35 protein-coding genes and 1 pseudogene are annotated in these 44,796 nt (G+C 75.2%); 11 read left to right on the forward strand and 25 right to left on the reverse strand.

The genetic code is table 11. The features are described 5' to 3' along the window. Nucleotides 1-86: 86 nt before the first annotated feature. Nucleotides 87-971, forward strand: coding sequence for an IS5 family transposase (locus GTY84_RS05045; protein WP_161224881.1), 885 nt, complete (start codon nt 87-89; stop codon nt 969-971). A 23-nt stretch (nt 972-994) separates the two neighbouring features. On the opposite strand, the gene GTY84_RS05050 is transcribed toward GTY84_RS05045, so the two are convergent. From GTY84_RS05050 to GTY84_RS05065, 4 genes are all read right to left on the reverse strand, one after another. Beyond that, entirely contained in the window at nt 995-2,059 is a 1,065-nt protein-coding gene (locus GTY84_RS05050) for a 2,3-butanediol dehydrogenase (protein WP_161224882.1), read from the reverse strand. 570 nt (nt 2,060-2,629) lie between these two features. Then, a complete protein-coding gene (locus GTY84_RS05055) occupies nt 2,630-3,910 on the reverse strand; it encodes a DUF4032 domain-containing protein (RefSeq protein ID WP_161224883.1) in 1,281 nt (426 codons plus the stop codon). A gap of 9 nt (nt 3,911-3,919) precedes the next feature. Beyond that, complete coding sequence (locus GTY84_RS05060; RefSeq protein WP_161224884.1) at nt 3,920-4,666, reverse strand: MBL fold metallo-hydrolase; 747 nt, start codon at nt 4,664-4,666, stop codon at nt 3,920-3,922. 716 nt (nt 4,667-5,382) lie between these two features. Continuing rightward, on the reverse strand, nt 5,383-6,012 hold the full coding sequence (locus GTY84_RS05065) for an alpha-ketoglutarate-dependent dioxygenase AlkB (protein ID WP_161224885.1): 630 nt from the start codon (nt 6,010-6,012) through the stop codon (nt 5,383-5,385). Between the two features lie 312 nt (nt 6,013-6,324). Between GTY84_RS05065 and GTY84_RS05070 the strand changes: the two genes are divergently transcribed. Beyond that, complete coding sequence (locus GTY84_RS05070) at nt 6,325-7,998, forward strand: FAD-binding dehydrogenase (protein WP_161224886.1); 1,674 nt, start codon at nt 6,325-6,327, stop codon at nt 7,996-7,998. Nucleotides 7,999-8,127: 129 nt separating this feature from the next. On the opposite strand, the gene GTY84_RS05075 is transcribed toward GTY84_RS05070, so the two are convergent. Further along, nucleotides 8,128-8,481, reverse strand: a complete 354-nt coding sequence (locus GTY84_RS05075) for a DUF488 family protein (RefSeq protein WP_161224887.1) — start codon at nt 8,479-8,481, stop codon at nt 8,128-8,130. 206 nt (nt 8,482-8,687) lie between these two features. Then, nucleotides 8,688-8,936, reverse strand: coding sequence for a WhiB family transcriptional regulator (locus GTY84_RS05080; RefSeq protein ID WP_161224888.1), 249 nt, complete (start codon nt 8,934-8,936; stop codon nt 8,688-8,690). 1,276 nt (nt 8,937-10,212) lie between these two features. Between GTY84_RS05080 and vph the strand changes: the two genes are divergently transcribed. Continuing rightward, on the forward strand, nt 10,213-11,067 hold the full coding sequence (gene vph / locus GTY84_RS05085) for a viomycin phosphotransferase (RefSeq protein WP_161224889.1): 855 nt from the start codon (nt 10,213-10,215) through the stop codon (nt 11,065-11,067). Nucleotides 11,068-11,378: 311 nt separating this feature from the next. On the opposite strand, the gene GTY84_RS05090 is transcribed toward vph, so the two are convergent. Next, nucleotides 11,379-12,392: a LysR family transcriptional regulator ArgP gene (locus GTY84_RS05090; protein ID WP_161224890.1), complete on the reverse strand. Its 1,014-nt coding sequence runs from the start codon at nt 12,390-12,392 to the stop codon at nt 11,379-11,381. Between GTY84_RS05090 and GTY84_RS05095 the strand changes: the two genes are divergently transcribed. Both GTY84_RS05095 and GTY84_RS05100 read left to right on the forward strand, forming a co-directional pair. Continuing rightward, the gene (locus tag GTY84_RS05095) at nt 12,391-13,005 is read left to right on the forward strand and encodes a LysE/ArgO family amino acid transporter (protein ID WP_161224891.1); all 615 of its coding nucleotides are present in this window, start codon (nt 12,391-12,393) and stop codon (nt 13,003-13,005) included. The genes GTY84_RS05090 and GTY84_RS05095 overlap by 2 nt on opposite strands. A gap of 191 nt (nt 13,006-13,196) precedes the next feature. Next, a complete protein-coding gene (locus tag GTY84_RS05100) occupies nt 13,197-14,555 on the forward strand; it encodes an MFS transporter (protein ID WP_161224892.1) in 1,359 nt (452 codons plus the stop codon). Nucleotides 14,556-14,607: 52 nt separating this feature from the next. On the opposite strand, the gene GTY84_RS05105 is transcribed toward GTY84_RS05100, so the two are convergent. The 3 genes and pseudogenes from GTY84_RS05105 to GTY84_RS05115 all read right to left on the reverse strand — a co-directional run bounded on the left by GTY84_RS05105 (nt 14,608) and on the right by GTY84_RS05115 (nt 16,216). After that, nucleotides 14,608-15,063: a cyclic nucleotide-binding domain-containing protein gene (locus tag GTY84_RS05105; RefSeq protein WP_161224893.1), complete on the reverse strand. Its 456-nt coding sequence runs from the start codon at nt 15,061-15,063 to the stop codon at nt 14,608-14,610. Between the two features lie 425 nt (nt 15,064-15,488). Then, nucleotides 15,489-15,855: pseudogene (locus GTY84_RS05110) on the reverse strand (ornithine decarboxylase); the annotation flags it as partial. A 133-nt stretch (nt 15,856-15,988) separates the two neighbouring features. Beyond that, nucleotides 15,989-16,216 carry a hypothetical protein gene (locus GTY84_RS05115; RefSeq protein ID WP_161224894.1) on the reverse strand — a complete coding sequence of 76 codons (228 nt, stop codon included), beginning with the start codon at nt 16,214-16,216 and terminating at the stop codon, nt 15,989-15,991. A gap of 362 nt (nt 16,217-16,578) precedes the next feature. Here GTY84_RS05115 and GTY84_RS05120 point away from each other — a divergent pair, with 362 nt between their 5' ends. The 3 genes from GTY84_RS05120 to GTY84_RS05130 all read left to right on the forward strand — a co-directional run bounded on the left by GTY84_RS05120 (nt 16,579) and on the right by GTY84_RS05130 (nt 19,319). After that, nucleotides 16,579-17,511: a SigB/SigF/SigG family RNA polymerase sigma factor gene (locus GTY84_RS05120; protein WP_161224895.1), complete on the forward strand. Its 933-nt coding sequence runs from the start codon at nt 16,579-16,581 to the stop codon at nt 17,509-17,511. Nucleotides 17,512-17,866: 355 nt separating this feature from the next. Further along, complete coding sequence (locus tag GTY84_RS05125) at nt 17,867-18,706, forward strand: DUF1206 domain-containing protein (protein WP_161224896.1); 840 nt, start codon at nt 17,867-17,869, stop codon at nt 18,704-18,706. 178 nt (nt 18,707-18,884) lie between these two features. After that, nucleotides 18,885-19,319, forward strand: coding sequence for a hypothetical protein (locus GTY84_RS05130; RefSeq protein ID WP_161224897.1), 435 nt, complete (start codon nt 18,885-18,887; stop codon nt 19,317-19,319). Between the two features lie 227 nt (nt 19,320-19,546). On the opposite strand, the gene GTY84_RS05135 is transcribed toward GTY84_RS05130, so the two are convergent. The 10 genes from GTY84_RS05135 to GTY84_RS05180 all read right to left on the reverse strand — a co-directional run bounded on the left by GTY84_RS05135 (nt 19,547) and on the right by GTY84_RS05180 (nt 35,335). Continuing rightward, complete coding sequence (locus GTY84_RS05135; protein WP_161224898.1) at nt 19,547-21,796, reverse strand: FUSC family protein; 2,250 nt, start codon at nt 21,794-21,796, stop codon at nt 19,547-19,549. 126 nt (nt 21,797-21,922) lie between these two features. Next, on the reverse strand, nt 21,923-23,299 hold the full coding sequence (locus GTY84_RS05140) for an NAD(P)/FAD-dependent oxidoreductase (protein WP_161224899.1): 1,377 nt from the start codon (nt 23,297-23,299) through the stop codon (nt 21,923-21,925). 246 nt (nt 23,300-23,545) lie between these two features. Further along, nucleotides 23,546-25,273, reverse strand: coding sequence for a SpoIIE family protein phosphatase (locus GTY84_RS05145; protein WP_161224900.1), 1,728 nt, complete (start codon nt 25,271-25,273; stop codon nt 23,546-23,548). After that, nucleotides 25,270-26,331, reverse strand: coding sequence for a SpoIIE family protein phosphatase (locus GTY84_RS05150; RefSeq protein WP_161224901.1), 1,062 nt, complete (start codon nt 26,329-26,331; stop codon nt 25,270-25,272). Before GTY84_RS05150 ends, GTY84_RS05145 begins: the two co-directional genes overlap by 4 nt. Then, the gene (locus tag GTY84_RS05155) at nt 26,331-26,771 is read right to left on the reverse strand and encodes an anti-sigma regulatory factor (protein WP_161224902.1); all 441 of its coding nucleotides are present in this window, start codon (nt 26,769-26,771) and stop codon (nt 26,331-26,333) included. Before GTY84_RS05155 ends, GTY84_RS05150 begins: the two co-directional genes overlap by 1 nt. Next, nucleotides 26,771-27,202: an STAS domain-containing protein gene (locus GTY84_RS05160; protein ID WP_161224903.1), complete on the reverse strand. Its 432-nt coding sequence runs from the start codon at nt 27,200-27,202 to the stop codon at nt 26,771-26,773. The genes GTY84_RS05155 and GTY84_RS05160 overlap by 1 nt, the downstream gene beginning before the upstream one ends. Next, the gene (locus tag GTY84_RS05165) at nt 27,199-28,095 is read right to left on the reverse strand and encodes an STAS domain-containing protein (RefSeq protein WP_161224904.1); all 897 of its coding nucleotides are present in this window, start codon (nt 28,093-28,095) and stop codon (nt 27,199-27,201) included. Before GTY84_RS05165 ends, GTY84_RS05160 begins: the two co-directional genes overlap by 4 nt. Before the next feature lie 191 nt (nt 28,096-28,286). Beyond that, nucleotides 28,287-28,679, reverse strand: coding sequence for an STAS domain-containing protein (locus GTY84_RS05170; protein ID WP_161224905.1), 393 nt, complete (start codon nt 28,677-28,679; stop codon nt 28,287-28,289). A 105-nt stretch (nt 28,680-28,784) separates the two neighbouring features. Further along, nucleotides 28,785-31,340, reverse strand: coding sequence for a SpoIIE family protein phosphatase (locus tag GTY84_RS05175; RefSeq protein ID WP_237532073.1), 2,556 nt, complete (start codon nt 31,338-31,340; stop codon nt 28,785-28,787). Further along, nucleotides 31,337-35,335 carry a HAMP domain-containing protein gene (locus GTY84_RS05180; protein WP_202549960.1) on the reverse strand — a complete coding sequence of 1,333 codons (3,999 nt, stop codon included), beginning with the start codon at nt 35,333-35,335 and terminating at the stop codon, nt 31,337-31,339. Before GTY84_RS05180 ends, GTY84_RS05175 begins: the two co-directional genes overlap by 4 nt. A 402-nt stretch (nt 35,336-35,737) precedes the next feature. Here GTY84_RS05180 and GTY84_RS05185 point away from each other — a divergent pair, with 402 nt between their 5' ends. Both GTY84_RS05185 and GTY84_RS05190 read left to right on the forward strand, forming a co-directional pair. Beyond that, nucleotides 35,738-36,109, forward strand: coding sequence for a PRC-barrel domain containing protein (locus GTY84_RS05185; protein WP_161224907.1), 372 nt, complete (start codon nt 35,738-35,740; stop codon nt 36,107-36,109). 46 nt (nt 36,110-36,155) lie between these two features. Beyond that, nucleotides 36,156-36,635, forward strand: a complete 480-nt coding sequence (locus GTY84_RS05190; RefSeq protein WP_161224908.1) for an ATP-binding protein — start codon at nt 36,156-36,158, stop codon at nt 36,633-36,635. 410 nt (nt 36,636-37,045) lie between these two features. On the opposite strand, the gene GTY84_RS05195 is transcribed toward GTY84_RS05190, so the two are convergent. Further along, nucleotides 37,046-37,480, reverse strand: coding sequence for an ATP-binding protein (locus GTY84_RS05195; protein WP_161224909.1), 435 nt, complete (start codon nt 37,478-37,480; stop codon nt 37,046-37,048). A 404-nt stretch (nt 37,481-37,884) separates the two neighbouring features. Then, nucleotides 37,885-39,786 carry an AMP-dependent synthetase/ligase gene (locus tag GTY84_RS05200; protein WP_161224910.1) on the reverse strand — a complete coding sequence of 634 codons (1,902 nt, stop codon included), beginning with the start codon at nt 39,784-39,786 and terminating at the stop codon, nt 37,885-37,887. Nucleotides 39,787-39,935: 149 nt separating this feature from the next. Here GTY84_RS05200 and GTY84_RS05205 point away from each other — a divergent pair, with 149 nt between their 5' ends. Then, a complete protein-coding gene (locus GTY84_RS05205; RefSeq protein ID WP_161224911.1) occupies nt 39,936-40,169 on the forward strand; it encodes a DUF6480 family protein in 234 nt (77 codons plus the stop codon). A gap of 295 nt (nt 40,170-40,464) precedes the next feature. Here the strand turns inward: GTY84_RS05205 and glgB are convergent, their stop codons facing one another. The 3 genes from glgB to GTY84_RS05220 form a co-directional block, all read right to left on the reverse strand. Continuing rightward, nucleotides 40,465-42,693, reverse strand: a complete 2,229-nt coding sequence (gene glgB, locus GTY84_RS05210; protein ID WP_161224912.1) for a 1,4-alpha-glucan branching enzyme — start codon at nt 42,691-42,693, stop codon at nt 40,465-40,467. Nucleotides 42,694-42,695: 2 nt separating this feature from the next. Then, the gene (locus GTY84_RS05215) at nt 42,696-44,066 is read right to left on the reverse strand and encodes a maltokinase (RefSeq protein ID WP_161224913.1); all 1,371 of its coding nucleotides are present in this window, start codon (nt 44,064-44,066) and stop codon (nt 42,696-42,698) included. A gap of 28 nt (nt 44,067-44,094) precedes the next feature. Beyond that, nucleotides 44,095-44,796 (reverse strand): alpha-glucosidase C-terminal domain-containing protein (locus GTY84_RS05220; protein ID WP_237532074.1); only part of this gene is annotated, 702 nt, incomplete at its 5' end.

Here is a 44,796-nt window from a genome sequence, read left to right on the forward strand (position 1 = left end):
AGAAAGTGTTGGGTAAGTGATCGACTGCGTTCTGTGATGTGCTGGTGGTGATCTTTGCGGTCGGGGTTTCCGTGAAGATCACCACCATGTGTGTCTGTTCGTGCAAGCCGTCCTATGACTCGTCGTTGACGGATGCTCAGTGGGCGGTGATCGAGCCACTGCTGCCGGTGCGGGATCCGCGCCGGGGTGGCCGGCCGTTGAAGTTCCCGCGCCGTCTGGTCGTGGACACGGTGTTGTATGTGCTGGTCAGCGGGTGTGCCTGGAGGCTGGTGCCGCACGACCTCGCTCCGTGGGACGTGGCCTACCGCTGGTTTCGGGCCTGGACTGCGGACGGCACGTGGGACCGGGTCCACGACGCGCTTCGCGACCGGGTCAGGAGCGCGGACGGGCGGGATCCGCAGCCGTCGGCGGCGGTGCTCGACTCGCAGTCGGCCCGCAGTCACCAGGGCGGTCAGGCGATCGGCTACGACGCGGGCAAACGCGTGCGGGGCCGCAAGCGGCACCTGCTCGTGGACACCTGCGGGCTCGTGCTGCGGGCGGTCGCGCACTCGGCTTCCGTGCAGGACCGGGCGGGCGCGAAGTTGGTCCTCGGCGGCATCCGGGAGCTGTTCCCGCAGGTCGGACTGGTCTGGACCGACGGCGGCTACATCAACGTCGTGGACGCCTCGCTCGTCGGCTGGGCTGCCGAACACGAGAACCTCGAGATCGTCCCCGTGCCGCGCAACGCGGATGTGAAAGGCTTCCAGGCGCTGCCCCGCAGGTGGGTGGTCGAACGGACATTCTCCTGGCTGGGACGGTGCAGACGGTTGGCACGGGACTACGAGCGCAAGACCGCGCACGCCGAAGCGATGATCAAGGTGGCCATGATCCGGCTCATGGCCGCCCGACTGGCCAGCGAGGACATCGAACCGCGCGGTCCCATCGAAACCGAAGCAGCCCGCCGCCTCGCCGACGACCTTAAATACGAGTAATCGCCCAGTTACCCAACACTTTCTCAGGCGTGCGGGTCCACCAGGATCTTGACGGCCGTCTCGTTGTGGTGGATCAGGGTGTCGAAGCCCTCGTCGATCAGGTCGTCCAGGCCGATGGTCCTGGTGATGAACTGCGCCAGGTCGACGCGTCCCTCCTGCACCAGTTCGATGGTCTGCGGATGGGAGTTGACGTAGGCGATGGTGCCGCGCAGGTCGATCTCCTTGAGGACGAGCTTCTGCATGTCGACCGAGGCGGGCCTGCCCCAGATCGAGATGACCGTGATGACGCCGCCCGGCCGCACCGCGTCGAACAGGGTGTCGAGGACGACGTTCACGGACGTGGCCTCGAACGCGACGTCCGCACCCCTGCCGCCGGTGAGGCGCCGGACCTCGTCGGCGACGTCCAGGGCGGCGGGGTCGAGGGCGTGGTCGGCGGCCCTGGAGTCCAGCGCCTTCTGCCGTCGCAGCGGACTCAGTTCGGAGACCGCGACCTCGACGCCCATCGCCTTGAGCACGGCGCAGGTGAGCAGCCCGATGGGGCCCGCGCCGCCGACGAGCGCGAAGGCGCCCGCCTTCGCCCCCGACCGCTGGAACGCGTGGTAGGCCACCGACAGCGGCTCGATCAGCGCCGCCTGGTCCAGGGGGATGTCGCCGACCGGGTGCACCCAGCGGCGCTCGACGACGATCTTCTCCGCGAGACCGCCGCCCCGCCCGCCCAGACCGATGAAGTTCATGTCGGGGGAGAGGTGGTAGGTCGGATTGTTCTCGCTGGTGTCGACGTCCGGGCGTAGGATGTAGGGCTCGACGACGACGCGGTCGCCCGGTTTCAGTCCCTCGACCCCGTCGCCCACCGCGTACACCACGCCGGACATCTCATGGCCGAGCGTCACCGGGGCGGACTCGCCCGAGACGGGGTGCGGATGACCGGCCGGCGGGACGAAGATCGGCCCGTCGAGGTATTCGTGCAGGTCCGTGCCGCAGATGCCGCAGTAGGCGACATCGATCCCCACGGTGCCCGGCAGGACGGAGGGTTCGGGGATGTCCTCGATCCTGATGTCCCCCCGGCCGTAGTAGCGTGCAGCCTTCATGTGCTGTGGCTCCTTCGTCTGCTCCGCACGCACCGTGCCGCGCGTCGTGCCACGCGGTGGACGCCGAACCGTACGGCGCGTGCCGTTGACGATGCGGTCCCCGGGCCGGAGGCCCGCGCGGGCCCCGGGTTCCCGGGCGGCGCCGGCGCACCCGGCGCCGGGCGGGATGTCGGCGGCGCCGCGCGCCACCGGGTCCGTGGAACCCGGGCGTACGCCGGGACGCGCCGGTACGACGCCGCGCCGGGTCCCGTCCGAAGCGATGCGCCGCGCCCCGGTCTCCCCCGCCACGATACGCTCGCGGACCGCCGCCCGCAGCGGCCGACGGACTCGTCCCCGGGGCCGGTCCGGCGACGGGGCCGGCGCTTCCCGTCCTCCTCGACGACGCCGTCCCCGCGGTGCCGCCCGCCCCGGGCGGGCGGCCCCCTTCCGGCGCCGCGCTCAGGCACTCTGACCCGGGCGCCCGGTTCCGGCGTGCGGGGTCCCCGGGCCGGTCGCCCCGCGGCCGGGTGCCAGGGCCGCGGGTCGGACAGCGGGCCGGTCGGGTACCGGGCGGGGCTGACGCCGCGCGGGTCAGACGCCGGGCCGGTCCGCGCCGGTCCGGTCCGCGTCGGTCCGCAGGGACTCCTCCGTCGGCTCCAGGGTCTCCCGGGCCTTCGGCAGGACGTTGGCGACGTAGTCCGCGACCGCGGCGTCCAGACCGATGTCGTGCTGCGCCCGTTCGCCCAGGTACCAGCGGCGCTCCAGCAGCTCGTAGTAGATCTCCGCCGGGTCCATGGGGCCCCACAGCTCGCGCGGCACCGCCCGCACGGTGGGCCGGAAGACCTCCCGCACCCAGCGGTGGGCGAGCACCTCGGGCCGGGCGCCGAGCGGATCGCCCGGGGCGTAGTCGTCCTGGGTGGCCATCCAGGACTCCAGGTCGGTCAGCAGCCGCCGCGCCTGGTTCTCCTCGGCGTCCAGCCCGGTCAGCCGGAGCAACTGCCGCTGGTGGTGCCCGGCGTCCACGACCTTGGGCACGAAGGTGACCGTGTCCCCGTTGGAGGCGTGCTCGATCTGCATCTCGGCCACGTCGAAGCCGAGGTCGTTCAGCCGCCGGATGCGGCGCTCGATGTAGTGGTACTTGCCCGCCGGATAGACCGAGGTGCGGGTCAGCTCCTCCCAGAGGCGCTGGTAGCGGGCGCAGATCTCCGTGCCGAAGTCGACCGGGTCGACGGACGGGTGCAGCGCCCCCGACGCCTCCAGGTCGAGCAGCTCCCCGCTGATGTTGACCCGCGCCAGGTCGATGTCGTACTCGCGCTGCCCGGCGCTCAGCCGGGGGTGCAGCTCGCCGGTCTCGGCGTCCACCAGATAGGCCGCGTAGGCGCCCGCGTCGCGCCGGAACAGGGTGTTGGACAGCGAGCAGTCGCCCCAGGCGAACCCGGCCAGGTGCAGCCGCACCAGCAGCACGGCCAGCGCGTCCATCAGCCGGTGCACGGTCGCCGGGCGCATCGTCGTCTCGAACATCGACCGGTACGGCAGCGATCCGCGCAGGTGCCGGGTGATGAGGACCGGCTCCAGCGGGCCGCCGTCGGCGGTGGTGCGGCCGGTGACGACGCCCAGGGCGTCCACCGCGGGGATGGTGAGGCGGTCCAGGTCCCGCAGCAGCCCGTACTCGCGCAGCGCGGGCCGCTCGGCCAGCTCCTTGACGGCGATCACCTCGTCGCCGGCCCGGGCGTAGCGGACGACGTGGCGGGAGATGCCGCGGGGGAGCGGCACGAGGTACTCCTCGGGCCACTCGGCGAGCGGTGTCTGCCAGGGCAGTTCGAGGAGGAGCGCGGGATGCTCCGGGTTGGTGGCGCTGATCTGCAAGGCCATGCCCAGACTCTAGAACGCCCGGTCACGGGCCCGGCGGGCGGCGTCCCCCACCGGGCCGCGGTGGACGGGACCGTGGCCCGGCAGCAGGATGTCCCCGTCGAGGGCGGCGAGCACGTCCAGGGAGGCGAGGGCGCGGGCCCGGTCGTGGTGGAACATGGCGGGCAGCAGCTGCGGTCCCGTGCGGCGGGAGGTGGCGTGGCCGCTGACCAGGGCGTCCCCGGAGATCACCACACCGGCGTGCGGGAGGTGGTAGGCGCAGTGCCCGTCCGTGTGGCCGGGCGTGTGCACCGGCACCGGGCGGCCGGGCAGGTCGAGCGGGCCGGGGGAGGGGAAGGCGGCGGGCGCGGCCACCGGGTGCTGCGCGGTGCCCCCGGCGCGGACCACGTGCGCGGCCCAGGGCAGCACGCCGGGCCGCCAGCCGTTGCGCAGCACCGCGCCGACGGAGACCTGCTGGAGGAAGTCGCGGCGGGCGTGCGGCACTTCCGCCTCGTGCAGGAGGACCGGGGTGCGGTGGGTGGCGCGCAGGTACTCGGCGGAGCCCAGGTGGTCGTTGTGCGCGTGGGTGATCAGCACCGCGGCCACCGCCTCCGGCGAACCGCCCACGGCGGCCAGGGAGTCCAGCAGCAGGCCCCGGTCGGCGGGGTAGCCGGTGTCGATGAGGGTGAGGGCGTCGCCCTCGGTGAGGATGATCCAGTTGGTGTGGCCGCCGTGCACCAGATGGATGCCCTCCGCGACCCGACGCACGTCCGCGCGCATGCTTCTCCCGCCTCGTGGTGACCGCCCGGCGGCGCTCCCGTGGCGACCGCTGGGGGCGACAGCCAACCAGACCCGGAGCCCCGCGCACACGTCGGCGCGGCGGGAGGCCGACTTTGCGCCGGTACCCGACGACGGTCGCGGTGCCCGGGAGTGCGGTCGGCGGGAGGCGTGGATGCGCGGCGGGGCGCGAGGGCGTCCGAGGTACGCGCGCGGAGGTGCGGCGGAGCGGCCGGCCTCGACCTCGCGGACGGCCGTGCCCGGCGCGCGCTCACGGAGCTGAGAGCGGTGAGGGCGGGCGACGGGGGAGGTGCGGCGCCCGGCGGGGGGAGGGGAAGGGAAGGCGGGTAGGGGCGGGAAACGCCCTGCGCACCGCTGCCCGACGTGCCGCACCGCTGCCCCACGGGCCGTCCCCGGCCCCGCCCCGCGCGTCGTCCCCGGCCCCGCGCGTCGTCCCCGGCTCCGCGCGCCGTCCCCCGCCCCGCGCGTCGTCCCGGCCCCGCGCCGGGCGGCCCGGCGGCGCCCGTCCCGGGCCGCCCGGCGCGGGACTCGTCCCCCTTCGCCGCGGGGCGTGCGCCCGCTTCCGTCAGCGTGACCGGCTCCCCCGCGCCGCGGTCGCGCGCCCACACCCGTCCGTCCGGCGCGCGACCCCGGCGAGGCGCGCCCCGAATCACGTGGGGCGGTGCCCGCCGGCCCCGCGCCCGGGCGGCGCGCGCCCCTCAGCGCACGCCGTGCGGCCGGAACTGGACGCTGACGCGCGGTCCGGTCGCGCGGGTGCTCTTGGGCACGCAGTGCTCCCAGGTGCGCTGGCAGGAGCCGCCCATCACGATCAGATCGCCGTGGCCCAGGGGCCGCCGCACCGTGTCGCCGCCCCCGCCCGCCGGACGCAGCAGCAGATCGCGCGGGGCGCCGACGGAGAGGATGGCGACCATGGTGTCCCGGTGGGCGCCGCGTCCGTGCCGGTCGCCGTGCCAGGCGACGCTGTCCCGTCCGTCGCGGTAGAGGCAGAGCCCCGCCGTGGTGAACGGCTCGCCCAGCTCCCCGGCGTAGTGCGCGGACAGGGCCCCGCGCGCCTCGTCCAGCACGGGGTACGGCAGCGGGTCGGCCGCGCGGTAGAAGGCGAGCAGCCGGGGCACGTCCACGACCCGGTCGTACATCGCGCGCCGCTCCGCCCGCCAGGGGACCTCGGCGGTCAGCCGCTCGCACAGCGCGTCGGCCCCGCCGAGCCAGCCGGGCAGCACGTCGATCCACGCGCCGGAGCCGAGAGCCGTGCGGCGCAGCCCGTCGAGGGGGCCGAGCCGCACCTCGTCGGCCTGGTCGAAGAGCGAGCCCTGGAGATGCGTGGTCATGACTCCACCGTACCGCGTGTTCGAATGTACGTTCGAATCGAGGGGATCGCCGTCCCGGTCCTGTCCGGCGCGCCGCCGCATCCGGTAGCTTCGCCTGTCCGGCGCGTCCCCGGGGAACGGACGGTGAGGGAGCGACGGCGCGCGGGCATGGCGGAACGGACGGTCCGGGCGGCGCCGGCGCCGTGCGCGCACCGTGCCGCCCCCCGTCGGCCCCGCCACCGCCGCCCCGCGGGCCCCGCGCCACATCGCGTGCCGCGCCCGCGGTGCGCCCCACCCGCCGTCGAGGCGACGGACGAGGAAGGAACGGTCGTCATGGATGCCGACGTCATCGTGGTCGGAGCGGGACTGGCGGGACTGGCCGCCGCCCACGAGCTGACCCGCCGGGGCCGCAGGGTCGCCCTGGTCGACCAGGAGAACGCCGCCAACCTCGGCGGCCAGGCCTTCTGGTCCTTCGGCGGTCTCTTCCTCGTCGACTCGCCGGAGCAGCGCCGCCTGGGCGTCAGGGACTCATTCGAGCTGGCCTGGAGCGACTGGCTGGGGAGCGCCGGGTTCGACCGGACCGACGACGAGGACTCCTGGGCGGTGCGCTGGGCGCGGGCCTACGTCGAGTGGGCGGCGGGGGAGAAGCGCTCCTGGCTGGCCGGACACGGCGTCGGCTTCCTGCCCACCGTGGGCTGGGCCGAGCGCGGCGATCTCACGGCCGGGGGCCACGGCAACTCGGTGCCCCGCTTCCACGTCGCCTGGGGCACCGGCACGGGCGTCGTCGAGCCCTTCGTCCGATACGCCCGGCAGGCCGCCCGGGACGGACTGCTCACCTTCCACCACCGCCACCGTGTCGACGCTCTCCTCGTCGAGGGGGGCGCCGTCACGGGGGTGCGCGGCACGGTCCTCGCCGCGGACGACGCGCCCCGGGGCGTGGCCTCCAGCCGTGAGGCGGACGGCGGGTTCGTGCTCACCGCCGGGGCCGTGATCGTCGCCTCCGGCGGCATCGGCGCCGACCACGCGCTGGTGCGCCGCCACTGGCCCGAGCGCCTGGGCACCCCGCCCGCCCGGATGCTCACCGGCGTACCCGCCCACGTGGACGGGCGGATGCTCGGCATCAGCGAGGCGGCCGGGGCCCGGCTGGTCAACCGGGACCGGATGTGGCACTACACCGAGGGCGTGCGCGCCTGGGACCCCGTCTGGCCCGGACACGGCATACGCGTCCTGGCGGGGCCGTCGTCGATGTGGTTCGACGCCCTCGGCCGCCGGCTGCCCGCGCCGTGCCTGCCCGGCCACGACACCCTGGGCACCCTGCGTCATCTGCGCACCGCCGACGGCCCGGCCGGGCACGACCACTCCTGGTTCGTGCTCACCCGGCGGATCGCCGAGAAGGAGTTCGCCCTGTCGGGCTCCGAGCAGAACCCGGACATCACCGCCAAGGACCGCGCGGGCTTCCTGCGCGAACGCCTCCTCGGCAAGGGCGCCCCGGCCCCCGTGGACGCCTTCCTGCGCAGGGGCGCCGACTTCGTGACCGCGCCCGACCTGGAACGGCTGGTGGACGCGATGAACGGGCTGACCGGCGAACCGCTCCTGGACGCCGCCGCCGTCCGGCGCCAGATCGAGGCCCGCGACCTCCAGATCGCCCATCCCTTCGCCAAGGACGCCCAGGTCCAGGACATCCGCAACGCCCGCCGCTACCTCGGTGACCGCCTCGGCCGGGTCGCCTCCCCGCACCGGCTGCTCGACCCGGCGGCCGGTCCGCTGATCGCGGTCAGGCTGCACACCCTCACCCGCAAGACCCTCGGCGGCATCCAGACCGACCTGGACTCCCGCGCCCTCGGAGCCGACGGCACCCCCGTGGACGGCCTCTACGCCGCCGGGGAGGTGGCGGGCTTCGGCGGCGGCGGGGTGCACGGCTACAACGCGCTGGAGGGCACCTTCCTCGGCGGCTGCCTGTTCTCCGGCCGAGCCGCGGGGCGCGCCGCGGCCCGGAACACCACCTGACGCCGCGCGCCCGCTTCCGCACCCGCGGCCGGGGCCCCTGCCGCCCACGGCACCCGCCCGTCTCCGGACGTCGGCACGGACCTGGACGCCCGCCCCGTGCCGCGCTCCCCCGCGCGGCGGGGCCGGGGGTCATCTCCGGTCGAGCAGACGGAGCAGCACGGACGCCTGGCTCTCGTCGGGGGACGTGGACGCGGTCAGCAGCGTCACATCGCCCGCGCGGGCCAGCTCCCGCACATGGTCGAGCAGCCGGGCCGCCTCGGGGGCGGTCAGCTCCGCCTCGTAGCGCTCGACGAACTCGTCGTAGGAGCCGCCGCCCCCGTGGTACCAGCGGCGCAGTTCGGTCGACGGGGTGAGCCCCTTGGGCCACTCGTCGATGTGCGCCGCGTCCTTCGCCACACCTCGCGGCCACAGCCGGTCGACGAGGACGCGCACGCCGTCGTCGGGCTCGGGCGGATCGTAGATGCGGCGCACCCGCACGGTCATGGTCGTTCCTCTCCACGGGGACGCTGCTCCGGCGAGCCTACGTCCGCCCCCGCCCCGGGGAGGGCCCCGTGTTGGCCCGTTCGGGGGCAGGGCCGGTTCGGGCGCGGGGCGCGCACGGCCGAACCGTTGGGGGCGGGACGGGCGGTCGTGCCCCGCTCCGGTCCGGCGGCGGCGCCGGGTCCCGGACCCGGGGCGCAGGGAGGCGGTCAGCCCGCACCGCGCCGCGCCGCCCGGCGCCGGAGGGTGCGGCGCTCCGCCTCGTCCGTCCCGCCCCACACCCCGAGGGTCCGCTCGGTGCCGAGCGCCCACCGGAGGCACTCCTCCCGCACCGCGCACCGGGCGCAGACCGCCTTCGCCCGCTCGGTCTGCACCAGCGCGGGGCCGGTGGTGCCGATCGGGAAGAACAGGTCGGGGTCCTCGGTGCGGCACGCGGCGTGCTGTCGCCAGTTCTCCATCAAAGCCACCTGCGGTCGATGTCCTTCGCGCCCTCGCGAACGCCTTGCTCACCCCCGGGTCACCTCCCGGCCCGGGGACGAAACGGGGCCGCGGCGGCCGAAAGGACATCTTCCGTTCACAGAACGGCGGTGCGCGAGGCGTCCGTTCACACCCGACCCGGTCCGGCCCGACCCGACCCGGTCCGGCCCGACCCGACCCGGTCCGGCCCGACTCGGCCCCATCTGACCCGACCCGCCCCGGCCCGTCGGCCGTCCGGCACCGGCGACGCCCGCGCCGCGCCGACGGCCCGGCGCAGTGAACGGCGGGCGTACGCGCGGGCGGTGGCCGACGGACGGCCACGGGCGGGGCCGCCGGGCCCGGAGCGGGTGCACCGCCCGGAGCGGTCTCCGGCCCCGCCGGACGCGCCCCTTCGCGTGGCGGGGCCCGACTGGTGCTCTGACCGGGAGGGTTCGCCGGGTCGGCGCTCGGAGCGGTTGGATGGGCGGTGGACGTCCGTTCCGACCGCTGGAGGTGTGGTGGCCGAGGCTGTGCGATACGCAGACCGACCGACCAGGAGGGGCGGAAACCGCAGCGGATCGTGCGCCGGGGCAGTACGAGCCCGGCGCGCCGTCGGCGGGCGACGACGCTGCTCGCGTCCGCCGGTGGGAACCGTGTCCCGGTGTCTGCCCGGCCGGTACAGGCCAGACTGGCACCGGGACACGGTGCGGGACGTGATCCAGCGGTTTCAACGAGATCGGACCGCACTGTCCGGGCCCTCACCGGGCGGGAGGCCGTCCCGTCCGCCGGTTCGGCGACGACCGGCTGCGGGGCGTCAACCGCCGCAAGGGCGCCGCCGATGCCCTGGCCGCGCTGAAGTCGGTCCGCGCCGCCCGGACCGACGGCGCACCGATCCGCGTCACCCCGGACACCTGTCCTCCCACACCGGTCAGGACATCCGCCACCGGGCGAAGAAGTGCGAGGCCGAGCCGTGCTCCACCCCGCCCCGCGCCTCCCGGGCCAACCCGATCGAGACCCACGTCGGCCCCCTGCGGCGGTTCCCCTCGGCCGACTCGAACCATCGCAGCCGTCCCGCGCAGCCCCAGGGCCCTGCACTGCCGTCCGCGATGGCGCGACGCCGGCGCCCTCCATCCGGCCTCCTCGCCGCACAACGCCGAGAACGTGCCCGCTTCCGCGAGGAGAAGGGCATTCGCCGGGGCGGACGCCCGCTCGCCGGTGCGGCCCGACGACGCTTCGCGCACACCGCCTCCGACCCAGCGAAGGAACCAGAGGACACTCGTGAGCATCCGTACGACGCATCGCGCTCTGCTGAGCCGTCTGCTGCCCGACGACCAACCGGACGACCTGGCAGTACGCCAGGGGCAGTTCCACGTCGTGGTCATCGGTTCGGACCGCGTTGTGTGCCTGCCCCGCACCCGGGCAGCGGCCGCCCGCCTGCCCCAGCGGGCCGTCGCACTGCACGCGCTCGCCGGCCTCGACCTCGGCTTCCGCACACCCGAGCCGCTGCTCCAGGGCGGCACCGACGGGGCGCCGTTCCTGGTACTCAGCCGCATTCCCGGGGAACCGCTGGAGACCGACGCCCTCGACGAGGCCCGAGTGGTCGACACCGTGGCGGCGCAGTACGCCGTGCTGCTGTCCGCTCTGGCCCGTGCCGGCACCGATGAGGCCGTGCGAGCGGTTCTGCCTCGTGCGGCGGAGGGCCAGTGGCGGCGGTTCGCGGAGAACGTACGCGCGGAACTGCTCCCGCTCATGTCCGACGGCGGACGCCTGCGGGCCGAGCGGGAACTCGCAGCGCTCGACGGCCTTCCCCACCTCACCCGAGCGGTGGTGCACGGCGACCTCGGTGCCGAGAACGTCCTATGGGAGTGGAGGCACGGCCTGCCGCGCCTCTCCGGAGTGCTCGACTGGGACGACGTCGTGCTCAGCGACCCGGCCGAGGACCTCGCGGCCATCAGCGCCGGCCACGGCCCCGAGTTCCTGGAGCGGGTGCTCGCCCTCGGCGGCCGGTCGGACCGCGGACTCCGCACCCGCGTCGCCGCGATCCGCGGCACATTCGCCCTGCAGCAAGCCCTCTCCGCAATCCGCGACGGTGACGAAGAGGAACTCGCGGACGGCCTGGCCGACTACCGCTGAGGCACACCGGCACATCAGCCGCGTCGAGCACTCCACAGCGACGGCAACCGGTGAACCCGAGCGGTCGCGGCACCAGTTCTTTCCTCGCCGAACCATCCGCCGGGAAGCCGGGAAGCCGGGAAGCCGGGAAGCCGGGAAGCCGGGAAGCCGGGAAGCCGGGAAGCCGGGAAGCCGGGAAGCCGGGAAGCCGGGAAGCCGGGAAGCCGGGGGCGTCGGAGGAGCCGGACAGGTGGGACGAGTCGGGCAGATGGGACGAGCCGGGGAGCCGGGGAGCGGGGGGAGCCTGGGAACGCGAGGGGGCGGGCGGCGGGTCACTGCCGGAGCGCCTCCGCCGCCGTCGCCGTCACCGCCCGGGCCACCGCCGCCAGCGCGGGCGAGTCCAGCTTCCACTGCTGCCAGTACAGCGGCACCTCCACCGCCCGGTCCGGCGCGAAGTCCACCAACCGTCCCCGGCGCAGCAGCGGGTGGGCCTGCGACTCGGGCACCATGCCCCAGCCGAGCCCCGCGGCGACGGCCTCGACGAACCCCTCCGAGGTCGGCACATGATGCCGCGCGGAGCCCGCCCCGGGCAGTCCCAGCCGCCGGGCGAAGGCGTCCTGGAAGTCGTCCCGCCGGTCGAAGACCACCACCGGGGCCGCCGTCAGCGCTCCCCGCAGCGGACCCGCGAGAAACCGCGCGGCGAACTCCGGCGCCGCGCACGGCAGATAGCGCATCCGGCCCAGGGAGCGCACGGCGCACCCCGGCACCGGGTCGGGTGAGGAGGTCACCGCAGCCATCACCACGCCCTCCCGCAGCAGGGCCGCCGTATGGCTCTCGTCCTCCCGGCGCAGCTCGAAACAGAGCCCGGGATCGCGGGGCAGGCGGGCGACCGCCGTCAGGAACCAGGTCGCCAGCGAGTCGGCGTTGACCGCCACCGACACCCGGGTCGGCTCACCCGCCCCGCTGAGCCCCAGCTCCGCGTGCGCGTCCCGCTCCAGCCGGGCGACCTGGCGGGCGAGCCGGACCAGCACCGCGCCGGACTCGGTGGGCCGCACCGGTTTGGTGCGCAGCAGCAGCACCCGGCCCGTGCGCTGCTCCAGCGCCTTCACCCGCTGGCTCACGGCGGACGGCGTGACGTGCAGGGCGGCGGCGGCCGCGTCGAACGTGCCCTCGTCCACCACGGCCAGCAGGGTCCGCACCTGGTCCAGCGGAAGATCCGCCGCCGACGTCCCCGCCCCCGTGCCCGCAGCCGTGCCCACGTCCACCGCCTCCTTGAATTCTGCTAAAGATACGTGAGGATCTTTAGTTGGACGCCGGGTGATCGTCCGCCCTAGCGTCGCGGTCATGACCAACGCCCTGACCGCGGCGGCGGCCGGATTCGGCACCGGACTGTCGCTCATCGTCGCCATCGGCGCCCAGAACGCCTTCGTCCTGCGCCAGGGCGTCCGCCGGGACGCCGTTCTCGCGGTGGTGGGCATCTGCGCCCTGTCCGACGCCGTCCTCATCGCCCTGGGCGTCGCCGGGGTCGGGGCGGTCGTGGCGGCCCGGCCCGGGGCCATGACCGTGGTCGGCTGGGTCGGCGGCGTCTTCCTGCTCGGCTACGCCGCCCTGGCCGCCCGGCGGGTGCTGCGTCCCGCCGGGGTGCTCGGCGCGGACGGTGAGGCGGCCGGGTCGCGGCGGCGGGCGGTGCTCACCTGCCTGGCGCTGACCTGGCTCAACCCGCACGTCTACCTCGACACCGTCCTCCTGCTGGGGTCCGTCGCCGCCGACCGGGGACCGCTGCGCTGGACGTTCGGGCTGGGGGCCGCGCTGGCCAGCCTCTGCTGGTTCGCCGCGCTGGGATTCGGCGCCCGGGGCCTCGGCCGCTTCCTGGCCCGCCCCGCGGCCTGGCGGATCCTGGACGCCCTGGTCGCCGCCACCATGACCGTTCTCGGCGTCACCCTGATCGCCGGGGCCTGACCGGCCGGCGCTCCCGCCCGGGGCCGCGCCGACCGCACGCCCCGCGCCCCGTCCCGCCCAGGGCCACGCCTCGCTTCCGCCCCCGTCCCGCCCGGTCTGCCCCGTTCCGCTCCGGTCGGCTCCGGGGCGCCGAGGGGCGGCTGCGATAGTGAACCCCGCAGCCGACGTACGCACCGACCGCATGGGAAGCCGTGGACACCAGCGAGAGCAGTACCGAACCCCGGCCGGAGGACCCCGCCGGGGGACCGGCCCGGGAGCCCGCCGCACCTCCGGGGGAGCCGGGCGCCGGGACCCCGGGCGCGAAGACGCCCCGGCGGCGCGGACCGGGCCGCTGGGCCATGGACACCCGGCCCCTGCGTCGCCCCGCCTACCGGCGCCTGTGGACCTCCACCATCGTGACGGCCGTCGGCAGCCAGCTCACCGCGGTCGCCGTGCCCAAGCAGATCTACGACATCACCGGCTCCTCCGCCTGGGTCGGCGCCGCGAGCCTCGCCGGTCTGCTTCCGTTGATCGTGTTCGCCCTGTGGGGCGGTGCCGTCGCCGACGCCATGGACCGGCGCAAGCTGCTGCTGATCACCAACACCGGCATCGCCGTCACCTCGCTGCTGTTCTGGGCGCAGGCCGTCACCGGCACGGGGTCGGTCGCCGTCCTGATGGTGCTGCTCGCGCTGCAACAGGCCTTCTGGGGGCTGAACGCGCCCGCGCGCAACGCCTCCATCGCGCGCCTCGTCCCGGAGGACGAACTGCCCGCGGCCAACGCGCTGGGCACCACCGTGATGCAGATCGGCCAGGTGGCGGGGCCGCTGCTCGCGGGTGCCCTGATACCCGTGATCGGGCTGGCGGAGCTGTACCTCATCGACGCGCTGGCGCTCTGCGTCACCGTGTGGGCCGTCCACCGGCTGCCCGCCCTGCCGCCGCTGACCTCGGGGGTCGCCCGGCGCGCGGGCGTGCGGGAGATAGCCGCCGGGTTCCGCTACATCGCCGGGCACGCCGTGCTGCTGCTCTCCTTCGTGGCCGACATCATCGCCATGGTCCTCGGCATGCCCCGCGCCCTCTTCCCCCAACTCGCCTCCGAGACCTACGCCCCCTACGGGGAGGGGCTCGCCCTGGGGCTGCTGTTCGCGGCCATTCCCATCGGCGCGGTGGTCGGCGGGCTGTTCTCCGGCACCTTCTCCCGGGCCCGGCGGCACGGCTGGATGGTGATCGGCTCCGTCGTCGTCTGGGGCCTGGCCATCACCGGTTTCGGGCTGAGCGGCAACCTCTGGGTCGGGGTGGCGTTCCTGGCCGTCGCCGGGATCGCGGACATGGTGTCGATGGTGTTCCGGGGGGCGATCCTGCTGTCGGCCGCGACCGACGAGATGCGCGGACGTATGCAGGGCGTGTTCACGGTCGTCGTCGCGGGCGGCCCGCGTCTGGCGGACGTGCTGCACGGCGGGGCGGGCTCCGCCGTCGGCGCGCGCGAGGCCGTGGCGGGCGGCGGTCTGCTGGTCGTGGTGCTGATGCTGGCACTGGCCGCCGCGGTGCCCGCGCTGCGCCGCTACCGCGTCTGACCGGCCGTGCGCCCGCGCCGCCCGGTTCCGGCCGGCCCGGGAGGGGCGGCTCTCAGAGGACTCCGTGCCCGTGGGCGGCGTAGTGGTCCATGAGCTGCCCCCGGGTGGTCTCCAGGCGGTGGGCGAGGATCTCCGCGACGCTGCGCACCAGCACGACCCCGAGCCGGGGGTCCTCCTCGCACAGGGCGAGCACCGGTTCCGCCTCGAACTCGTAGGCCCGCACCGGGCTGAACGCCTCGGCGCCGAAGTCCCACTCGTACGGCGGGAACAGCCAGGACCAGCCGAGCAGGTCCCCGACGCCGAGGCTGGCCACGGTCACCCGCTGCAGCGGGGTAACCTGCTGGGCCAGCGACACCGCGCCGGACCGGATGACCCAGAAGCGGTCGGCCCTTCCGCCGACCTCGAAGATGCGGGCGTCCTCGGGGAAGGAGACCTCCCGTGCCAGCTCCATCAGCCGCTCGCGCTGGGGATGGGGGACGGCGGTCAGCAGCTTGATGGCTTTGGTCATGAGGTGCTCCTCACCGGCGGCGTTGACGGTGCTCCCACAGCCATTGCACCGGCCGCCGCCGTTCGGGGCACGTCGGCGGCTCCCGGCCACCGGGGAAAGCCCCGCCCGCCTCGCGCCCTCCCGGCCCGCGGGGCGCGTCCCTGCGGCGCCGGGGGCGTCCGGGCAGGAAAAAAGCCCTGGCTGGACGGGGGAAGCCAGCCAGGGCCGTCAGCGGTGACGTACGGGGGATGTTCCGGTCGACCCCGTCGCCACGTGTGTGTGAACGCTAAACGATTTTCGGCCATTTCGCTAACCCTGAAGCAGGTCGCGTGACCTGTTTCACCTCACCGCCTCCGCCCGGCGGTTCCGGAGTCGCCACGGACCCCGGGGCCCCGGTCCGCACGCGGGTGCCGGAGCACCCGCGGAGCCGTACGCCGCGACCGGCGTCACGTCCCCTCGGCGGTGACCCGGACCGTCCTGAGGGCCGGGTCGGCCGGGTCGGGCGGATACATTCCGGCCGGCAGGCCGTCGCTGAGGTACCGGAGCACCGGACCGGACAGCCGCTCGCCCGGCAGCACGGCCGGGATGCCCGGGGGTACGGCGTGATCATCTCCGCCGCGATGGCCCGGCCGCCCGCTCCAGCGGCACGTCCTCGACCGGGCCGAAGTAGGCGTCACGGGGGAGACGCGCCTGCGGCATCCTCAGCTCCGCCGCTTCCGGCACGGCCGGCGCCGACGCGGGCGGGAACCCGGGTGCGGAGCGGGCCAGGTCCCGAAGCGCGGCGAGCAGTTCCCCCGCGGTCCCGCGGTCGTCGGTGAGGGCGTCGAGCACGGGGGCACGGGTGTGGTCGGGGCCGGGGCTGCGTGTCATGCCCACCGGGTCACCCGGCACCGCCGGTCCAATCCCCGCAGCCCTCCGTGACCGCACCCGCGGCGGCCCGGGCCGGTCATCGGGGAGGGGACGACGGGCGGCGGCCCGGGGCGATGATCTCGTCCAGGGTCCGCAGCACCGCCTCGTACGCCACGGTGCGCGTCGCGGCCTCCCGCGCGGCCTCCTCGTCCGTGGCCCGCAGTTCCTCGTGCCGGGCCCGCCAGAGCCGCACCTGCTCCTTGGCCACCGCCCTCGCGCGGTGCATGCGGCGCAGCAGTTCGTCCGAGTCCACAACATCCGTCATGGCCTTCGCGTACCCCCGTACGGGCCCGGATGCGCGCCCGGACGGCTGTTCCACCGGGAAGGGGGCACCCGGGTGCCGGGCCGGGGGACGGGGACGCGGTCACCGGAGGCGGCGCCCCCGCTCCCGGAGGGGCGCGGTGGATGGTCTCACGGGAGAAGGGACGGCGCCCCGGGGGGATGGGCCGTACTGAGGACTTTCCGTGAAGCGGAGTTTGTCCCACCGGTGCCTGGGCAGTCGCAAGGTCGTGCTTCGGACCGGAGGCGCAGCAGCGGGAGCGGTGCGGCCGCTTCGGCGCCCTGGGTGTCCCGGACCGCCGTTCCCGCGGAATGTCCCCTGACCCCACCGTTCAGGAGCGAATCCGCATGCTCATTGAAACCCCCACCGTCCGTCCCGGTACGGCCCGCCCCGAGGGCCAGGCCCCTTCGGCCACCCCTGCCACCACCTCCGCGCCGTCCTCCACCGCCGCTCCCGCCGCCCCGCCGACCGCCGGAGGGCGCCGCCGTCACGACGACGCCCCCGACACCGTCGCGCTCTTCGTCCGGCTCGCCGGGCTCCCCGACGGGCCGCGGCGCGAGGCCCTGCGCGACGAGCTGGTGCGGGCCTGGCTGCCGATGGCCCACCGGATCGCCGGACGCTTCCGGGACCGGGGGGAGTCCCTGGAGGACCTGCGCCAGGTGGCCGCCCTCGGACTGGTGAAAGCCGTCGACCGCTTCGACCCGGAGCGCGGCGCCTTCGAGAGCTACGCCGTGCCCACGATCACCGGCGAGGTCAAGCGGCACTTCCGGGACCGCATGTGGGCGCTGCGGGTGCCCCGGCGTGTCCAGGAACTGCGCAACAAGGTCCGGGTGGCCCGGCGCGAGCTGACCCAGAACCCCGGCAGCCCCGAGCCTTCGGTGGCCGACCTCGCCGCCCACACCGGACTGACCGAGGACGAGGTCGGCGCCGGGATGGAGGCGCTGGAGAGCTTCAGCACCCTCTCGCTCGACGCCGAGCTGGCGGGCGGGGACGACGGCTACAGCCTCGCCGACACCCTCGGCTCGGCGGACGCCTCGTACGACGTCGTGATCGACCGGGAGTCCGCCAAGGAGGGGCTGCGCCGGCTGCCCGAGCGCGAGCGCGCCATCCTGTACATGCGCTTCTTCGAGGACATGACGCAGAGCCGCATAGCCGACCGGCTGGGCATCTCGCAGATGCACGTCTCGCGTCTGATCAGCCGGAGCTGCGCCCGGGTGCGCGACGAGGCGACGGGACGCCGCCCCGGTGGCCGGGGACCGGGCCGTCCGTCCCGGCCCTGACCGCACGGACGCTCGCTCCGGCCCCCTCCCCGGGCCGTGCGGGACGGCCCGCGCGCCCTGAACGACGCGTACGCGGAACTGGCCCGCGCCCACTGGCCGGGGGCCCCTGGACGGACAACCTGCGCCGTGCCCGCCGACCGGGCCCTGACGGAACCGGTCCCACGGCCGACGACCGCCCGGCGCGCCCGGCGCGCGCGACGCGTGAGCACCTGCCCCCGCCCGGATGCCCGTCAGCGTCCGGAGGGGTCCGGGGAACGGCCCGCCCACCCCGGGCGGGCCGTTCCCCGTGCGCGGCCCCGGCCCGGGTGTGCGCGGGCGGAGCGGGGGCACGCGCGGTTCGGGAGGGGAGGACCACATGAACACGCCCGCACTGCCGCCCGACACCGCCGTCCGGGCCCGCCGCGCGGCCCGGGGCCCGGCCACCGAGGGAGCCGCCCGGGCCGGGCTCGCCGCCCGCGGGGTGATCCACCTGCTGATCGGGGTGCTGGCCCTGCGCATCGCCTTCGGCGACGGGCACCGCCAGGCCGACCGGGGCGGAGCCCTGGACGAGCTGTCGGACAAGCCGCTGGGCGCCCTGCTGCTGTGGGCGCTGGGCGCCGGACTGGTCGGCATGGCGCTGTGGCGGCTGTCGGAGACCGTCTTCGGCGCCGCCGGGGAGGACGGACGCACGGCCCGGAAACGGGCCCTGGCCGCCGCCCGCTGCGTCTTCTCCTCGGTCGTCGCCTTCCAGGTCCTCGCCTTCGCGGCGGGCTCCGGATCCAGTGGTGGCGGCTCCAGCGACCGCCAGTCCCGGGACGTCACCGCACGGGTCATGGCGGTACCCGCGGGACGCTGGGCCGTCGGCGTCGCCGGAGCCGCCGTGGTCGTCGTCGGCGTCGTGATCGCCGTACGGGCGCTGCGCCGCCGCTACCGCGAGGAGCTGAGGACCGGGGGGCTCGGCCGCCCCGCCCGGCGGCTGATCGATGTCGCCGGGATCGGCGGCGGCACCGCTCTCGGCGCGGTCGTGGCCGCCGCCGGGGTCTTCGCGGTGCGGGCCGCCGTCGACTACGACCCCGGCCGCGCCAAGGGGATGGACGACACCCTCCGGTCCTTCGCCGACACCCCCTTCGGCCCCTGGCTGCTCGCCTGCGTCGCCGCGGGCCTCGTCCTGTCCGGCCTGTTCTCCTTCGTGCTGGCGAGCCGCCCGCGCGTCTGAGGCCCCGGGCGAGCCGCCCGCGCGTCTGAGGCCCCGGGCGAGCCGCCCGCGCGTCTGCGGCCGCGGCCCGCCCCGGCGCCGCACGGACCACCGGGTCGCGTCCCGGCGCCGGGCCGGTCCGCCCCGGCCCGGGAGCCGCGCCGCGTCTGAGCCGCGCCGCAGGGGGAACACGGCAGGGATGAACGAACACGAGATTCCTCCGCCGGACGGACGTCCCGTGGACGTCTACCTGGACCTCCTGCGCATCCGCATGGAGAACGACGACTACCAGCTCCTGCTCAGCGTGGTCGAGCCCGTGCTGCGGGCGATCGACGAGCAGCAGATGCCGACGATCGACTTCTCGCTGGACGGCGACAGCGCCGAGGCCCTGCCCCAGGAGATCAGGGACGAGGCCGCCCTGGTCATCGCCACCGCCGTCACCGGCCGGCTCGACAACGAGGTCGTCGAGATCAGCACCGACGAGACCGGCCCGGTGCGTGTCGTCACCGACGCCGCCACCGCCTCCGATCCCGAACGCCTCGGCGAGATCGCGGCCTACCTCAGGGAACGGCACGTGCAGAACGAGGAGCTGCGCGGGATCGCCGAGGCCAGTGGGCTGCCCAGCGACTTCTGACCGTCCGCCGGACCCCCGCCCCGGGGTTCCCGCCGTCCGCCGAGGGCTCCCGTCAGCCGGGGGCCCGCTCCGCGCGCCGGGAGCCCCGCTCCGGCGACGGGGCCCGCTCCCGGGCCCGGCCACATGGCCGACGGTCTCGACGCCCGCGGTCTCCCGCGGTACTCCCGTCGGGCCCGGCCCGGCCCGGTCCGGAACCGGCCGCCCCGGCGGCGCCGCGGCCCCCTCCCTCAGTGCCCCGGCGTCCGCACCGGTACGCCCAGCGGCCGGGCGAGGCCCGTCACGGCCTCGTCCAGGCGCTCCAGGTGCCGCAGCACCCGGCCGGTGATGCGGCCGTAGCGGGGTGTGCCGTCGACGTCCGGTTCCAGCAGCGACGCGATGCTCGGACCCGTCTCCACCCGGGTGTCCGCCTCCTCGTCGACCACCTTCGCCGCGATGGCCTCGATGTTGCGCACCGTGCGCCGCACCGCCCCCCGCAGCCGGGGGTCCGCCGCGATCGACGGATGGGTGGGCAGCAGCTCGGCCGTGGCCGCCAGCGAACGGGCGTGGTAGGCACAGGTCTCCAGCAGTGCCACCACGTACCGGGCGGTGTCCCGGCGGGTGCGCAGCGGGGTGATCGGGTGCGTGAGCGGCTGGGTGGCGGCCCGCAGGTCCCCCAGCGCCTGGTCGAGCTCGCGCGCCGTGTCCAGCAGATCGGCGGCCGGGCCGCCGCTGAGCTGGTCGACGGCGCCCTCGGTGACCTCGACCAGCCGCTCCAGCACCGTGTCCAGCAGCTCGTTGGTCCGCCGGTCGGTGTGCACCGGCAGCACCAGGGCCGCCGCGAAGATTCCGCAGGCCGCGCCCAGCACCGTCTCCTCCAGCCGCAGCAGCAGCACCGACAGGCTGTAGGTGTGCAGCAGCGTGTAGAGCAGTCCGAGCATCGCGGTCACGAAGAACGACATCAGCGTGTACGACAGCGGCGCCGTGTAGAACATGGCGAAGATCAGCAGCAGCACCAGCCCGAACGCCGTCAGGGTGTGCTGGCCCACCAGCCCCGCCAGCACGATGCCCGCGACCACTCCGAACACCGTGCCCAGCACCCTGCGGTAGCCCTTGACCAGGATCTCCCCGGTGGACGCGGTGTTGAGGAACACGATCCAGCAGGCCAGCACCGCCCAGTACCAGCGCTGCGAGGAGAGCAGCTCGCCGCCCACGATGGCGAGCGAGGAGCCCACGGCCACCTGCACCGCCGCCCGCGTGGTCGGCCGCCGCAGCCCGGTCTCCTCCTCCGGCGGTGCGGCGGCCTCCTCCCCGGCGTCGATGGCCGCGTCCTCGGCGTCCAGTTCCTCCCGGGACCGGGTCGTCGCGGGGGAGTCGTCGGACTCGTCCTGCGGCCCGTCCAGGGCGATCCGCAGCCCCATCACCGCGCGCGCCGTCTCGCCGATGCCCCGGAACACGTCCTGGGTGGCCGCCGCCGCCTCGGGCAGGTTCTCCTCGTCGCGGTAGCCCAGGAGCCGGTTGCGCAACTGGGACAGCGCCGTGCCGCGGGCCTCCGCGGGGGGCCGCAGCACCAGGGCGCGCAGCGCCTGAAGGTCCCGGCGCAGCAGCGCCGTCGCCTCCCCGGGCGCCGGGGTGCCGCCCACCTCGGGGGCGGGCGCGCCGGGCAGGTGCAGGGTCAGGGTGTCCGCTCGCTCGGCGCTGCGCGCGCCCAGCAGCAGCAGTCCGAGCCGCTCGGCGGCGATCTCGGCGTCGGCGATGCGGCGCTGCACCAGCCGCGCCACGGAGGCGTCCGGGGTGCCCTCCTCCAGCCGGGACTGGATCATCAGCGCCGTCTCGTGCAGCCGCGCGGTGCCGTCCCGCAGCCGCTGCAGGGTCCGGTCGATCTCGTCGGGCCCGGCGTCCAGCAGCTCGATCTGGGCCGAGATCAGCTGCCCCAGCCGGGCCCGGAAGGCCTGCCGCAGCCGGGACAGCACCCGGGTGGGCGTCGCCGGGACGATCCCGAACCGGACGACGGCGCTGCAGCCGAAGGCCAGGGCGATGGATCCCCACAGCCCCGGCAGCCCGGCCGCCTCGGCGCCGACGAACAGCGACACGAAGTAGACCTGGAAGCCGATCAGCCCGAGCGCCGTGCCCCGGTCACCGTAGCGCCGGCAGTAGACCGCGCAGAAGATCAGGACGATGAAGACGACATCGCCCACCACGACCCGCGAGGCGAGCAGCGTGCTCAGCGACACCGAGGCCAGGGCGACGGGCAGCCCCAGGGCCAGGGTCACGGCCTGCGGGCCCGGCGTCTTCTCGCGGATGGAGAAGGTGGCCACCATCGCCACCATCGCCCCGGCCACCAGATGCTTGACGTCCGTCCCGGCCAGTGCCAGCACGCCCAGCGTCAGCGCGATCGCGGCCACCGTGCGCAGCCCGGCGGTCAGCCGCAGCAGCCCCGGGTCGTACGCCGCGATGCTGTCCCGCAGCCGTGTCCGCCCCGAGCGCCCCGCTGCCTTCACGCCGCCGTACATCCTCCCGATCAGCGGTGATCCGCGGCCGTGCGTCCCGGGCCCCTGCTCGGGGTCCGGCGCCGCGGAGATCCGCCCGCCAGCATGTCATGCCGGGTGCCGGGCCCGGCCGGGGGGTCAGAGCCGGGCCCGGCCGGACCCCTCGACCCGCTCGCGGACCTGCTCCGGCGTCAGATAGGCGTCGGTGTACTCGAAGTCCTTCAGCTTGGCCGGCTTGCGGGCCTGGAAACCGGTGCGGACGAAGTCGTCCCCGGCGAAGGCGTTGAGCGCCCAGTCCGCCGCCACCCGGGCCTTGGCCACCTGGGTGCGCAGCGCCGACCAGTGGTAGCCGCGCGCCACCGCCTGGGCGGGCAGTCCGTGCAGTTCCACGCCGAGCGGTTTGGAGACCGCGTCGGCGCCGCCGAGGTCGACCACCAGCCCCAGGTCCCGGTGCAGATACGGCCGTGTCGGCAGGCCGCGCAGGGTGGCGATCAGGTTCTCCGCGACCCTGCGCCCCTGCCGCCCCGCGTGCTGGGCGGTCGGCGGGCACACGGCGCCCTCGGTGCCCTTGGCGAGGTCCGGCACCGCGGCCGAGTCGCCGAGCGCGAACACCCCGTCGTGGCCCGGAAGCCGCAGGTCGGCGCCGACCGCGAGGCGCCCCCGGACCGTCTCCGCGCCGAGCGTGGCGATGAGCGGGCTGGCGACCACGCCCGCCGTCCAGATCAGCGTGCGGGTGGGCACCACCCGGCCGTCGGTGAAGGTGACCTCCTCCGCCCCGGCCTTGGCGATGGACACCCCGAGCGAGACCTCGATGCCCCGGCGGCGCAGCACCTCCTGCGCGGCCCGCCCCAGCCTGTCGCCGAGTTCGGGCATCAGCTTCGGCGCGATGTCGATGAGGTGCCACTTGATCAGGCCCGGGTCGATCCGCGGATAGCGGCGGACCGCGGCGTGCGTGAGCCGCTGGAGGCAGGCCGCGGTCTCGGTGCCCGCGTAGCCGCCGCCGACCACCACGAACTGGAGCCGCGAGGCGCGCTCGGCCGGGTCCTGGCTGGCGTCCGCCAGGTCGAGCTGGGAGATGACGTGGTCGCGGATGTACGCGGCCTCGGCGAGGGTCTTCATGCCGAACGCGTGGTCGGTGAGGCCCGGGATGTCGAAGGTGCGGGTGATGCTGCCGGGGGCGAGGACGATGTAGTCGTAGGGCTCGTCGACGATCCGGTCGGTGATGGTGCGGATCACGCAGACCTTGGCCCCGAGGTCCACGCCGATGGCGCCGCCCGGGATGATCCGGGTCCGGTACCGGCTGCTGCGGCGCAGCGAGAGGGCGATCGACTGGGGAGTGAGCACCCCGGAGGCGACCTGGGGGAGCAGAGGCAGGTAGAGCTGGTAGGAGAACGGCGTCACCAGGGTGACGTCGGCCTCCTCGGGGGAGAGCCTGCGCTCCAGACGGCGGACGCACTCCACGCCGGCGAAACCTGCGCCGACCACCAGAATCCTGGGTCGTGTCACGGTGTCCATCCCTTCCTGCGGCTCCGGGCGGTCCCCCGGGCACGCCATGCGCCTGCCCGGGGAGCGCCGCTTCGCACCTTCGATCCCATCCCGTGCGCCGCGGTTCGGCGAGCCGGGCGCGCCGGACCAGCGACACACCCTGGGCACCACCATGCCCCGCTCCCGCCCGGACCGCACCGGAAGACGGCGGATCGCCGGGCGGGACGGCGGGGGAGCGGGGGACCGCGGCGGGGCCGGGGGAGCGGTGACGGCCGCTCAGTCCCGGCCGCGCAGGTGGCACAGGAGCAGGCACACGTCGTCGTCGCGTTCGGAGTCACTGAGCAGGGGTTCCAGGATGCCGTCCGCCGAACCCTCCAGATCCGAGGCGAGCCGCTCCGCGTCGAAGGAGCCCAGCACCCCGGCGAGCCGCTCGATGCCCGGGTCGATGCCCCGGGCCCGCCGCTCCACCAGACCGTCGGTGTACAGCGCCAGCGTCGCGCCCGGCGCCAGCCGCACCGTGTGGTCCGTGATCTCCTGGTTCAGCGGAATGCCCAGCATCGCGCCCGGCTTGGCGTCCAGCAGCCGCACCTCGCCGTCCGGCATGCGCAGCACCGGCGGCGGATGGCCCGCCGCCGCCCACGTCAGGGTCCGCCCGTCGGGATGGAAGCGGGCCATGACGGCGGTCGCGAACAGATCGGGCTGCAGGTGGTGCAGGAAGGTGTGCAGCCGCGTCAGCAGCCGCCCCGGGCTGCCCCCGTCGACGGCGTAGGCGCGCAGCGCGGTCCGCAACTGGCTCATCATCACCGCCGCCCGCAGCCCGTGCCCGGTCACGTCGCCGACCACGACCACCACCCCGCCGTCCGGCTGCCGGAACGCGTCGTACCAGTCGCCGCCGATGTTCAGCCCGTGGGTCGCCGGGAGGTAGCGGGCGGCCAGGCCGAGACCGGGCGGCGCCGGCAGCTCCGTCAGCAGGGCGCGCTGGAGGGTCTCCGCGATGTCGCGGTTGTGCTGGTAGCGCTGGGCGTGGTCGATGGCGATGCCGGTCCGGCGGGTCAGCTCGATCAGCATCACCGCGTCGTCCGGGTCCCAGCGCTCCCCGGGCGGCGACAGCGTCAGCACGCCCATCGCGGCCCGCCGGGTGAGCAGCGGAACGCACAGCAGCGGCCGGTCCGGGGACAGCGCCGAGGGCGGCTGGTCGTCCACGCCCGGCAGCCCGCCGGGCAGTCCGGCCGCGTACTGGGGCCGCCCGGTGCGGGCCGCGAGGACCGCTGCGGCGGCGTGCGCGGGCGATCCGTCCCGCTCGTCCCCCACGTCGAAGAGCCAGACGTCGACCCGGCTCGCGTACTCCGGGACCAGCAGCTCCGGCAGCCGCCGCACGATCTCGTGGTGGTCCAGCGAGGCCGTCAGGACGGCGCTCGCGTCCGCCAGGAACGTCAGCCGGCGGCGCGCGTTCTCCGCCTCGGTGCGCGCCGCCCGCTCGGCCGCGAACGCCTCCCGCTGCGCCCGCCCGGCCGCGTCCAGCTCGGCGTGGAGCGCCACCACGCCCTGGTTGGTCTGGTGCAGCTCCTCCCGGTGGAAGCCCACCAGGCCCTCCTGCTCGGCGAGCCGCTCCAGCACCAGCGCCGTGTCCTCGTCGGCGCCCAGCAGCGCATGGGCCAGCGCGGCCGGGCCGTCCGCCGCCGCGCCGCCCCCGGGCACCACCGCCGCGGGGTCGGGGCAGGCCACCGACATCCGCCACGGCGGCTCCCCGGCGGCACTGGCCTCCGGCGTCGGCGTCAGCACGGCGTGCAGCGTTCCCTGCCCGCCCGGCGGGGCCGTGCCGGTGTCCAGCACGAGGCGCCAGACACCGCCCTTGGCCAGGCACTGCCGCAGCCGCGCGCCGAGCGCCGCCACCAGCCGGGTCCGCTCCAGCGTCGGCACTCCGCAGGCCGCCGCGAGCCGGGTGGCGCCGATGCGGGCCCGCGCCGCGTCGGTGACGTCGGTGATCTGCCACGTACGGGTCATCGGCGGTCCGGCGGGGTCGGGGCCAGGACGGCCACGGCGGTGTCGTCGCGCACCGGGCGGGCGCGGCTGCTGGCGTCCCGGACGGTCACCGCGGCCGTCACCGCCGGGTCCGCCTCCGGGGCGCAGGTGCCGGGCGACGGCGTCCAGCGGCTCGGCAGGCCGTCGCTGTGCAGGATCAGCATCCGGTCCCCGGCCCACGCGTGCTCCTCGTCGCGCACGGTCGTGGGCCGGTGCGCGCCCACGATGCCCGGCTGCGACAGCAGGGGGCGCCAGACGCCGCCCGCGCACAGCCGCGCCCCGATGTTGCCGATCCCGGCGAACCACAGCCGGCCCGCCCCCGGATCGACCTGGACCAGCGCCACGGCCGCGCCCCGGGTGCCGGACAGCGCCGCGTCCAGCCGCTTCAGCGCCTCCGAGGGCCGCAGGGCCGCGGCACCGCGCAGCGCCTCCACCGCCGCCGACGAGGCACGGGCCGCCTCCGGGCCGTGGCCGAGGCCGTCGGCCAGCATCAGCGTGGCCCGGTCCGCGCCGCGCACCCACGCCCAGGCGTCACCGGAGTACTCCGCCCCGCCCAGCGGCACGTTCACCCCGCCCGCCCGCACCCCGGCCACCGGGTCCGACGGCCCGGTACGGTCCCGGGGCGCGCCGATCCGGGCCAGCGCCACCGTGCCGGCGCCCGGGGCGCTGTGCAGATCGAAGTCGTCGGCCAGGCGGGCGCAGGTGCCGAGCCCCGCGCCCAGCGATCCGGCGGTGCTGAAGCCGTCGCCCAGGGCGGCGGCCACGTCGGGGATGCCCGGCCCGTGGTCGACGGCGGCGATCTGCACCATCGGAGCCCCGTCCCGCCCGTCCACGAGCACCGGCGGGGCCACCACGTCGATGAGGACCTGGCCGCCCCCGGCGTGCTTGAGCAGGTTGGTCGCCAGCTCCGTCGCGACCAGGGCCGCGGCGGCGGTGCGCGCCTCGTCCAGCCGGGCCCGCGCCGCCGCGTGCTCGGCGGCCACCCGGGCGTCGCGCACCCGGGTCGAATCGTGCACCGGCACCTCCCACACCCGGGGCATCAGCTCTCCTCCCGGGGACGGGGCGGACGGCCCACCCACGAGGTGACCCGCACCGTGGTGCCGGTGCCCCGCTCGCTCTCGATCGCGAAGTCGTGCACCAGGCGCCGGGCGCCGCCCAGCCCCATGCCCAGCCCCTCGCCCGAGGTGAAGCCGTCGCTGAGCGCCTGTTCGACGTCGGCGATGCCCGGACCCTCGTCACTGAAGGTGAGCCGCAGCCCCCGCACCGGTCCGTCCGCGACGACCTCCGTCTCCATCGATCCTCCGCCGCCGTACACCAGCGTGTTGCGGGCCAGCTCGCTGGCCGCGGTGATCAGCTTCGTCTGGTCCACCAGACCGAAGCCGAGCTGTGCGGCGGACTGCCGCACGTGCTGGCGCACCCACACCAGATCCATGTCCGAACGGATCGGCAGGCGGGCCTGTGCGCCCGCGGCGGTGTGCATCAGAGACGCCCCCCGCTCAGACCGCCGAAGCGGGAGGAGGGCGCCTGCGCGCGCAGCAGGTCGAGCGCGGCCTCGGTGCTCAGCGCCGTGTGCACCCCGGGCAGGTTCAGACCCAGCTCCACGAGGGTGATGGCGACCGCCGGGCGCATGCCGACCAGCACCGTCCGCGCGGCCAGCAGCCCGGTCTGCGCGGCGATCTCGGCCAGCACCCGGCCGAGGAAGGAGTCGACGATCTCCACGGCGGAGATGTTGATGATCACCCCGGTGGCGCCGCTGCGGACGATGGTCCCGGCCAGGTCGTCCTGGAGCCGCCGCGCCGTGGTGTCGTGCAGGTCGCCCTGGAGGGTGACGAGCAGCACCTCACCGAGCCGCAGCACCGGCACATGCCCCGTCACCGGCTCCGCGAAGGGCCCCGGAAGCGCTTCGTTCACCGGGCGACCGGGCCCGTCGGGTCGGGGGTCACGATGCCGCCGCCGAGCTGGTGCAGGACGTAGCCCAGGGCGTCGGCCAGGCTCGCCCTGGTCACCACGTTGCCCAGGTCGAGACCCAGATGGACCATGGTCTGCGCGATGGCCGGGCGGATGCCGGAGACGATGCACTCGGCGCCCATCAGCCGCGCCGCGGCGACCGTCTTCATCAGGTGCTGGGCCACCAGCGAGTCGACGGTCGGGACACCGGTGATGTCCAGGATCGCGTAGCGCGCCTGCTGCTCGACGATCGACTCCAGCAGGGTCTCCATCACCACCTGGCTGCGCGCGCTGTCCAGCGTCCCGATCAGCGGAACGGCCACGATGCCGTCCCACAGCTTGATCACCGGGGTGGCCACCTCCAGGAGCTGCAGCCGCTGCCGGTCGATGAGCGCCTGGCCCTCGCTGAGCGCCGTCTGCACCACCACGACCCGCAGGGTGCCCATCAGCACGCTCAGCGTGCTCAGGCAGTCCCGGACGTGCTCCGGCGGGGCGTCCGCGAGATCGGCGAGCAGCAGGTTCTCCAGCGGCGGGCGCAGCGCCGCCAGCTCGGTGGACACCTGGCCGGTGCTCAGACCGGCCCGGGAGCGGGCCACGCCCATCCGGGCGAGCTGCTCGCGCACGGTCGTGAACCCGGCGGCGTCCGGGTCCTCCACCCGGGCCGCGTCCGCCACCTGGGCCAGCGCGTCCACCACGGACTTGCCCGCCTCGACCGCCTCGTCCCGCGAGAGCGTGAACACGGCCCGGAACAGCGGCTCGTCCGCCCAGCGCTGGCCGATCTGCTCACGCCGGCGCCGCAGGAACCCCTTCAGCTCGTCCGTCGGCGATCCGGCCGTTCCCCGTACCTGCTCCGGCACCTGTTCCACTCCTCGTACGCGTGGCGCCGCACCGGCCCGGGGGCTCGGAGACGACGACGTGACTCTGCCGGGCGCCCACCGCGTGCGGCGGTGCGCCCAGGACGGCACCTGCTCCCCCGCGGGGCCCGGCCGGGCCGTCCGGCGGCCGGTGCCCCGTCCCCCGCGCCGGGGGACGACGGTCCGGGACGGGGTCAGACCCCCGCCTCCGGCGGCGCCGCGGGACCCGCGTCGACCCGGGCCAGCGCCTCTCGCTCGGTCCCGGAGACCGGCACCGTGATGCTGACGCCGGTCAGGTCGAGTATCCGGCGCACCGCGGGCGGCGGCGCGATGATCTGCACACTGCCCGGCAGATCGCGCGCCTCCTGGTAGACCCGCAGGATGATGTTCATCCCGGAGGAGTCCATGAACGGTACCTGGGAGAGGTCCAGCAGGAAGTGGCGCCGCCCGTGATGGAGCTGGTTGGCCAGATGGTGCTGGAACTCGGTGGCGGTGTCGACGTCCAGGTAGCCCACCACCTTCAGCAGCGCGACGTCCTCCCGGGGCAGCGTCACATCGACGGACAGCGGGTTCTGGGCAAGGGACACGTGTACCTCCAGCGTTCGACGGCCGGGGCACTCTCCCGCCCCGGTGGGCACCGCGCGCGGTGCCCATCGCGCTCCGCGTCTACCCCCCGATCCCCGGCTCATACGTCACCCGACCCGGATCCCCACCAGGCACGTGTCGTCGTCCGTGTCCGACCTGCTGTAGGTGAGCAGCCGGTCCAGGTGCTGGTCCAGCGTGTTCGGCCGCTGCCGCGCGGTGCTCAGCAGATGGGTCAGCGACTCCTCCACCGACCGGTCCCGGCGCTCGATCAGACCGTCGGTGTACATCAGCAGGGTGTCCTCGGCGGCGAGCTGCGCCTCGTCCTCCTCGTACGCCGCCTCGGGCACCGCGCCCAGCAGCATGCCCCGCACCAGCGGCAGCGGCTCCGCCGCCGCGTCGCGGACCAGCACCGGCGGCAGGTGCCCCGCCCTGGCCCAGCGCAGCGTCCGGCGGTCCGGGTCGTACAGTCCGCACACCGCCGTCGCGGTCACCCCGCCCGTCAGGTGGTGCGCCACGATGTTGAGCCAGGACAGCAGCTGACCGGGTCCGGCCCCGGTCACCGCCAGCCCGCGCAGCGCGTTGCGCAGCACCACCATGCTGGTAGCGGCCTCTATGCCGTGCCCGGCCACGTCGCCGACGCACAGCAGCACCCGCCCGCTCGGCAGCATCACCGCGTCGTACCAGTCGCCGCCCACCAGCTGCTCGGTCTCCGCGGGCCGGTAGCGCACTGCCACCTGGAGCCCGGGGACGGTCAGCGGCGTCTGGGCCGGCGGCATGATGGCGTGCTGCAACTGGAGCGTCAGCCTGTTGCGCTCGATGGCCTGCTGCTCGGACTGGGCCAGCTGGTCACGGGTGGCGGCCAGCGCCACCTCCGTCCAGTGCTGCGCCGAGATGTCCTGATAGGCGCCGCGCACCACCAGCAGCCGGTCGTCGGTGTCCAGCACCGGCTCCGCCACCACCCGCACGTGCCGCGTCACCCCCTCCGGCCGCTGGAGCCGGAACGCCGCGGACGCGGGCCTGCGGTGGTGCAGCAGGGTGCGCAGGAAGCGGCCGATGGCCACCGCGTCGTCCGGGTGCGTGTGCGCGGCCAACCGCTCCAGCGGCACCGGCACGCTCGACCGGGGCCGCCCGTAGAGGTCGAAGAGCTGGCCGTTCCAGGTGATCTCGGCGGTGAGCAGGTTCTCCTCGAAGCCGCCGATCCGCCCCAGGCGCTGGGCGTGCTGGAGCAGGCTGGCCAGTCGCGCGGTCTCGTCCTCGATCCGCCAGATGAGCAGGACCGCGTTGCCGTGCCGGCTGATGCTGATGTCCGCGACCGCCGACAGCGGCACCTGGTCCACCAGCGCCGTCAGGTTCATCCGCCGTGCCCGGAACGCCTCCCCGGTCGCGTACACCCGCTCCACGCTGCGGAACAGCTCGCTCTCCCCGGCGGCCATCGGGAAGGCCTCCAGCAGCAGCGCCCCGCCGACCACGGCGCGCGGCCGTCCGGCGGGGTCCAGGAAGCGCTTGTTCACGTGCTGGATGCGGAAGTCCGCGAGCTGCCCGGAGACGTCCAGGTACGGCACCAGGACCAGGGCCGGGTCGTGCAGCCCGTCGGCCAGGTCCATCAGCTCGGCCGCGTCCGGCATCACCCGGGGCTCGGAGCCGGTGCCCGGGGGCGGGGAGTACGACTCCAGGGTGTGCGCGCACAGCTCGGCCAGCGCCTCCAGCTGGCGCACCACCTGCGGCGGACGGGGCGGCAGCGGGCCCGGCCAGACGATCTCCAGCACCCCGTGGATGCGGCCCCCCGTCCCGGCGGGCAGGGCGACCCGGCCCCCGTCCGGGTACTGGTGGCGGCCCACGCTGGGCGGGCCGGTCCGGGCGAGCGAGCCGATCCACTGGCCGGAGCGCTCGGTCAGCCCGGTGCGGGCGACGGTGGTCACGTCCGGCGGCACGTACCGCCAGCGGGCGGCCTCCGCCGGGGAGAACCCGGCGCTGCCCGCCAGCGTGAGCGAGCCGTCGGAACCGGCCGCCCAGATGGCGACGGCGGCCGCGCCGAGGGGGCGCAGCGCCTGCTCCAGCAGGGCGTCGGCCACGGCCTGGGTGTCGTCGGCGGCCAGCGCGCCGCTCTCGGCCGCCCGCAGCCGCACGGCCGCCGACCCCGCCGGGGTCTCCGCGGTGACGTCGGCCCGGTCGCGGTGGGCGTCGGCGGAGGTGGCCGCGAGGAACGCCTCGGTCACCTCCGACATCCGGTCCCGGGCGGCCTGGTTGATGACCTCGACCGCGAACGCCAGCGGGGTCACCTGGGACTGCTCGGCCAGCTCGGCCAGTTGCCGGGCGGCCTGCGCCGGTCCGCACCGCAGCCGCTCCACCAGGATGCCCTTGGCCAGCTCGATCAGGGCCCGCCCCTCGGCCTCCGCCTGGGCGGCCCGCACCTCGCGGCTGAGCCGGTCCACCGTGGCCGCCAGCCGGCCCACCGGTGACAGCGGCGCGGCTCCTCCCGGCCGGGCCGGGAGGACGGCGTCCGCGCCGCCGGGACCCGGTCGGCCGGTCGCCGGGGCCGCCGTCGCCGGGGCGTTTGGCTCCGCGCCGGGGACCTCCGTCCCGCGGGGGTTCCCGCCGGGTGTCTCCGAGCCCGGTGTCTCCGAGCCGGGCCGGGGCCCTCGGGGGTGTCCGGGGGCGCTCATGCGGGCAGCCAGCGGCGCACACAGGCGACGAGGTCCTGGGTGTCCACGGGTTTGGTGACGTAGTCGCTGGCACCCGAGGCGAGGCTCTTCTCCCGGTCGCCCGGCATCGCCTTCGCGGTGACGGCGATGATCGGCAGCTCGGCGTAGCGCGGCATCCGGCGGATCTCGGCCGTCGCCGTGTAGCCGTCCATCTCCGGCATCATCACGTCCATCAGCACCAGCGCGACCTCCGGATGGCCGAGCAGCGTCTCGATGCCCCGGCGGCCGTTCTCCGCGTGCAGCACCCGGAAGCCGTGCAGCTCCAGGATGCCGCTGAGCGCGAACAGGTTGCGCGCGTCGTCGTCGACCACCAGAACGGTCCGTCCGTCGGGCGCGTCCGCCGACTGCGCCACGTGCGGCGCCGGGTCCTCGTGCCGCACCAGGGTGAGCACGTCGCCCGGTTCCTCGGCGGCCAGGTGCAGGGCGATGCGCTCGCGCAGCTCGTCCAGGCTGGACAGGAACTCCAGCGCCCCGCCGCCCGTACCGGAGCGCAGCCGCTCCTCCAGCTCCGCGTCCGCCCGGTGCCCGCTGTGCACCAGCACCGGCACGCTCGCCAGCCCCGAGTCACCGCGCAGCGCACCCAGGAACCGGGACGCCTCGCCGTCCCGCATGCCCAGCTCCAGCACCACGCAGTGGCACGGCTCGGCGGCCAGCGCCCCGGCGGCCTCCTGCGCCCCGATCGCGGTGATCACGTCGAGCGGGGGCCGGACCCCGGTGTCGTCCCGTCCGTGCGAGAGGTCCGCCACCACGCTCTCCGCCACCAGCGTCAGCAGTCCGCGCGGCCGCTCCTCCACCACCAGCAGGCGCCGGGGACGCTGCCGCTGCCCGGAGGCCGGCTCGGGCAGCGCCACCGCCCCGGCCGGGCCGCCGTCGGACGACTCGACGGATGGCTGCTCCGCGCCCGGCGCGTGCCGCAGCACGTCCTCGAAGTCGGGCCGCGCCACCGGCAGGAACAGCGTGAACGTGCTGCCCCGGTCCGGCACGCTCTCCACCGTGACGGCGCCGCCCAGCAACTGCGCGATCTCCCGGGTGATGGACAGGCCGAGCCCGGTGCCCCCGTACTTGCGGCTGGTGGTGCCGTCCGCCTGCTGGAAGGCCCCGAAGATCGACTCCAGGTTCTGCTCGGGGATGCCGATGCCGGTGTCCCGCACCCGGAAGGCGACCACCGCGCCACCGCGCACCACCCCGGCCGGGACCCCGTCGTCCGGGGCGGGTTCGACGGCCAGCTCCACACTGCCCTGCTCGGTGAACTTCACCGCGTTGGACAGCAGGTTGCGCAGCACCTGGCGCAGCCGGGAGTCGTCGGTGAGCAGGTCCGCGGGCGCCCCCGCGGCCGTGGTCACCGTGAACCGCAGCCCCTTCTGCGTCGTCATGGGCCGGAAGGTGGCCTCGACGTACTCGATGAGCTGGCGCAGCGTCACCCGCTCCGGGGAGACGTCCATCTTGCCCGCCTCGACCTTGGACAGGTCGAGGATGTCGTTGATCAACTGGAGCAGGTCCGAGCCCGCCGAGTGGATGATCCCCGCGTACTCGACCTGCTTCGGCGTCAGGTTCCGCGACGGGTTCTGGGCGAGCAGCTGGGCCAGGATCAGCAGGCTGTTCAGCGGGGTGCGCAGCTCGTGGCTCATGTTGGCCAGGAACTCCGACTTGTACTTCGAGGCGAGCGACAACTGCTGTGCGCGGGCCTCCAGTTCCTGCCGGGCCTGCTCGATCTGGAGGTTCTTCGCCTCGATGTCCCGGTTCTGCGCGGCCAGCAGCGACGCCTTGTCCTCCAGCTCGGCGTTGGAACGCTGGAGTTCGTCCTGCTGCACCTGCAACTCCGTCGACCGCGCCTGGAGTTCTGCGGTCAGCCGCTGGGACTCGGCCAGCAGCTCGTCGGTGCGGGCGTTGGCCACGATGGTGTTCACGTTGACGCCGATGGTCTCCATGAGCTGTTCCAGGAAGTCCCGGTGGATCGGGGTGAACGGGGCCACCGAGGCCAGCTCGATCACCCCGAGGACCTGGCCCTCGACCACGATGGGCACCAGCACCAGCGCCGTCGGCACCACGTGTCCGAGCCCCGAGGAGATCGTCACGTAGCCCGGCGGCAGCCCGTCCACCACGATGGTGCGCCGGCTGCGCGCCGTCTGGCCGACCAGGGTGCGGCCGAAGGCGATCCGGGTGGGCCGGTCGGTCTCCTCCGGGTAGCCGTAGGAGCCGACCAGTCGCAGCTCGGGGCCGCCGGGGGCGTCCTCCGCGAGGTAGAAGGCGCCGTACTGCGCGGAGACCAGGGGCACCAGCTCGTCCATGATCAGCTCGGCCACCACCGGCAGGTCCCGGTGGCCCTGCATCAGCCCGGAGATCCTGGCCAGGTTGGTCTTGAGCCAGTCCTGCTCCTGGTTGGCCCGGGTGGTCTCGCGCAGCGACTCCACCATCGCGTTGATGTTGTCCTTCAGCTCCGCGACCTCGCCGGACGCCTCCACGTTGATGGAGCGCGTCAGATCGCCCTCGGCGACGGCCGAGGTCACCTCGGCGATGGCCCGGACCTGGCGGGTGAGGTTCCCGGCCAGCTCGTTGACGTTCTCGGTGAGCCGCTTCCAGGTGCCGGAGACGCCCTCCACCTCGGCCTGGCCGCCGAGCCGCCCCTCGGTGCCGACCTCGCGGGCGACGCGGGTGACCTCGTCGGCGAAGGCGGAGAGCTGGTCGACCATGGTGTTGATCGTCGTCTTCAGCTCCAGGATCTCGCCGCGCGCGTCCACGTCGATCTTCTTCGACAGGTCGCCGCGCGCCACCGCCGTCGTCACCAGCGCGATGTTGCGGACCTGGCCGGTGAGGTTGTTGGCCATCGAGTTGACGTTGTCGGTGAGGTCCTTCCAGGTGCCGGCCACGTTGGGCACGTGCGCCTGGCCGCCGAGCCGCCCCTCGGTGCCGACCTCGCGGGCCACCCGGGTGACCTCGTCCGCGAACGCGGACAGCGTGTCGACCATGGTGTTGATCACGTCCGCCAGCGCCGCGACCTCGCCCTTGGCCTCGACCGTGATCCGCTGCGAGAGGTCGCCGCGCGCCACGGCGGTGGCCACCTGGGCGATGGAGCGCACCTGGCCCGTCAGGTTGGACGCCATCACGTTGACGTTGTCGGTCAGGTCCTTCCAGGTGCCGGAGACCCCCCGCACCTGCGCCTGGCCCCCCAGGTTGCCGGCCGTGCCGACCTCGCGGGCGACGCGGGTGACCTCGTCGGCGAAGGCGGAGAGCTGGTCGACCATGGTGTTGATGGTGTTCTTGAGCTCCAGGATCTCGCCGCGCGCGTCGACGGTGATCTTCTGGGACAGGTCGCCCTTGGCGACCGCCGTNGCCACCTGNGCGANGTNNCGCACCTGGNTGGTNAGATTGCCGGCCATGAAGTTGACCGAGTCGGTGAGGTCCCGCCAGGTCCCCCGGACGTCCTGCACGTCGGCCTGGCCGCCGAGCCGCCCGTCGGTGCCGACCTCGCGGGCGACGCGGGTGACCTCGTCGGCGAAGGCGGAGAGCTGGTCGACCATGGTGTTGATGGTGTTCTTGAGCTCCAGGATCTCGCCGCGCGCGTCCACGTCGATCTTCTGGGACAGGTCGCCCTTGGCGACCGCCGTCGCCACCTGCGCGATGTCCCGCACCTGGGTGGTGAGATTGCCCGCCATGGCGTTGACCGAGTCCGTCAGGTCGGCCCAGGTGCCCGAGACCCCCGGTACCCGCGCCTGGCCGCCGAGCGTGCCCTCCGTGCCGACCTCCCGGGCGACCCGGGTGACCTCGGAGGTGAACACCGACAACTGGTCCACCATGCCGTTGAAGACGGTGGCGATGTCGCCCATCAGCCCGTCCGCGTCGGCGGGCAGCCGGGTGCCGAAGTCCCCGTCCCGCACGGCCGTCAGCCCCGCGAGGAGCCGCCGCAACTCCTGATCGGCCGGAGCCGCGTCGACACTTCCGGTGCTGTCGCTGGTCATGCGCACCCTCGTTCCGCTCCCCAGGAGCCCGCCGCGCCCCCGGGCGGCCGCCCCTCGGCGCGGCCGGGCGAAACCGGCCTGTTTGCTTCGGCCTCTCCGCAGTTCGGCGGAGCCGCCCGATCAGAAAAATACGCCAGAGGCTAACCCGGCCGCGGGTCCCCCACCAAAGCGGTGATCTCCCGTCCGGACAGCCTCCTTCCCGTCCCTTCCCGGGTGCATGTTTCGACGCGGGAGGGGTACTCGGCCGGATTTCCCGCGCCCGTCCTGCGGCCGCCCCGAATGCGGCGGCCCGCTCCGGGTAGTCGCCGTGGTGGAGCCCGGCCCGCGCGCAGCGGGGGCCGGAGCGGCCCCGGCGGCCGTCCGGACCGCCGGTCGTCATCCACGCGGGAGGGAAGGGGCAGCGTGCCGAAGGAGAGCGTCTGGTCGTATCCGGCGGACATCGGCCGTCCGGAACGGACGGATCTGACGGGGTACGACGTCGTCGCGAGCGACGGGACCATCGGCCACGTGGACCGACAGGCCGAGCACTTCGGCATGCCGCACCTCGTCGTCGACACTGGCGTCTGGGTCTTCGGCCGCAGTGTGCTCATACCGGCGGGCGTCGTCGGCGGGGTCGACCCCGTCGCCCGCACCGTCACGGTCGCCTGCACCCGGGCCGAGGTCAAGGCCGCGCCCCGGTTCCGCACCGACAGCGAGACGATGGACCGGGGATACCTGACGGCCGTGGGCGACTACTATCACCGCCTGCCCCCGCGGGAGAGCACCGCGGACTGAGCCGGTGCCGAACGACAGCACGGCGGAGACCAGGGGAACCACCGACATGGAACCAACCGACGGGATCACCACGGCCGCGCCCGGTACCGCACCCGGTGCCGGGCCGCGCGGGGCTCGGGCGGCGGGCGCCGTCACGAGCGCCGCCGCCGCGCGGGCGTACGTGGAGTCGGTGGTGCGCGCGGAGTGGGACGGCCACCGGGGCGGGGCCCGCGCCGAGGACGTCATCGATCTGCTGCTCGTCGTGTCCGAACTGGTCACCAACGCCATCCGGCACGGCGGGGGACTGGCCGGGTTCGAGGCGCGGGCCACCGCGGACGGAGTGTGGGTCGCCGTCCACGACCACAGCGCGGCGGAGCCCCGCGCGGCGCGGGCGTTCCCCACCGAGCACCGGGGGAGCGGCTACGGCTGGCCCCTGGTGGTCCGGCTGGCACGGGAGGTCGCGGTCGTGCCGCGCCCGGCGGGCGGCAAGACGATCTCCGTCCTGGTACCGGTCCGGTCCGCCGGGCCGGGCGCGGGGAAGTCCTAGTCCGCGGCGGGCGGAGTGCGCGGCGCGGCCCCGGGCCGGCAGTGGGACGCTCGGCGGCCCGGGGCGCACGGACGGAACGGAGCGCGTGGCGGCCCGGACGGCAGGGGCGGCGCGGCCCGGACCCAGGGAGGACGGTGACGGCTCGCGGGCGCGTCGAGGCCGGATCGTCCGCCGCCCGGAGCGCGGACACCGCCGGCCGTACGTGTTCACCGCGCACCGGAATCGCGCGCACCGGAGCCCGCGCGGCGGACCCCATGTGCCGGAGCGGCATGCCCGGGGCGCTGCCGACGGGGAGCGCGCACCGGAGCCATGGTTCGGGTCACGCGCCGGCGGTACCCCGCGCCCGACCGGGGGCCGCCGCGGTCACCGGAGGAACCCCCGGCACCGCGACGCCCGTTCCGCCGTGCCCCTCACCAGGGCAGGAACACGTGGATGTCCTTGCCCCGTTGCCCGGGTACGACGCTGACCTGATCGGAGAGGGTGTGGATCAGGTGCCAGCCGATCCCGCCGCCCCCGCTGCTCGGATGGAAGGGACGCGGCGCGGGTACGGTCGCGCTGGTGTCGTGCATCACCACGTGCACCCCGTCGAAGGTCCGCCGCAGCCGCAGTTCGAACGGTCCCGGCGCGTACTGCACGGCGTTGGCCGCCAACTCGGTGACGACGAGCAGGATGTCGTCCCAGTGCTCGGGCGCCGAGGGCGGTGACCGGCGGGCCAGGTCGCCGAGGAACTCCTCCGCGACGAGGCGGGCCCCGGTCACGTTGTGCAGTTCTCCGGTGAAGCGTGCGGTGCGGTTCGTGATCTCCTCGGAAGCCAGTGTCCTGTCCCAACGCGACTCGGCTGCCATCTCGCCTTCCCGGCCCGGCCACCTGCCGGGCGTCGTTCTCTCTCCTGCGCCCCCTCCGTTGCTTAGTTCCCGGACCGGCGGAGCCTACGCGCCCCCGTCCGGCACCCGGCGGACTGGGACGGTGCCGATGAGGGTCCGGTCACCGCGGCGGGGGCGGGGCCGCCGGGCACGGTCGGGGCCGACGCAGGGTCACGGTGGGGGAGCACGGGAGAGGCGCGGACGGGGGTGGCGGGCGGTCGCGGAGGCCCGGAGCCGGTGGCGACCACCGTCACGGAGGACCACCGGCCGGGACGTCGACCGCCGGGACGTCGACCGCCGGGGACGGGGCGGCGCACACACCTCACCGTCCCACCGGCCACCGGCGGGACGGGGCGGGCGGTCCGCGTGGGGGCGGGGCGCCGGGGTCAGCGCTGGAACACGTTGTCCGAATCGTCGGGACCCAGCGGGTCCCTCGGCCCGGGGTCGGTGCGGCGGCGCTGGCGCGCCTCGTACATCGCGTCGATCTCGAAGGCGTAGGCGCGGGTGATCTCCTCCCGCCGCGGCTTCAGCGACGGCGTCAGCAGCCCTCCCGCCACGTCGAACGGCGCGGGCAGCACCCGGAAGACCCGGATCGCCTCCGGCCCCGGCACGGCGCTGTTGGCCGCCGCGACCGCCCGCCCGATCTCGTCGCGCAGCGCGTTCTCCTCCCGCGCCGCCCGCGCGGACGCGTCGCCGGGCAGCGCCAGGCCCGCCCGCCACTGCGTCAGGAAGCCTGGGTCCAGCGTGATCAGCGCGCCGACGCACGGCCGGCCGTCGCCGACCACCATCGCCTGGTGCACCAGCGGATGCGCCCTCAGCCGCTCCTCCAGCGGCGCCGGGGACACGGCCCGTCCGCCGCTGGTGACGATGGTGTCCCGCTTGCGCCCGACGACCGTCAGACAGCCGTCCTCGTCGATCCGCCCCAGGTCCCCGGTGGCCAGCCAGCCGTCGTGGAGCAGCCGGCCAGCCGCGTCCCCGTCGCCGGGGTGGCCGCGGAACACCGACGGGCCGCGCACCAGGATCTCCCCGTCGTCGGCCACCCGGACCTCGGAGCCGGGCAGGGCCCGGCCCACCGTGCCGGCCTTCTCCCGGCCCGGCGGCTGAGCGGTGACCGGACCGGCGGTCTCCGTCAGCCCGTAGCCGTCGTGCACGGGGACGCCGACGCCCTCGTAGAACAGGGCCAGTTCACGGCCGAGCGGGGAGCCCGCGGAGGTGGCGCGGCGCACCCTGCCGCCCAGCGCCTCGCGCAGCCTGCGGTACACGGCGCGGTCGTACACGGCGTGCTGGAGGCGCAGATCCAGTCCGGGTCCCGGCCCGCGGCCGAGCCGGCGGCGCTCCTGGGCGGTGGCGAGGTCCCGCGCCGTGACCGCGGCCCGCTCGAACAGGGCCCCGCGGCCCGCCCGCCGGGCGTCGCGCAGGAAGGTCTTGTAGAGCTTCTCGAAGACGGACGGCGCGCCGTGCAGATGGGTCGGGCGGAAGGAGCGCAGCGCCGCGGCGAGCGCCTCCTCGTCCGGCTCCGGCTCGTGCCCCAGCACCATCCCGCCGCGCACGGCCAGGGACTGCACCAGCAGGCCGTCCACGTGGGAGAGGGGCAGGAAGGCCAGGACCGAGCCCTGCCCGCCGGGCGTCGCCGCGTCGCCCCAGGCGGCGAGCAGGGTGTCGCAGGGGCCCGCCAGGTTGCGGTGGCTCAGCGCGCAGCCCAGGGCGGGGCCGGAGGTGCCCGAGGTGTGCACGACGGCCGCGGTCGCCTCGGGCAGCACCACGCGGCGCAGCGAGTCCACCGTCGTCGCCGGGATGTACGTGCCGCGCGCCGTCAGGGTCTCCAGCGCGCCCGCGTCCAGCTGCCAGACGTGGCGCAGGGCCGGCAGCGAGGAGAGCACCGAGCCGACCGTCATCACGCTCTGCTCGTCCTCGACGACCACCGCGACACAGCCGGTGTCGCGCAGCACGCGCTCGACGTGATCGCGCGGCGCAGTCGGATGGACGGGCACCACCTCGGCGCCCACCGCCCACAGCGCGTGGCAGAACACCGTCCACTCGTAGCGGGTCCGGGCGAGGATCGCGACCCGCCCGCCCAGCGCGACCCCCGCCGCGATCAGCCCCCTGGCCAGACCGACCACCTCGTCGCGGAACTCGGCCGCCGTCACCGGCAGCCACCCGCTGCCGGACGGCCCGGGGCGGCGCGCGAGCACGGGCAGCGCGGGGGTGCGGGCCGCCGTCTCGAAGACGCTGTCGGCGAGCGAACCGGCCAGGGGCGGGGCCGCCGGAGCGAGAGCGGGGTCGTGCATGCGCTGCTCCTGGGGTACGGAAGGGGACACCGCCGGGGGGTACGTCGGCTGCGTGGCCGAATCTAGCTCAGCCGGGCGCGGGCGGGGAGCCGGAGGGAGGAACGTGTTGCCGGCCCGGTGATCCGGCGGGATCGGGGGACTCGTGGGGCATGAGCCACACGAACCCCGATCCCGACCCCGCGAGCACCACCGGACTCGAGCCCGGCGGCGGCGTACCGCCCGGGGAGACCCCGCCCGCGGAGAGCAGTCTGCCCGGCGCGGGCCCGAGCGACGCGCACAATCCGACGAAGGGATGGAGCAAGGGGCCGCTGACGCTGATCCTGGCCGTGGTGGTCGTCTTCGCCGCGGGCTGCGTGGGCTACGCCCTGGCCCTGATCCGCTGACGGCCTCCGCCCACCCCCGATCGGCCCCCGGCCGTCCCCGATCGGTTCGCGCCCGACCCGGCCGGCTCCCGCCCGTCCCCGCTCGGCCACCGGCCACCCCTGGTCGGCTCCTGCCGTCCTCGGCCGGGCTCCGGCCACCCCGAGCGGCCCCGGCGCGGCCGTGGACGGCTCCGGCCCGCCGCTCCGGGGCACCACGCCCGGCCTCCCGGTGCCCGGCCCCTCCGAGGTGTCCCGGAACTCCGCGGTGCCGGGGCCGCGCGGCCCCACCTCCGCCGGGCCCCACCTCCGCCGGGCCTCACCCGGCGCCCGGCGCCAGCCACACCGTGGCCAGCGGGGGCAGCGTGATCCGCAGTACGCCGTCCTCCGCCCCGACCGGACCGGAGCAGCTCACCCCGCTGCCGCCGTACCGGGTGTCGTCCGTGTTGAGGACCTCCCGCCAGAGGGCGGACCCGCCGGGGACGGCGAGCGCGTAGTCGTGCCGCACGACCGGCGAGAAGCCGGACACCGCCAGCAGCGGGGAGCCGTCCGCGGCGAACCGCAGGAACGCGAAGACGTTGTCCTCCGCCGCGTCGACCGCGACCCACCGGAAGCCGCCCGGATCGGTGTCGCGCTGCCAGAGCGCGGGCGTCCCCCGGTAGCGGGCGTTGAGGTCCCGGACGAGGTCCTGGACCCCCCGGTGGTCGCCCGCCGAGTGGTACGCCTCGTCCAGCAGCCACCACTCCGGCCCGTGCTCCTGCGACCACTCGGCGCCCTGGGCGAACTCCTGTCCCATGAACAGCAGCTGCTTGCCGGGATGGGCCCACATGAAGCCAAGGTACGCCCGGGTGGTGGCCCGCCGCTGCCACCAGTCGCCCGGCATCTTCGACACCAGCGCCCGCTTGCCATGCACCACCTCGTCGTGGGAGATCGGCAGCACGTAGTTCTCGCTGTACGCGTACACCATGGAGAACGTCATCCCGTGGTGGTGGTACCTGCGGTGCACCGGCTCGTGGGCGGCGTACTCCAGCGAGTCGTGCATCCAGCCCATGTTCCACTTCAGGCCGAAGCCCAGCCCGCCGGTGTCGGTCGGCCGGGTCACCCCGCCCCACGCGGTGGACTCCTCCGCGATGGTCACCACCCCGGGGCAGCGCCGGTAGACGGTGGCGTTCATCTCCTGGAGGAACGCCACCGCCGCCAGGTCCTCCCGGCCGCCGTGCGCGTTCGGCTCCCACTGCCCGGAGTCGCGCGAGTAGTCCAGGTAGAGCATCGAGGCGACCGCGTCCACCCGCAGCCCGTCGACATGGAACTCCTCGCACCAGTACACGGCGTTGGCGACGAGGAAGTTGCGCACCTCGGTCCGGGCGAGGTCGAAGGTGTACGTGCCCCAGTCCGGGTGCTCGGCCCGCCGCGGGTCACCGGGCTCGTACAGCGGGTCCCCGTCGAAACGGGCCAGCGCCCAGTCGTCCTTGGGGAAGTGCGCCGGCACCCAGTCCATGATCACGCCGATGCCCGCCCGGTGCAGGGAGTCGACCAGGAACCGGAAGTCGTCCGGCGAGCCCAGCCGGGCCGTGGGCGCGTAGAAGCCGGTGACCTGGTAGCCCCAGGAGGGGCCGTAGGGGTGCTCGGCCACCGGCATCAGCTCGACATGGGTGAACCCCAGGTCCCGGACGTACGCGGGCAGCGCCTCGGCCAGCTCCCGGTAGCCGAGCCCCGGGCGCCACGACGGCAGGTGCACCTCGTACACCGAGAACGGCGCCTCGTGCACCGGCACCTCGCCCCGGGCCCGCATCCAGTCGGCGTCGCCCCACGTGTAGTGGGAGGCGGTCACCACGGACGCGGTGTCCGGCGGCTCCTGCGCGGCCCGCGCCATCGGGTCGGCCTTGAGGAACCGCTGCCCGTACCGAGAGTGGATCTCGAACTTGTACCGGGTGCCCTCGCCGACGCCCGGCAGGAACAGCTCCCACACCCCGGACGAGCCCAGCGAGCGCATCGGGAACGCCGTGCCGTCCCAGTGCGCGAAGTCCCCGGCCACCCGCACGCCCCGCGCGTTCGGCGCCCAGACGGCGAACCGGGTCCCGGCCACCCCGTCGTGGACCATGGGCTCGGCGCCGAGGGCCCGCCACAGCCGTTCGTGCCGGCCCTCGCCGATCAGGTGCAGGTCCAGCTCGCCCAGGGCGGGCAGGAAGCGGTACGGGTCGTGGACCTCGTGCTCCCCCTCCTCGTACGCCACCACCAGCGTGTAGCCGGGGACGCGGGGCAGCGGCAGCACAGCGGAGAAGAGCCCGTCCCCCTCTGGGGCCAGGGTGTGCCGCTCGCCGCCCACGACCACGCTCACCCCGCGCGCGAAGGGGCGCAGCGCCCGGAAGGCGACACCGCCGGGGACCGGGTGGGCGCCGAGCAGGGCGTGCGGGTCGTGGTGGGAGCCCGAAAGGAGCCGCCCCCGGTCGGCCGGGTCCAGCGGCGGTGCCGTCGCCGCCCCGGGGGCACCGGCGGTGGACGGGACGGGGCCGGACGGCTCGGGCAGCGCGGTGTCGTGGAGGGCCACGGTCAGTCTCCTCTCACGGCGAGTCGTTCGATCGCCGCCATGGGTACGGGAAGCCAGTCGGGGCGGTGCCGGGCCTCGTACAGCACCTCGTAGACCGCGCGGTCCGTCTCGTGGGCGCGCAGCAGTCCGTGTTTCTTGCGGGGGTCCCAGCCGGCCCGCGCCGCGTAGCCCGCGCAGTACGCCTCCCGGCAGCGGCGCGCCCACTCGGGACGCCACGGGCGGCTCTGCCGCGCCGCGTAGTCGAAGGAGCGCAGCATCCCGGCGATGTCCCGCACGGGGGAGTGGGCGTCGCGTCGCTCGTCCAGCGGGCGGGACGGCTCGCCCTCGAAGTCGATGACGAACCAGTCCCGTCCCGCCCGGAGCACCTGGCCCAGGTGCAGGTCCCCGTGGACGCGCTGGGCCGGCGGTCCGGGGTCGCAGGTGGTGAGCGCCGAGAAGGCCGCGCGGAGTCCCGGGACATGGGGCCGCAGGGCCGGTACGCAGTGCGCGGCGGCGGTCAGCCGTTCGGTCATGGCCGCCGCCGTCGGTCCGTTCTCCCCGGCGGGTCCCGAGGGGAAGGCGGCCGCCAGCGCCAGGTGCACCTCGGCGGTGGCCACGCCCAACTGGTGCGCCCGGCCGGTGAAGTCGTCACCGGAGGCCAGCGCCTCCAGGGCGAGGGACCAGCCGTCGCGGGCGTCCGGCAGGAACGGCTGGAGCACCCCGAGCGTCGCCTCGAACGGACGGGTGGTGCGCAGCCAGGCGACGGGTGCCGGGACCCGGTCGCAGCCCTGCCGGGCCAGCGCGCCCGGAACCTCCAGATCGGGGTTGACGCCGGGCTGGATGCGCCGGAACACCTTCAGGATGTACGCGTCGCCGTAGACCAGCGAGGAGTTGGACTGCTCGGCGTCCAGGACGCGCGGCGGGAGCCCGCCGGGGACGGGGCGCGCCGGATCGCACTCGAAGCGCAGCGGGCCGGCCGTACCGGGGCGGCGCAGTCGTTCCAGGAGCAGATGGGCGGCGCGCGGGTCGTGCAGGGCGTCGTAGACGGTCCGTCCGGCCAGCGGGCCGTCCTCGACCCGTCCGATCAGGGCCGGGCCGAGCCGGGGCGCGGGGCCTTCGCGCACGCCGAGCAGCAGTTGGTAGCAGTCCCCGGCCGGGAGGGTGCCGCCCGGTGCGGGCACGGTGCCGTGCCCGGTGCGCACCAGCAGGTGCAGACAGCCGGGGAACAGCTCCGTCATCGACAGCAGGCCGATCTCGGTCACGGGCCGGTCCTTGCCCGCGAACCAGCGCTGTCGCGGCAGCCATTCCCTCAGCAGCGCGCCGAGCGGGGCCGCGGGGACCGCCGGTTCCGCCGGGTGCGCGGTTCCGGGGCGCAGGGGTGCGGTCTTCGGCATGGTGACGCGTCCTCTCCTCGGCCCGCGCTCACGCGCCGCGGCCGATGCGGGATGCGACTCGGGTGAGCCGGAACCAGTAGAAGCCGTGACCCCCGAGGGTCAGCAGGTACGGCAGCTCACCGACGGCGGGGAAGCGGACGCCGCCGAACAGCTCGACCGGGTGACGGCCCGCGAACTCGCGCAGGTCCAGTTCGGTGGGTTGGGCGGAGCGGGAGAAGTTGTGGACGCAGAGGACGAGGTCGTCGTCGTGGTGGCGGAGGAAGGCGAGGACGGAGGGGTTGGTGGAGGGGAGTTCGGTGTAGGTGCCGAGGCCGAAGGCGGGGTTCTGTCTGCGGATTTCGATCATGCGGCGGGTCCAGTGGAGCAGGGAGGAGGGGGAGGCCATGGCGGCTTCGACGTTGGTGACCTGGTAGCCGTGGACGGGGTCCATGATCGTGGGGAGGCAGAGGCGGCCGGGGTCGCAGGAGGAGAATCCGGCGTTGCGGTCGGGGGTCCATTGCATGGGGGTGCGGACGGCGTCGCGGTCGCCGAGCCAGATGTTGTCGCCCATGCCGATNTCGTCGCCGTAGTAGAGGATCGGTGAGCCGGGGAGGGAGAGGAGGAGGGCGGTGAAGAGCTGGATCTGGTTGCGGTCGTTGTCGAGGAGGGGGGCGAGGCGGCGGCGGATGCCGATGTTGGCGCGCATGCGGGGGTCTTTGGCGTATTCCGCGTACATGTAGTCGCGTTCTTC

Source organism: Streptomyces sp. SID8352 (assembly GCF_009862265.1).
Taxonomy (GTDB): domain Bacteria; phylum Actinomycetota; class Actinomycetes; order Streptomycetales; family Streptomycetaceae; genus Streptomyces.

Bases quoted from the DNA above. Each gene is read 5' to 3' on its own strand.
- GTY84_RS05130 (WP_161224897.1), top strand. From the start codon at position 18,885: ATGAACGAACACGAGATTCCTCCGCCGGACGGACGTCCCGTGGACGTC.
- GTY84_RS05060 (WP_161224884.1), bottom strand. From the start codon at position 4,666: ATGCGCGCGGACGTGCGTCGGGTCGCGGAGGGCATCCATCTGGTGCAC.
- GTY84_RS05080 (WP_161224888.1), bottom strand. From the start codon at position 8,936: ATGGAGAACTGGCGACAGCACGCCGCGTGCCGCACCGAGGACCCCGAC.
- GTY84_RS05095 (WP_161224891.1), top strand. From the start codon at position 12,391: ATGACCAACGCCCTGACCGCGGCGGCGGCCGGATTCGGCACCGGACTG.
- GTY84_RS05145 (WP_161224900.1), bottom strand. From the start codon at position 25,273: ATGACCCGTACGTGGCAGATCACCGACGTCACCGACGCGGCGCGGGCC.
- GTY84_RS05215 (WP_161224913.1), bottom strand. From the start codon at position 44,066: ATGCCGAAGACCGCACCCCTGCGCCCCGGAACCGCGCACCCGGCGGAA.
- GTY84_RS05200 (WP_161224910.1), bottom strand. From the start codon at position 39,786: ATGCACGACCCCGCTCTCGCTCCGGCGGCCCCGCCCCTGGCCGGTTCG.
- GTY84_RS05070 (WP_161224886.1), top strand. From the start codon at position 6,325: ATGGATGCCGACGTCATCGTGGTCGGAGCGGGACTGGCGGGACTGGCC.
- GTY84_RS05195 (WP_161224909.1), bottom strand. From the start codon at position 37,480: ATGGCAGCCGAGTCGCGTTGGGACAGGACACTGGCTTCCGAGGAGATC.
- GTY84_RS05205 (WP_161224911.1), top strand. From the start codon at position 39,936: ATGAGCCACACGAACCCCGATCCCGACCCCGCGAGCACCACCGGACTC.
- GTY84_RS05115 (WP_161224894.1), bottom strand. From the start codon at position 16,216: ATGACGGATGTTGTGGACTCGGACGAACTGCTGCGCCGCATGCACCGC.
- GTY84_RS05125 (WP_161224896.1), top strand. From the start codon at position 17,867: ATGAACACGCCCGCACTGCCGCCCGACACCGCCGTCCGGGCCCGCCGC.
- GTY84_RS05150 (WP_161224901.1), bottom strand. From the start codon at position 26,331: ATGCCCCGGGTGTGGGAGGTGCCGGTGCACGATTCGACCCGGGTGCGC.
- GTY84_RS05120 (WP_161224895.1), top strand. From the start codon at position 16,579: ATGCTCATTGAAACCCCCACCGTCCGTCCCGGTACGGCCCGCCCCGAG.
- GTY84_RS05140 (WP_161224899.1), bottom strand. From the start codon at position 23,299: ATGGACACCGTGACACGACCCAGGATTCTGGTGGTCGGCGCAGGTTTC.
- GTY84_RS05045 (WP_161224881.1), top strand. From the start codon at position 87: ATGTGTGTCTGTTCGTGCAAGCCGTCCTATGACTCGTCGTTGACGGAT.
- GTY84_RS05175 (WP_237532073.1), bottom strand. From the start codon at position 31,340: ATGAGCGCCCCCGGACACCCCCGAGGGCCCCGGCCCGGCTCGGAGACA.
- GTY84_RS05055 (WP_161224883.1), bottom strand. From the start codon at position 3,910: ATGGCCTTGCAGATCAGCGCCACCAACCCGGAGCATCCCGCGCTCCTC.
- GTY84_RS05075 (WP_161224887.1), bottom strand. From the start codon at position 8,481: ATGACCGTGCGGGTGCGCCGCATCTACGATCCGCCCGAGCCCGACGAC.
- GTY84_RS05190 (WP_161224908.1), top strand. From the start codon at position 36,156: ATGGAACCAACCGACGGGATCACCACGGCCGCGCCCGGTACCGCACCC.
- GTY84_RS05105 (WP_161224893.1), bottom strand. From the start codon at position 15,063: ATGACCAAAGCCATCAAGCTGCTGACCGCCGTCCCCCATCCCCAGCGC.
- GTY84_RS05065 (WP_161224885.1), bottom strand. From the start codon at position 6,012: ATGACCACGCATCTCCAGGGCTCGCTCTTCGACCAGGCCGACGAGGTG.
- GTY84_RS05090 (WP_161224890.1), bottom strand. From the start codon at position 12,392: ATGACCGCGACGCTAGGGCGGACGATCACCCGGCGTCCAACTAAAGAT.
- GTY84_RS05155 (WP_161224902.1), bottom strand. From the start codon at position 26,771: ATGCACACCGCCGCGGGCGCACAGGCCCGCCTGCCGATCCGTTCGGAC.
- GTY84_RS05050 (WP_161224882.1), bottom strand. From the start codon at position 2,059: ATGAAGGCTGCACGCTACTACGGCCGGGGGGACATCAGGATCGAGGAC.